General features: G+C 52.2%; 44 protein-coding genes (1 of these 44 running past the window's edge). 25 read left to right on the top strand and 19 right to left on the bottom strand.

Going from position 1 to position 57,671, the window contains the following annotated elements; genetic code table 11:
* The 7 genes from HUU10_13245 to HUU10_13215 form a co-directional block, all read right to left on the bottom strand.
* On the bottom strand, positions 1-1,131 hold the 5' portion of the coding sequence (locus tag HUU10_13245; protein ID NUQ82573.1) for a hypothetical protein. Its footprint begins 1,107 nt before the window's first position; the window shows 1,131 of its 2,238 coding nt (coding positions 1-1,131); the start codon lies at positions 1,129-1,131; the stop codon falls past the left edge of the window.
* 64 nt (positions 1,132-1,195) lie between these two features.
* Complete coding sequence (locus tag HUU10_13240) at positions 1,196-2,731, bottom strand: putative DNA binding domain-containing protein (protein NUQ82572.1); 1,536 nt, start codon at positions 2,729-2,731, stop codon at positions 1,196-1,198.
* Between the two features lie 62 nt (positions 2,732-2,793).
* The gene (gene pglX / locus HUU10_13235; GenBank protein ID NUQ82571.1) at positions 2,794-6,492 is read right to left on the bottom strand and encodes a BREX-1 system adenine-specific DNA-methyltransferase PglX; all 3,699 of its coding nucleotides are present in this window, start codon (positions 6,490-6,492) and stop codon (positions 2,794-2,796) included.
* A 206-nt stretch (positions 6,493-6,698) separates the two neighbouring features.
* Positions 6,699-10,292: a BREX system P-loop protein BrxC gene (gene brxC / locus HUU10_13230; protein ID NUQ82570.1), complete on the bottom strand. Its 3,594-nt coding sequence runs from the start codon at positions 10,290-10,292 to the stop codon at positions 6,699-6,701.
* Positions 10,293-10,308: 16 nt separating this feature from the next.
* Entirely contained in the window at positions 10,309-10,866 is a 558-nt protein-coding gene (locus tag HUU10_13225; GenBank protein NUQ82569.1) for a hypothetical protein, read from the bottom strand.
* Positions 10,853-11,605: a DUF1819 family protein gene (locus HUU10_13220; GenBank protein NUQ82568.1), complete on the bottom strand. Its 753-nt coding sequence runs from the start codon at positions 11,603-11,605 to the stop codon at positions 10,853-10,855. Before HUU10_13220 ends, HUU10_13225 begins: the two co-directional genes overlap by 14 nt.
* Positions 11,606-11,963: 358 nt before the next feature.
* Positions 11,964-13,049 (bottom strand): MBL fold metallo-hydrolase, encoded by a 1,086-nt coding sequence (locus HUU10_13215; GenBank protein NUQ82567.1) that lies wholly within the window; start codon positions 13,047-13,049, stop codon positions 11,964-11,966.
* 163 nt (positions 13,050-13,212) lie between these two features.
* Here HUU10_13215 and HUU10_13210 point away from each other — a divergent pair, with 163 nt between their 5' ends.
* Genes HUU10_13210 through HUU10_13190 form a run of 5 tightly spaced genes read left to right on the top strand, consistent with a single transcriptional unit; the run spans position 13,213 to position 22,384 of the window.
* Positions 13,213-14,397, top strand: a complete 1,185-nt coding sequence (locus HUU10_13210) for a hypothetical protein (GenBank protein NUQ82566.1) — start codon at positions 13,213-13,215, stop codon at positions 14,395-14,397.
* 3 nt (positions 14,398-14,400) lie between these two features.
* Positions 14,401-15,768 (top strand): Trk system potassium transporter TrkA, encoded by a 1,368-nt coding sequence (gene trkA, locus HUU10_13205; GenBank protein ID NUQ82565.1) that lies wholly within the window; start codon positions 14,401-14,403, stop codon positions 15,766-15,768.
* Complete coding sequence (locus tag HUU10_13200) at positions 15,765-17,210, top strand: TrkH family potassium uptake protein (GenBank protein NUQ82564.1); 1,446 nt, start codon at positions 15,765-15,767, stop codon at positions 17,208-17,210. Before trkA ends, HUU10_13200 begins: the two co-directional genes overlap by 4 nt.
* Positions 17,211-17,213: 3 nt before the next feature.
* Entirely contained in the window at positions 17,214-21,611 is a 4,398-nt protein-coding gene (locus HUU10_13195) for a hypothetical protein (GenBank protein ID NUQ82563.1), read from the top strand.
* Complete coding sequence (locus HUU10_13190; protein NUQ82562.1) at positions 21,608-22,384, top strand: mechanosensitive ion channel family protein; 777 nt, start codon at positions 21,608-21,610, stop codon at positions 22,382-22,384. The genes HUU10_13195 and HUU10_13190 overlap by 4 nt, the downstream gene beginning before the upstream one ends.
* Before the next feature lie 2 nt (positions 22,385-22,386).
* On the opposite strand, the gene HUU10_13185 is transcribed toward HUU10_13190, so the two are convergent.
* Entirely contained in the window at positions 22,387-23,394 is a 1,008-nt protein-coding gene (locus HUU10_13185) for an NAD(P)-dependent alcohol dehydrogenase (GenBank protein ID NUQ82561.1), read from the bottom strand.
* A gap of 238 nt (positions 23,395-23,632) precedes the next feature.
* On the opposite strand from HUU10_13185, the gene HUU10_13180 reads away from it, so the two are divergent.
* The 3 genes from HUU10_13180 (at position 23,633) to HUU10_13170 (ending at position 26,150) form a co-directional block, all read left to right on the top strand.
* Positions 23,633-23,971, top strand: a complete 339-nt coding sequence (locus HUU10_13180) for a P-II family nitrogen regulator (GenBank protein NUQ82560.1) — start codon at positions 23,633-23,635, stop codon at positions 23,969-23,971.
* Positions 23,972-24,122: 151 nt separating this feature from the next.
* Positions 24,123-25,322 carry an ammonium transporter gene (gene amt, locus HUU10_13175; GenBank protein ID NUQ82559.1) on the top strand — a complete coding sequence of 400 codons (1,200 nt, stop codon included), beginning with the start codon at positions 24,123-24,125 and terminating at the stop codon, positions 25,320-25,322.
* A gap of 63 nt (positions 25,323-25,385) precedes the next feature.
* Complete coding sequence (locus HUU10_13170) at positions 25,386-26,150, top strand: hypothetical protein (GenBank protein NUQ82558.1); 765 nt, start codon at positions 25,386-25,388, stop codon at positions 26,148-26,150.
* Positions 26,151-26,213: 63 nt separating this feature from the next.
* Here HUU10_13170 and HUU10_13165 read toward each other — a convergent pair whose 3' ends face one another.
* Positions 26,214-26,792 carry a DNA-3-methyladenine glycosylase I gene (locus tag HUU10_13165; GenBank protein NUQ82557.1) on the bottom strand — a complete coding sequence of 193 codons (579 nt, stop codon included), beginning with the start codon at positions 26,790-26,792 and terminating at the stop codon, positions 26,214-26,216.
* A complete protein-coding gene (locus tag HUU10_13160) occupies positions 26,789-27,583 on the bottom strand; it encodes a M48 family metalloprotease (GenBank protein NUQ82556.1) in 795 nt (264 codons plus the stop codon). Before HUU10_13160 ends, HUU10_13165 begins: the two co-directional genes overlap by 4 nt.
* Before the next feature lie 71 nt (positions 27,584-27,654).
* Between HUU10_13160 and HUU10_13155 the strand changes: the two genes are divergently transcribed.
* The gene (locus tag HUU10_13155) at positions 27,655-28,572 is read left to right on the top strand and encodes a CPBP family intramembrane metalloprotease (protein NUQ82555.1); all 918 of its coding nucleotides are present in this window, start codon (positions 27,655-27,657) and stop codon (positions 28,570-28,572) included.
* Between the two features lie 134 nt (positions 28,573-28,706).
* A complete protein-coding gene (locus HUU10_13150) occupies positions 28,707-29,198 on the top strand; it encodes a TlpA family protein disulfide reductase (GenBank protein NUQ82554.1) in 492 nt (163 codons plus the stop codon).
* Between the two features lie 9 nt (positions 29,199-29,207).
* Here HUU10_13150 and HUU10_13145 read toward each other — a convergent pair whose 3' ends face one another.
* Complete coding sequence (locus HUU10_13145) at positions 29,208-30,062, bottom strand: isoaspartyl peptidase/L-asparaginase (protein ID NUQ82553.1); 855 nt, start codon at positions 30,060-30,062, stop codon at positions 29,208-29,210.
* Between the two features lie 350 nt (positions 30,063-30,412).
* Here HUU10_13145 and HUU10_13140 point away from each other — a divergent pair, with 350 nt between their 5' ends.
* From HUU10_13140 to HUU10_13105, 8 genes are all read left to right on the top strand, one after another.
* Complete coding sequence (locus HUU10_13140) at positions 30,413-31,222, top strand: cyanophycinase (GenBank protein NUQ82552.1); 810 nt, start codon at positions 30,413-30,415, stop codon at positions 31,220-31,222.
* 3 nt (positions 31,223-31,225) lie between these two features.
* The gene (gene yfcC, locus HUU10_13135) at positions 31,226-32,623 is read left to right on the top strand and encodes a putative basic amino acid antiporter YfcC (GenBank protein ID NUQ82551.1); all 1,398 of its coding nucleotides are present in this window, start codon (positions 31,226-31,228) and stop codon (positions 32,621-32,623) included.
* Between the two features lie 23 nt (positions 32,624-32,646).
* Positions 32,647-34,371, top strand: a complete 1,725-nt coding sequence (locus tag HUU10_13130) for a T9SS type A sorting domain-containing protein (GenBank protein NUQ82550.1) — start codon at positions 32,647-32,649, stop codon at positions 34,369-34,371.
* Positions 34,372-34,511: 140 nt separating this feature from the next.
* Positions 34,512-35,375 carry a MurR/RpiR family transcriptional regulator gene (locus tag HUU10_13125; protein NUQ82549.1) on the top strand — a complete coding sequence of 288 codons (864 nt, stop codon included), beginning with the start codon at positions 34,512-34,514 and terminating at the stop codon, positions 35,373-35,375.
* On the top strand, positions 35,372-37,867 hold the full coding sequence (locus HUU10_13120) for a TonB-dependent receptor (GenBank protein NUQ82548.1): 2,496 nt from the start codon (positions 35,372-35,374) through the stop codon (positions 37,865-37,867). The genes HUU10_13125 and HUU10_13120 overlap by 4 nt, the downstream gene beginning before the upstream one ends.
* Positions 37,868-37,876: 9 nt before the next feature.
* Complete coding sequence (locus HUU10_13115; GenBank protein ID NUQ82547.1) at positions 37,877-40,306, top strand: hypothetical protein; 2,430 nt, start codon at positions 37,877-37,879, stop codon at positions 40,304-40,306.
* Between the two features lie 7 nt (positions 40,307-40,313).
* Entirely contained in the window at positions 40,314-41,312 is a 999-nt protein-coding gene (locus HUU10_13110; GenBank protein NUQ82546.1) for a PorV/PorQ family protein, read from the top strand.
* 3 nt (positions 41,313-41,315) lie between these two features.
* Complete coding sequence (locus HUU10_13105; protein NUQ82545.1) at positions 41,316-43,097, top strand: T9SS type A sorting domain-containing protein; 1,782 nt, start codon at positions 41,316-41,318, stop codon at positions 43,095-43,097.
* A 108-nt stretch (positions 43,098-43,205) separates the two neighbouring features.
* Here the strand turns inward: HUU10_13105 and HUU10_13100 are convergent, their stop codons facing one another.
* A complete protein-coding gene (locus HUU10_13100) occupies positions 43,206-43,463 on the bottom strand; it encodes a hypothetical protein (GenBank protein ID NUQ82544.1) in 258 nt (85 codons plus the stop codon).
* Positions 43,464-43,501: 38 nt separating this feature from the next.
* Between HUU10_13100 and HUU10_13095 the strand changes: the two genes are divergently transcribed.
* On the top strand, positions 43,502-44,854 hold the full coding sequence (locus HUU10_13095; GenBank protein NUQ82543.1) for a DASH family cryptochrome: 1,353 nt from the start codon (positions 43,502-43,504) through the stop codon (positions 44,852-44,854).
* A 1,047-nt stretch (positions 44,855-45,901) separates the two neighbouring features.
* On the opposite strand, the gene pdxH is transcribed toward HUU10_13095, so the two are convergent.
* From pdxH to HUU10_13075, 4 genes are read right to left on the bottom strand one after another with little or no spacing between them, the layout of a single operon-like run.
* On the bottom strand, positions 45,902-46,546 hold the full coding sequence (gene pdxH / locus HUU10_13090; GenBank protein NUQ82542.1) for a pyridoxamine 5'-phosphate oxidase: 645 nt from the start codon (positions 46,544-46,546) through the stop codon (positions 45,902-45,904).
* Entirely contained in the window at positions 46,546-47,280 is a 735-nt protein-coding gene (locus HUU10_13085) for a TerC family protein (protein ID NUQ82541.1), read from the bottom strand. The genes pdxH and HUU10_13085 overlap by 1 nt, the downstream gene beginning before the upstream one ends.
* 8 nt (positions 47,281-47,288) lie before the next feature.
* A complete protein-coding gene (locus HUU10_13080; protein NUQ82540.1) occupies positions 47,289-48,854 on the bottom strand; it encodes an N-acetylmuramoyl-L-alanine amidase in 1,566 nt (521 codons plus the stop codon).
* Positions 48,855-48,869: 15 nt separating this feature from the next.
* Positions 48,870-49,367 carry a YajQ family cyclic di-GMP-binding protein gene (locus HUU10_13075; GenBank protein NUQ82539.1) on the bottom strand — a complete coding sequence of 166 codons (498 nt, stop codon included), beginning with the start codon at positions 49,365-49,367 and terminating at the stop codon, positions 48,870-48,872.
* A gap of 101 nt (positions 49,368-49,468) precedes the next feature.
* Between HUU10_13075 and HUU10_13070 the strand changes: the two genes are divergently transcribed.
* The 5 genes from HUU10_13070 (at position 49,469) to HUU10_13050 (ending at position 53,862) form a co-directional block, all read left to right on the top strand.
* Positions 49,469-50,521, top strand: coding sequence for a glycosyltransferase family 9 protein (locus tag HUU10_13070; protein NUQ82538.1), 1,053 nt, complete (start codon positions 49,469-49,471; stop codon positions 50,519-50,521).
* The gene (locus HUU10_13065) at positions 50,518-51,789 is read left to right on the top strand and encodes a hypothetical protein (GenBank protein NUQ82537.1); all 1,272 of its coding nucleotides are present in this window, start codon (positions 50,518-50,520) and stop codon (positions 51,787-51,789) included. The genes HUU10_13070 and HUU10_13065 overlap by 4 nt, the downstream gene beginning before the upstream one ends.
* 207 nt (positions 51,790-51,996) lie before the next feature.
* Entirely contained in the window at positions 51,997-52,989 is a 993-nt protein-coding gene (locus HUU10_13060; protein NUQ82536.1) for a Gfo/Idh/MocA family oxidoreductase, read from the top strand.
* Positions 52,990-53,030: 41 nt separating this feature from the next.
* Complete coding sequence (locus HUU10_13055) at positions 53,031-53,627, top strand: sigma-70 family RNA polymerase sigma factor (protein ID NUQ82535.1); 597 nt, start codon at positions 53,031-53,033, stop codon at positions 53,625-53,627.
* Positions 53,617-53,862, top strand: a complete 246-nt coding sequence (locus HUU10_13050) for a hypothetical protein (protein ID NUQ82534.1) — start codon at positions 53,617-53,619, stop codon at positions 53,860-53,862. Before HUU10_13055 ends, HUU10_13050 begins: the two co-directional genes overlap by 11 nt.
* On the opposite strand, the gene HUU10_13045 is transcribed toward HUU10_13050, so the two are convergent.
* Together HUU10_13045 and HUU10_13040 are read right to left on the bottom strand one after the other, a co-directional pair.
* A complete protein-coding gene (locus tag HUU10_13045; GenBank protein ID NUQ82533.1) occupies positions 53,850-55,262 on the bottom strand; it encodes a hypothetical protein in 1,413 nt (470 codons plus the stop codon). The two genes, HUU10_13050 and HUU10_13045, sit on opposite strands and share 13 nt — an antisense overlap.
* Before the next feature lie 13 nt (positions 55,263-55,275).
* Positions 55,276-55,956: a response regulator transcription factor gene (locus HUU10_13040; GenBank protein ID NUQ82532.1), complete on the bottom strand. Its 681-nt coding sequence runs from the start codon at positions 55,954-55,956 to the stop codon at positions 55,276-55,278.
* 104 nt (positions 55,957-56,060) lie between these two features.
* Here HUU10_13040 and add point away from each other — a divergent pair, with 104 nt between their 5' ends.
* Entirely contained in the window at positions 56,061-57,059 is a 999-nt protein-coding gene (gene add / locus HUU10_13035; protein ID NUQ82531.1) for an adenosine deaminase, read from the top strand.
* A gap of 15 nt (positions 57,060-57,074) precedes the next feature.
* Here the strand turns inward: add and HUU10_13030 are convergent.
* Positions 57,075-57,671, bottom strand: a 597-nt coding sequence (locus HUU10_13030; GenBank protein NUQ82530.1) for a T9SS type A sorting domain-containing protein, incomplete at its 5' end; no start/stop codon positions are given.

The following is a 57,671-nucleotide window of genomic DNA, read 5'->3' as shown; positions in this document are numbered from 1 at the left end:
CTGTAGTAAGATGGAGTTTAACCCTTCATAGTACTCCTGCATGGGACGAATAATGGTTTCGTCGCTGAGGAAAACCTCGTACAGATTCCGGATTGCCCGGTCAACTTTTGAAAAAGTCGTTGTGTAATAGTCAACCACAGCCGGCAGGTTTTTGCAGTTACTGAGGGGCTGCACATCTGTTTGAAACAATACCAGAACGTCCTTCCACCATGCAGGTACAAATGGTCTGGCTTTTGACTGATTGATTCGCTGGTGAAGAATCTGCAGCTTTTCATTTACAAACGACTTGTCGCGGATATTCTCCGTAATTTTAACAAGTGCCAACCGGTCCAGTTGCGGAAAACAGTGATCGGGGTGAGCAATCCATGGATTGCAATCCTGATTGAATTGGTACTGTTGAATGTATGGTTCCAATGAGGGCCGGTAAGTTGTGCTATCGGCCCATTTGTGGTATAAAGCCAACAGGGAATCTGAAATATCATTATTTGCCAACCCATCCAGCAACCGTTTTACCACCTCATCAGCCAGTGTTTTGGCGGGCTTGCTGACATACGGATACCCGGTTAACCCGTGCAGTTTTTCTTCGAACAACCGCCTGACATCGGCATCCTTTGTTTCCATATAGGTTTCGGGATTGTGGAGAAATGGCAGTAATTCTTCTTCCAGATTGATGACTTCTTCCAGGTTCTGCACAATCTTTTTCCACCAGACCAGTTCTTTGCCGATCCCCAGTTTTGCCACAGTCAGCAGCATCGGGTTATCTAACTGCACCTGAAGCCCGGTTCCGGCAAAGAGTTTCTTTTTCAGCCAGTCCTGCGGATGGCTCAGGTCAAGACAGCCATGGGTGAAACAATAGTCGAAGAGAAAACTGAGTTTTTCCTGCGGACGGGTTACATAAAATGCCAGCGGGGTATTCTGATGCCGTGTTTCTGCATCGTGACGAAGAAAAAGTTCTTCCCTTTCCTGCTGCCATGGTTGTGTAAGGGTGGCGTCGGTAGAAAGAACCACGATCTGAAGACTTTCCAGAACCGGAAGAATAAAACTGCACTTGCCTGCCGGATCCAGAATGACTAACCGGTTTCGGTGCCGGATCAGCCGGAGAATATCCTGTTTAAGCCATTGTTCTGTCATAGGTTCAATTAGGAATTACGAATTATCAATTACGGATTACGAAACGATAGTTCTGCGAAACGAATTACAAATTAAGAGATTTCAGAAATTCAAGAAGCGATTTCCCCTTCGCTGTCAAATAATATTGCTGTTTTGAACTTTGGGTTTTATCAGGAATTGTCATTTCCAAAAGATCTGATTCCAGCAAGGGGTTAATGTATTTTGCCCTGAACTTCGTCCTGTTTTTCCATTCCAATAATTCCATGAGTTCTTTCATCGATCTTGCTGTTTCTGCAAAAGCCAATAATCTTTCAACCTGGCGCCAACCTGGTGCAGACTTAGTACCGGCTTGATCCCAACCTGGTCCCAGCTTGGTCCCAACCTGGTCCCAACTTAGTCCCAACTTAGTCCCAAGTTCCTTTCCAACCGCATCACGATCAATCACTTCGGACACAACTGGCTGGACGTTCTTTTTGATGAACTGAACCTGAAACTGCAGCCCTCTTTCAAACCATTTAAATTCAATTTCAGGATAGGCTTTAAGCTCATTGGAAATAATTTTTAAGCCATTACCCCATTGATCAATAATACCAAGGCGTTTAAATATGGGAGCAATAACCTTATTGCGGATATCGCTTTGGCGGGCCTCCATTTCCTGAAAATCAATGGAAGGTGGCAAGGTGCCCGGGCTGGTTATCTCGACCATATCATCGTAAATAGCGACTTTTATATCTTTGCCGGTCAGACTGTAATCACGGTGAACAACCGCATTCCGAAGTGCCTCCCGGATGGCATCCATGGGATATTCCCAGCGAACTTTGGTATATACACCTTCAATTACCGACGCCTGATCGACATGCCGTTGAATAAATTTCAGTGCTTCAGCGGGTTGTTCGCCTATTTGCTCTGTGATCGTTTTATCGTCAATCTTGGTATCGGTACTGGTGCCTTTGAAACGGGCACATTCAATTTTGGAGTAAGGAAATAAGTCTTTCCGGCTTTCGTAACCTGAAAAAAGTGCCATGGCATTGGCCGGCAGCAAATGTCCCTGATGTTCTTTTACCAAAGCTAACTTATTCAGGGCAGCATCATCTAGCACTTCACCGGTTAATGATTTAAACTGTTGCCGGAAGGACTCAATATCAAAATCTGCCGGATTTTTACCATAAACAGGTTCGCTGTCAAAAGAAACATTTCGTTTTCTCCGCTGCAGTTCGGCGATAATCGATTCATCTGCAAGCCTGTTGGTTGAACCAATGCGGATAAAAGTGCCTTCTTTTAATCCCTTTGACTTAAGATGGTACGGAAAGTCACTACCCCGGTGAATCTGGATGCGAATAAAATGAAAGCCATTCTCTGAGTGAAAACTGATTTCAGGAACAATAACCGGACTGCAGTGATCGTGAATGACAGAGGCAATCTGTTCTTCTATCTTAAACAACTCTGATTCCGGAATGCCCACCAATTCCCGCGGATTGTTTCGAACGCCGATAAACAAATCTCCGCCGGCATCGTTGGCAAACGCCACGATGGTTTTGGCGAGATCGGATACTGCAGGTAGTTCCTGCTTAAACTCCAATCTGCGACCTTCCGGGCGTTGTATGATTTCGCTAATCTTCATTTAAATTCCGCACTTGATAACCCGCGTAATTCATAATTCGTAATTGATAATTGACCATCTTCTCACCAATCTGCTTTCAGATATTTTTCAAGCTGCGAGTTTTTGCCGGCAGACTTCAGGACTTCTGCTCTCAGCAGTCCTTTTTTCTGTAACGGGGCGATGTTTTTACCCACGCCATCATCCAATTTGGGATCGTAACCTTCGGCTATGAGTTCATCAAGCTTTTGGGCAAACCGGTCTATCTCCTGAAGTTGCAGTCTGATGGTTTCTTTTTCTGATTGAGCCTGAGCTGTTAAACTGTCTCCCAGATGCTGAAGCCTGAACTGAAGACTTTCGGTGCGTTTGCTCAGATAACTGCTTTTCAGTTTGTATAAACTATCCCGGTTCCATTTGTAAATAATGATGTAGACCTCGAACCCCTGATGCTCACCGCTGCTGAGATGCCAGATGAACGGCGTCTTGGGCAGGTGTCGAAAAATATTGAGAAGATTACACAAATCTTCGAAGAAAAACTGCTCAATATACTCACCAACCGGACGGCCAAGCAGACCGTCTATCTGCATAATCTGGGCGGAGGTGAACCCGTTTTCGTAACAATACGCCTCAAACCGGTCGTAAAGCCGGGGTTCACCGGGAAGACCGACCAATGGTACCATGCCATCTTCATCTGCCATAAGAATGCTGCGGAAGGCATCTGCCAGAAACTCAAGTGCAATTTCTGCTGCACGGGCCTGAGGCAACACCCGGCTTTCTTTAAACCAGGACCAGACGTTGACGGGATTCACCTGATGACGGATGCAGAATTCTTCGAGATCATTGTTGCTCTGGTACAAAGCACCAAACTCTGAAACAATCTGCCGTTTTTTTTCTTCGTCAAACTCAATAACCGGCAGCTTCTTTACATGTTCAAGTACGATTGGGTTCAGTTTGATTTCGCCATTCGTCATTTCCCTTTCGTAATTCGTACTTGCTTCCTTCGTAATTCCCAATTGACCCACCGGTTTTCCCATTTTGGTCTCGACCTGCAACCGGTCTTCTTCACTCAGCTCATAGACTTTGAAAATGAGTTCATTGATGACGGCTTCATTTAACAGAACCTGGGTTAACCGGGCATTCTCAAAATTGAGGAACGAAAGTAACCGGTCTCTCAGAGAAGCCTCTGAAAAAGCAGATAATGGGTTTTGCTGGTAATTGGTTTCTATAATACGGTAAGAGTTGAGTTGCTTTTTGATTTCAACATTCTCACCTGCCAGGGCAGCAATGTTGTCTTCTAGAAGTTGGGGTGGTTTGATAAATGGAATTCGTTTAACATCTCCTGTTTGGGTTTCAACGGTAGCATTTAGACATGAAATAATATAAGTTGCAAGCTTGGAATTTAGTAATGCACAGGAATATAATATGTTACCTTCATCTGAAACTGGAAAAACGCAAGAACCTTTGATATCGAATATTTGATTGGGTGGTAAAACTCTATAAGATACACCCTTTGATGATGTGGCAGAATAAGTAACACCAGGCTTGAAATAGAAGTTCTTGTTTGTTCTTGACGCCAATTCAATTCCATTATTACTATAATTTACAATAAGCCAATTGTTGCCATACCATTTATTGTATTCACCACCTTTTTGATATGGTATCCATTTTTTCTTATCAATGGAATAATTTTCAGAAATATCACTCTTTATAACTTCCCAATGAAAGCGTAAATATTTGTCATTATTACCTGTCATCAAACCAACAGTAGGTTTAAAATTTGCATCAATACTCTCCCCCCTAAACTTCTCCCGAAACCCATCACTGATCCAGTAAATAAACGGCCAGCCTTCGATGATTTTGAGTTTTTCTTGGTTTAATTTGAAATTATGTTTGTTGTGGTGAGAATTGAGGTAGTCAATATAAGCCTCTTCAAAAATACTCCTTTTTACTTTTAATCCCTTATAATCCTGTAAATTCATGAAAAATGACTCATGATTTTTTGTTGGTACTTTTTTTATTACATAAGCACAAACATCAACATCAACTTTTGAAGTGAATACCCCACCCAAGCCAAATTCAACAAACAAATCAATGGTTGTCTTTTCAAGTAAGAATCTTCTTACGTCTTCAAAGCTTGAGATGTACATAAAAGTTAACGGATGAATCAACGCCATTTTACCCTGTTCGTTAGTTAACTCATAGCACCTTTTTATAAACGTAGCATAAAGATTTGTGTTAAACTTGTAAGGCTGGCGGTAGTTGGTTTCAACAAAATTTTTGAGATCCGGTCCGAAGTCTGAACTGTCGGTATAAGGCGGGTTGGCAACCGCCACATCGTATTTCTGGGTCAGGAGCTGCAGGAAGGTGATGGCATCCTGGGTTTTGGTGTTCAGAAAAGATTGTCCCTGTTTGGCGGTGTTTTGTACCACGGCCTTTTGCAGGTTGGCAAAAAAGTTTTCTCTGAATCCATCATAACTGGCCAGGGTCTGTTCATCGAAAAACCCGATCTGAAACTGCCCGAATTGCTGTACAAGTCCGTGCAGGCGGATGCTGAACTTTTCTTCCAGCCTGATCAGCGCACCAAATTTATACGCCTGCTGCAGATCGGTCCAGAGATCGGTAACAATCCGTTCAAGTTCGGGGCTCAGGGGTTTGTCGCCTTCAAACAGATGTTTAACGGCGGCATATTCCGGCAGATAGAAATCGGAGCTTACCACATTAAAGTGTTCAATTCTGGCAGACCGCTTCTTCCGCTTTGCCTTGATGTACAATCCCAGCTGCGCCAATTGAATGGCCCGGTCATCCAGATCAATGCCGTGCAGGTTATGGGTAATGATGAGTTCAGGCAGGTTACGTTCATCATAGTCGGCACCGTAGTTTTCAATCTGGTCGGTGTACAGGTCATAAAAAAGATCAAAACCATACAGTAAAAAATTACCGCTGCCCGTGGCAGGGTCAATCAGCTTTATTTCCGTTAGCGGTTTGGGTTCCCGGGTTCTGGTTTTTGATAAATTCGCAATTTTGTAGTGGTTTCTGATCTCACTGTCAGGATACATTTCCAGGTAGAGTTTTCCCAGACTGTTATCCACTAAAAACTTAACCACCCATCGGGGTGTATAAACCTGACTTTGAATACTGACTTTATTGTATTCGGTTTTATCGCCGCTTTCTTTGTGGGCAGCTTTTTTGGTGTTGTTGTAGCTTTCGTAAAGCCAACCGAGCACGTCATCACTCTGCCAGATTGCCTCTTCTACCTGCGCATCACCCTCAATCTGATTAAATGCACTGATAATGCCGTTAAGCTCAATGGCCGTTGGCAATAAATGGTAAGGGTACTGAGGACTGAACAGGGGAATGTCACCGGCCAATGCAGACAACTGATCCTCAAGAAACCCGACCAGACCTTCCGCTTCCAGGTTCCGCCCATCCGGATTTTGTTCGAGCCAATGCCGGTGAGCAAATGATCGGTCTCCGTGCTGGCTTCTGCGGGTCACAATTTCCGGGTGGAGCGTATGAGCTTCCATCACCTTCAGCGCAGAAAGGCGGTTAAACAGGGTAAAAGTAAATTCTTCGACCAGTTTTTCGTAAGCTTCTGCTGCCGAACGGGTTTCTGCGATCCATACTTCACGGATGGCTTCAATCCGCTTTCTTTCTGCATGGTAATCGGCATGGATTGTCTCTACCGGCTGCAAGGTTTTTGCAGTAATGCCCATCCGGCCCAACCGGTTGCGGAAGGCAGTATCAATAAGCTGGCGGATATGTTCAACGTGATCGGCTAATTTCATTTTAATTCAATTTCGAATGACGGTTATTAAGTTTAGATCGCATGGTCTTATTAATTGCTCCAATTGATGTACCAGATCTGAGCAGTTGTTTTTAAATTACATACTCTTTTTTCTCTTCCATTAAAAGACGGCAAACAGTCACCACTTTTATGGGGAACGAATAACTTTTTTGCTGTATGATGTTCTCTTGTTTCAATCGTAATTGTTCAGTTGATCTCGATGTCATCATTGTCTGCAGCGCCCGCCAGTTTTTGCAGCTCCTGCTGCAGCCAGACTTTGTATTCACTTACTTTGACCTTTTTGCCGGGCAACGTTGCAGAATAGGTTTTTCTTGTCGCTGCTGCAGTTGCACCGGGTGCCGGTTTTGGCGGTTCTGTACGAATCAGTCCTGATCTGATGATTTCCAGATCAGTTTTATAACTGTTATACAGTTGAATAAAAGAAAGCATTTCAGAATAGGTGAACCGGGTTTTCTTATCCTTTACATCATAGTCAATTTCCACAGAGGCAGCGGTACGGTGGACCGCATATTGTAAAATGTTTTTTGCTTTTTCATACGCAGTGTCATTCAGACCAGATGGCAATGAAGCCATTTCTTTCAGCAGGTCATCGGCATTTTTCTGAAGTGTGGTGTATCTGGCTGCCATCTCGGTAGCCGCAGCCTGCATCAGGGCAAAATAGGAATCCTTTATTTTCTGCACCGTTTTCTGAAGTTCAGCAAAATTCTTTACCACTTCACCCTTGTACAAACTGTTAAAAGTGGTAACCAGTGCGGTTATGGACTCATCCGATTTTGCTGCCTTGGCCAATTCATCCATCACACCATCTGCAAAGACTTTCCACAGTCTGATTTTTTCCAGGTTGTTTCGGATGAATTTTTCTGTCCGGGCGATCTCAATAACATAATCGGCATACGATGCCTTATTGGACAAAAAGTTTTCTGCCTTGTCGATGTAGTTGGCTTCGCTGACAGCACCGGTAAAGGCGGCCAAACGATCTTTAATGGTTTCCAGGTTGCTGAAAAGAGTATCAAAATCCCTGTTCTGCCGCTTCATATCCTCAACTTTATCGCAGAACCGTTTGGCCAATTCCCGCACAGCAATTACCAGATCAAAATCGTTGATATTCCAGTCAATTTTTTTGCCTGTATGGATTTCATACTCCAGTTCCTGAAGCGTGGTGACCATTACATTTTTCTGAGCCGCAGACAAAGATCTGGCAACCGCTTTAAAGCTTGCCTTTCTGAATTCCCGTGAATTACTGAAAATGACGGCAACGCCATCATCTTTCCAACTGAATTTATCCGATCCGTTGTAACGAGCCATGATTTTGTTACCGCGCATCAGGGCCGCCAGCGTGGTTATTACGGTTCCGAAGCTGAAGCCGGTCGGGGGCTGTTCAAATTCCCTTTCCAGGGTAGCCCCATCGACAAAGGTGTTTCTGATTTTGAAGAGGATAAGTTCGGCTGGCTTAAGAGTCTCTCCGACAAAGGTTCCCTGCGCATCAAAAAACTGAAAGTCGGCACCAAGTCCGGTAAAAAAGGTATGAAGCCGTTGGTTGTTACCTTCCTTAATAATCCGTTCGGCAATGGCATCGGTTAATTGAGCGGTCAGCCGTTGACTGTACACATTCTGAATGATTTGTCGCTGCAAACCGGAAATGGTTGCCTGCCAATTGTTCTTGTCCAATTGGGCCGTGTTGTACAAATAAACAGAAGTGCCTTCCATTAAAGAAAGTTCAACCAGTTCCTTCAGCCTGTTTTCTTTAACTGAGCGTTCGGCCTGAAAGGCACGGATAATGATACCTTCATCAGAATTTGGGTTGGAGTATTTCTCTTCCAGGTATCTAATCCGTTCCACCTCATCCAGTAACCGGTCAATCTCCCTGAAATGACGGTTATCCGGAGCCAGCCAGATAACATCCTTATCATTTTGAAACTGAGTTTTTAATTGTTCAATATCCGAACTGCGGTCGTCACTGAAACCGTAAAGACTTTTGACCTTCAGTTTTAATTGCTTTAATGCCGGCGAGGTCAGTTCATCATCGTTTTCGGACGTGATATAGAAATCAAAAGTCGCAGAGTTTTCGTTAATTCTGCTGACTGTTTTTATGAAACCGGTATTTTTAAAAGCAGAGATAATCTGCTGCTTCTTTTTAAAAATCTGAACCGGAAATTGATTCATTTCATCAAGCAGTCGCTGCTCGATGTCTGTGGTAATCCGGAAGGTTCCGTTTGAGTGAAGCAAAATTTTATGCTCCACCAGCATATCCAGCGCTTTTGTAATCAATCCTTGTGCGGAATGAAACTCATCGGGTGTCTTGATATAGGCTTTAACAATGTTACTCAAGGTAGCCGGTGCAACTTCTGCTTCTGTGAGAAAATGGATCGTTTCAAGCAAACGACGGCCTGAAATATCACTCTTTTCCTGACGCAGGATGGATTCCGCATTCGAAAACCGGTTTACCAACCGAACTGGTGGCTGGGGCTGAGCCTCTTTGGCGATCTGCCAACCGGTAGCAATATGGAAAAGGTTTTCACTCTGAATTTCATGTTTCAGAATGTCATAGGTAGTAATGATCATCCCCCTTGCAGCCACTTTGGTTGAGGCATATCCCTGTCTTCCGAATAGAAAATTCTGTAACAGGCCAAACTGGTTCTGGTAGAAGGGGTAGTAGGTAACATAGGACTGTTCGCTTTCCGTTTTTCCGGCTCCGGTCAGTCCGCTGTGATCTGCAATTTTACCGGCATGTTGCTGGTAATGTGTTTTCAGTTTTGTAACCGCATCATCCTTTTTTTTCAACAGTCGGCTTCTGATTATCACATCGACTTCAGTCGCTTCCAGATGAATTTTCGTTTTAAAGCGATCGGTCACCTTGGTGAGCTGGGCTTTGCTGATGTTTGAATTGTTAATGACATCATCCAGCTTTTCCTGAGCGATGGCAATGGTCCAGACTCTGCCGCCCAATGAGGAGAGCGATTCACTGAGGCCTTCCAAATCCAGCAGAGTAAATTTTTTCTGGTTGATGGCCTCACTGGCTTCATCGAACAGGAACACCACCTTTTCGTCCCTGACCGCTTTAAAATAGGTATTTAATTCTTCCCGCAATCTGGAAGCACTGAACTCATCTATTTCTCTGCGGATGGTGGTAAGTATTGTTTGATAGTCGGATTCAGAATTACCCAAACCCAGGTAAATTTCTTTAATAGTGCCAATGTAAACGATACGGTTGCTTTTCAGGTTATTCCAGGATTTACCCAATTTATCCTGGAGAAAATCTTCCACATTGCCATAGGTGGCATTACACATCAATGAAAACAACAAAAAGCCGTGTTCATTCTCTGGTAAATCTAGTGATTTCAGAAAATTGCGGAACAGGGCGTACGAAAAACCTTTCGATGTATCCTGTTTTGCAATGTCCATAAAAACAAGTCGTGAGTTGATACTGTTTAGTTTTGAAATAGCATTTTTCACCAATGCTTCATCTTCAATGCCGGTAAACCGTTGTAAAATCCGTTCCCGGGCAGGGGTTCCATTGATGAGCCGGTTGCTCATCATGTACCCGAGTAATTTACCAAAGTAGGACTTTCCTGATCCGTAAAAACCAGATAACCATACGCCGGTTTCAGTGATATTTGAAGTATAAACAGAAACAAAGTCTCCATACTCCTTGGCCAATCCATCTGTAATAATATAGTTCTCAATCTCGGATTGAATGGCACCTTCAGAGGTATCCTCCAGGTCAATCACGTTTTTAATGTCTTCACTCAGATCGATGGTTAAGATGTCTTTTATAAGCATGGTTGATGTTTCGCAATTATTGAATAATCATACAACGGTATTTTGATGCAGGATGTTTACCAAGGAATAAAATTCTGTCAGGTTCAATCGTGGCCGGATACAGAATAACCAACGGCAAACCAGCTTTCATGACCACGTCATGTTCCATGATATGGATATTGTGGATTCCGGTTCCAAACAGAGCACCTGTGTTGATTAAAACGGGAACTTTATCATTCCGAAACGTTTCCCTGATCGTTTCCATAATAATCCTATACAGGTCGTTTGATTCTTCTCGATCCGGGGCTCTGAAAATCTGATGGGTCGCCGATTGCAACAACTCATATAATTGTTTCAATTCATCTTTTTGATTACTTACAAAATGAATAAGACAGTCGTTCAGGTCGATCAGCGAATAATCCTCCGTTGGCAATAACTTTCCAAGGTGGTCAATGAATTCTTTTTCCTTCATCGGTTCACATATCAGGAGAATGGAATTTCCTCCATTGGCATTCAGCCTGACCTCAGATCTTCTGTCAGACTCAACCAGGCGCTTGATCTCTGAAATGAGTTGTTCGGGGTTATTTAATGGCATGGTAAATCCGACTATAGTCTAAAAGTAAGTTTACAGATAAGCTATTGCCAGTATAGGTAAAGCTATAGTAAGGAGCGTACTTTTTTTTCATCAGTCTGTCCAGAAATACACCTCTCTCAGACAACGCATATTCCAACCAGGAACTCTCCAGCAAATTAGACCGTTTTTCTACCGCCTTGATCCAATAAATAAACAGGATAAAGACCCGGTCGGTATAATACGGATGAAGGATTTCCTTGAGATAAGTCGGGGTGACAAGCGAAAAGTGTTTAAGAAGAGCGAGGTACTTTCTGGCAACAACATCAATCGTTTCAAGACTCCATCCCTTTAACTGGGGTTCCTTTTCTTTCAGTTCAAGAATACACGCCTTCACGTCCTCTTTCCGGATCATAAGTTTTCCCGAATAAAAAAAAGGAAAAAACACTTCCTGATTTAAATACCAGAACAGTTCATTGTTTCTGGAGGTGTTCCAGAAAAGCATGAGCATGCAATCTGGTGAAATTCCTTCCTCTGCAAGGATAGTTGTGTAAAGATTTTTAAGGTCGGGTGATTCAAAGTGCAACAATGTTTTTCTGATAGCCCGTTCAAATCGCTGAACCGATTTCTGGGTTCTGATTCCAGAGTAAATACCCGTTGGCTCCTGCATCTGATCGAATTGATTAACCTTGGGAATGAATTTATTTATCAGTCCCCAGTTGGTTAATCCGCCAAGTATGTTAATGTCTGTATTGATTTTCATTCAAGCTATCTGAAGGAGAGTCGTAATATTTGACTGGTTTGTTATTAAAAATTACAAATATCCTTCAAGGTACCAATTCCGCCTGAATGGTACAAGAGACAGAAGCATCTGCATTAGGGGTGTTGTTCTGCTTGGCTGAATGAGAGGAAGTTCGGGTGAAAAAAAGGTGGGCCTGGGGTGGGCTCCGGGTTTCTTCAGGGTACAGACATTTTGTGCGGTTACCCCGGACCCTTCGAGCGGACCCTGATTTCCCGAAGGGCAGGATCCGGGTTTTTTTGTCCGGACATTTCGAGAACCTCAATGTCCGGGGATAAGCAGGGTCCGGACATTTCGAGAACCTCAATGTCCGGATTGTATTTTACCGGTTCACGGGAAGGAAGTTCATCATCCAGCTCATCATGCCGCCCGAGACGTTGTAAATCGTGGGCCAGCCTTGCTGGTGAAGGAATCCGGCGACGCGGGCACTGCGGCCACCCGAGGCACAGATGATTGCCACGCGCTTGTTCTTCGGGATTTCGCCCAGACGGGTTTCGAGCTGGCTCATGGGAATGTTCACCGCTTTGGGAGCCATGCCGTTGGCGGTTTCAAAAGGTTCACGCACATCAATCAGCACCCAGGAGGCATCCGATTCCATCTTGTCGTTCAGATCGGCAGGAAGAATGTTAAACACGCCCTTTTCGGGTTCCGGAGCCGGTCCGCCCGCTGCCCCGCATTGAATCTTCGAGACGCCTCCCATGTCATCCAGTTTCAGCGGCGGGAAAAACTGACTGGTGAAGTCGGTGAATTCGGCGGCCGTCTGCGGTTTAAAGAACGGATTCACTGCCAGTTCATCCTTCAGAAAACGGCTGGTGTGATGGTCGTAATCATGTCCGGGGCAGAGGATGGTGTCGTCACCGGCCAGCGGGGCAATGACCTTGTGCAGCGAATTGAACATGGCTGCTGCATTTCCGCCGGGCAGATCGAGCCGACCGGTCTGTCCGATCATGAGGGAATCGCCGGTGAAGAGGTAGTGGCCGGCTTTCAGAGAAAGAGAATTGAGTGTGTGACCCGGGGTTTCGTAAAATGTGATGGTGACCGATCCGACCTGCAGGGTATCACCGGTGCCCACATACCGATCCACCTGAATGGTGGAATTGTAGGACAGAATGTCTTCAATCCCGAATTTCTTTCCCAGATCGGCATCGAACTTCCGCTGGTCGCCGGTGGCTTTGCTCATGATGACGGCCGACCCCAGTTTTTCACGGAGGATGCCTGCGCCGGTGTAATGATCGGCGTGACTGTGGGTATCAATCACGGCTGTGACCTTCAGCTTATCGCGGTGTACAATGGCCACCAGGTCATTTACCTTCTCGCGGATCGGGTCGATGATTACGGCTTCGCCTGTGGCTTCATCCGCCAGCAGATAGGCCAGATTTCCTTCATCGGCAAATTGTCTCAGTAACATGGAAACTCCTTTTTTTTGCCTGATTAGATGGCCGGTCACCGGTCGGGTGTCACGGAGCCTGCACAGGTAAAGATCGAAGATACCGGTCCATTCTACATTTCATGTACAGAATTGACCGCCGGGTTTGTTATTTTCGCTGGTTGTTCCGTTAATCTGGACCTCTATGCTGAATCTTCTGCTGGCGGCCGGTTTTCTGATGGTGCTCATGGCACTCACCTATCTGAAGGAGAAAATCGGAAAAGACCGGCTTTTTCATACCAACCTCGACTACATCCTGCTCGGATTCCTGCTGGCCCTGTTTCTGCATGCCGCACCCGATACACTGCCCGATATCCATGCCGATAACTGGGTGTCGGTGGTGACGCTGCTGTACGGGATCATTTTCGGCAGCCGGTTCAACTTCCGCAATTTTCTGGATAAGAATTCGGATGAATGGAAAATGGTGTATTTCCCGTTCATTCTCGGTGGTTTGCTGCTGGCGGGCGGCTGGCTGATTTTATGGAAGGTGTACGGAGAGGTTCCGCATGCCTGGCTGGCCGTCCTGATCACGCTGGTGCTCATCATGATTTCGAACTCGCGTGAACTGATCACCATTCTGATCAAAAACCAGGTGCAGGCGCCGGCGGGCCTGATCAGACAATTCAACATCATCACGGTTTCCACCGATGTGATTGCCATTTCGGTATTCGGGCTGGTGATTGCCTATCTGGTGCCCGATGTCTCGGCCGGGCTGGGATTCCGTCCGCTGGAATGGATTGTGATCAACGTGCTGGTCGGCGTGGTGGGCGGGGCGTTGGCGGTACTCATGCTGGGACGCGAACCAAACGATTATAACCTGGCGGTGGTGCTGGTGGCGCATATTCTGGTGCTTTCGGTGGCCACCATTTACTTTAAGTTTGCGCCCCTGTTCACCGGTATGATCTGGAGTGCCGTCATTCTGAACTTCTACAAGGATCAGGAACATTTCACCACATTTTTATATCGGTTCGAGCGGCCGGTCTTTTCCTTTGTCTATGTGGCGGCCGGATTTCTCGTGGCGCCATCCGCGCTGGGCTGGGCAGCGGCGCTGGTGCTCGTTTACGTGGCCCTTCGGATGGGTCTGAAGGTTCTGGCAGCCCGTCAGGCCTTTTATTCCTCTGACAATCCGGTCTGGTGGACCGATAACATTGGTCTGATGCTCACCGGTCAGGGCGGACTGGCGCTGGCCATGTCGATCAACCTGGTCTTTATCATGGGCGGACCGCTGACCGATCTGCTTCATGCGGTCACGGTGCTGGGTGTGATTCTTTTTCAGGTAATCGGATTGAAACTGATCCGGACTTATTTAAACACATATGTCACGCGGTAAATCATGTTAAACATTGCCGTTGCCGGCCTCGGTGAAGTCGGCCGATATCTCATCTCGGTTTTTCAGGAACAGGGACACAACATTGTGGCCGTCGATCAGGATGCCGCCTCGGTTCAGCGGGTGGAAGAGTTGTATGACATCCAGACGCTGGTGGGGAATGTGACCCACATGAACACCCTCGGGCAACTGGAACCGGCCTCTCTGGATCTGTTTATCGCTGTCACCGAAAGCGACACCACCAATCTGCTGTCGGCCGTCATGGCCAAAAACCTCGGCGTCGGAAAAACCGTCTGCCGGGTCGCTCACCGCGATCTGATCGACAATCCGACCGGGTATCTGCACAACTTCATGGGGGTCGATCTGGTGATCAATCCCGATCTGTTGGCCGCCCGTCAGGCCGAAAACTTCATCCGGACCACCTCGGCCCAGTTTGTCACCAGTCTGGCCGATAATCAGATCATGTTTGTGGTTTTCGAATTAACCGCCGATGCCGCCGTAACCGATAAGCTGATCCGCGATCTGAAAATGCCGCCCGATACAGTCATTGCCGGTCTGGTGCGCGATCATGAACTGATCCGTCCGGCCGGAACCGACCTGCTGATTTCTGGTGACCGGGTGCTGCTGTTCTGCCGCAGCACTCAGTTTAATGCCGTGGAAAAACTCTTCAGTCCGGACCGGTCGTCGGTGAACACGCGGGTTACCATTCTGGGGGCCGGTGACATTGGTCTGTATCTGGCCCGCAGCCAGGATGAAGCGGGATTTGCGCAAACCACGCTCATCGAAGCCGACCGGGACATCTGTGAATCCATATCAGGACAGTTGAAGTCGGTAACCGTGCTTAACGGCGATTCCACCCGTCTGGAATTTCTCATGGAAGAGCACATCGGCGATTCTGATCTGTTTGTGGCCACCACCCGGAACGATGAGGTCAATCTGCTCAGTTGTCTGCTTGCACGCGATCTGGGCGTGAAACGCACAGCCTCGATGGTTCACAAACCCGATTACGCCAAGATTTTCGAAAAACTCGGCATCGACTATCCCATTTCGCCGCGCATGTTTGCCGCCAAGGAAATTGTACGTTTCATCCGGGCGGTGGAAATCAGTCACACCGTTCCTGTGGAGAACGGCAAGGCAGAAATTATCGAAATGGTGGCGGTCGAAAACAGCCGCATCACGCAGAACACCATCCGCGAACTCACCCTGCCGCGCGGCACCCAGATTGTGGCGGCCAAATCGGGGGACAAGGTCTACTTTCCGCAGGCCGATGATGTGATCTACCCGAACAGTCAGGTGATCATTTTCACCGAACCGGCCAACCGGCGGTATGTGGAAAGTCTCTCGCGAAAACGACTCTTTTCTTACGGCTCATGAACTACCTGGTCATTATCCGCATCATCGGTCTGGTTCTGGTTTCGCTGGCGGTTACCATGCTGTCGGCCGTGGCTGTGGGCTGGTGGTATGGCGAAACCGATGCCGTACTAGCCTATCTGGCAGCCACCGGTGTCACCCTGCTGACGGGCGGATTGATGGTGCTGGCCGGCCGCGGGGCAGGCGATACCATTTACCGTCGCGAAGCCCTCGCCATCGTGACGCTGAGCTGGCTGGTCGGCGGATGGTTTGGCGGTCTGGGTCTCCGGTTCGATGGGGCCGTTCCCACGCTGACCGATGGATTTTTCGAAACCATTTCGGGACTGACCACCACCGGTTCCTCGGTAATTGCCGATCTCGATCCGGTCAGTCATGCCTCGAAATGGTGGCGCGGTATGACGAACTGGCTGGGCGGATTGGGAATCATCGCTCTGTTCGTGGCCATTTTCCCGCAATTGGGAGTGGGAGGAAAGTTCCTGTTTCAATCCGAAGTGGCCGGTCCGATTAACGAAGGACTGAAACCGAAGATCAGGGAAACCTCGGCCATTCTCTGGCGGATTTACATCCTCATCACCCTGATCGGCATTGCAGCCCTTATGCTGGTGGGCGTGGATTGGTTCGATTCCTCGGTTCACACCTTTGCTGCCATTGCCACCGGCGGATTCGGGAACTACAACAACTCGGTGAACGGGCTCGCCAATCCGGCAGCCGAGTATATCCTCATCCTCATCATGTTGACTGGCGGCATCAACTTTGGGTTGTTCTACTATGTATTTAAGGGGAAGCGCAACGCGCTGTTCTCCAATCCGGAATTTCACTGGTATCTCGGTTTTATACTCATTTCCACCCTGGCCATCACGATCACGGTTTTCACCACCTGGTCCGGACTGGAAAAGGCGTTCCGTGATTCACTGTTTACGGTGGTGAGCATCATGACCACGACTGGTTTTGCAACGGCAGATTATGAAAAGTGGCACGGATTTTCCCAATTGGTGCTGGCCATGCTCATGATTGTGGGCGGCATGGCGGGCTCCACCGGCGGGGGTGTTAAGGTGGTGCGGGTGATGCTGGCCGTGAAACTGATGATTCAGGAGTTTTACGCCGAATTCCGGCCGCAGATGGTGCGTGTCATCCGGGCAGGCAGTCAGATTATCACCACCGAAACCGGCCGGTCAGTGGCCGTCTTCTTCTTTATTGCCCTGGTGAGTTTCTGGGCCAATGTGCTGTTTATGGCGGCGATGGGAGTCGATTTGGCCACCTCGCTGGGGGCCACGCTGGCCTGTATGTTCAACATCGGTCCGGGTTTTGGAATGGTGGGTCCCACCGACAATTATGCAGCACTCCCCGATCTGACCAAGGTGAGTCTGAGTCTGATGATGATTCTGGGCCGTCTGGAATTTGTGACGGTTCTGGTCCTGCTGGTACCCGATTTCTGGAGACGATAACCCATGAACCATTGGAAATATCTGGTGAACCTGATTCTGCTTTCGGCCGGTTACCTGCTGTTTCTGCAGTCGGGAATGTCGGGGCTGGTCGATGAAAGCGGACAGCTCATTCTGTTCATTGCCTTTCTGCTGGTTTCCGCCGGCTGGGCCGGGTCGCTGTTCAAAGCGCTGCGGCTGGGCCGTGAGACCGGGTACATCGCCTGGGCATTGCTGCTCAGTCAGGTTCCCTTGCTGGATGATCTGAACTGGAACCTGTTTTTTGTTGATCTGGTGCTGGGTCTGTCGGTGGCCGTGGTGATTCTTTACCGCGTGATTCACACCTTCCAGATCAGTGAACGCCCGGTGAAAGTGGCCGGTCTGAAATTCCTCTGGCTTCTGATGGCGGTGTCACTGCTGACGGGCTGGCTGATTACCACCGGTCTGGCCTGGCCGGCCGCGCTTCTGCCGGCACTGCTGCTCATCAGCAGCGATGGACTTATTCACAGTCATTACAGCACCCGAAATCCGCTGCTTCCCTTCAAGATGGTAAACTGGTTGCCGGGAATCCTCCTGATCCTGGTACTCTGGGTGCTGTTCACCCCGCTGGCTGATGGTTCCTCCATGATTCCGGAAGCACTGCTTTCGGTTGGATTCGGTCTGTTCACCGGCTGGATTTTATCGAAGTACGAAAACCGGGTGTCGAAAAATCTGCTGCCCGTGTTTCTGATTGCCGTGATTGGTTGGGTCTTTCTGGTGCTGCTGGCCGGATTCCCCTTCATGCTCATTCTGGCTATGATCATTGGCACCGGGCTGGTGTTTGGCTGGCGGTACAATGGAGAAAATTCCTACGTTCACGATATCATCTATCCGGCCAATGTGGGCAATATTGCGCTGACGACCCTGTTGTTCTTTATCATCACGCCGGTCTGGACTTTCGAATCGCTTGCCTGGGGTGGGTTGCTGCTGGCGGTTCACCTGTTGCTTCATACCGGCCATTGGCTGTGGATCCGGTACCGCGAACCCGATCTGGCCGGGGTGGTATCGGCTCACCACATGTATGAATTCCTGCTGATCAGTCCGGTAACCCTTGTGCTGGTTTCCGGCATGGCGGTCTCTGGCGCGGCGGTTATACCACCCGATCTGCTGACTGGCTTTCTGGTGTTTTTTATCCTGAACCGAACGGTGATTCCGCCGGTGTTCCGCGTGGTATTTCCGGGTGCCCGGACCGAAGAAAAGGAAGCTCCCGTTCCATCCGCCGATCAGACCGGAAAACCGGCTCCCGAGTCGTTAAAGCCCTTTGGATTCAGCGATCCTGATCTGACCCGCGAGCTGACTCAATTGTATGAGGATATCCGGGCGGCCGGACAGAAAGTCAGCGATGCCGGCCTGTCTGAACAGCTCGAGGATACCACCAACTACATCCTCATGTTTCAGGAAGGAGCCATTGATTCGCTGATGCGGCTGAAAACCGGATTGCGCGATCAGGGAGTGGTGGAAGCCGGGCAGTGGAAAGCACTGGTGCGCGAGGAACGGTCGAGGCTGAATCAGTGGTACTCCGATCTTGCGCTGAAAACGGCCAATCAGCGGCTGTATCAGGACCGGTTCCGGGAATTATTTCCCTCCTTCTTCCGCGAGGTGGATGCGCGGATTCTGCGTCTGAAACCCATATTAAATGTTCCGGTCGGACCCGAAATCACCGACCCGGCCCCCGGCGATTCCCTGCAAACCCGTGTGATCCGGTGGTCGTACCGGTCGGGGGCCTGGTTTCAGCGCCGGATTCTAAAAACCACCCTCACCCGGCCGGTTCTGGTCCGTGATCTGGCCCGTTACCATTTCTCGGGCCGGTTTACCGAGCGGGCCGAAAAGGTGGTTAACCTCTTTCATGCCGAAACCTGGTATGCCATCAGCGAAACCAACAAGGTGCTGAACCGGGTCGACAAGACCTTTCAGCAGGTTCTCGAAGTGACCGATCAGTTTGGTGACACCATTCCGGTTGACTCACTTCTCACCATTCTGAAAACAGCCTCACAGGCGGTGAGCGAAGACCTGCAACTCCTGGTGAATGAAATCACAATTTATTCGGATGATGTTGAAAAATCGCTGAAGCATCTCATCAATCTCACGATGAATGAACTGGCGGCGGGAGCCCGGCAGGATGGAACGCTGCTGCTTTCCCGCCGGTCGTATCAGTTTCACCGGGTGGCCGCCAACCGGCAGCGGGCCATGGACCGGTATGCCATGAGCGATGAAACCTGGGGCAACTATGCATTGGCAGTGGCCAATCACCTGTCGCTCGAGCTCGAAATATCCACCTTCCAGTTTAATCTGCGCCAGATTCTCGATGCGGCCAGCGAGGAATTCAGCCAGTTGACGAAAAACCGCATTACCGGACCGGTGGATGGTCTGAGGAAACGGTTGCTGCAACTGAAACGCAAATACACAAAGCTGGCCGATGCCGGTGAATCGGCCGCGGCGATCCAGGCGGCCCTGCGCGAGGATACCGAGGCCTTTTCGGTACATTGCGACAAGCAGATCCGGCGGCTTGAACAGGCGGTCCGGGTACAGGAAGGCAGTCAGTTCCAGACCGCCTATTTCCAGAAAATCCACGATCTGATGATGAAACTGCCCGATCAGCAGGTGGTGTATGATACGCGGCAGGTGGTGCTGAAAGCCGGCGAGAACCCGCCCCCGGCCATTTCGGTGACGGTGGATATTCGTTCCCTCGCCATACAGGTGATGGAGGCCGAGCTGGTCCGTGCGGTTTCCGATGAATTCCGGCTGCTCGATGGGTTTATGGAAACGAGTCTTCAGCAACTGACTGAAATTTCAAAAATTGTCGGATTCAATACCGAGTCGGTGCTGATGGTGATCGAAAAATCCGGGAACGACCGGGCCGTATGGTCGCCGGTCCTTCATGAGCAGCTGTTGGTGCTGGCCGACCGGCTGATGGGACGGCTGGATGATTTCATTGCATACATTGAACGGAACACCGACCGGATTCATCAGGCGATGGTGGCTGAAACGGTGGAAAAATCCCGATCCCTCAAGACGGCCATTCAGGTTCGTTCCGTGCTCGACTATCAGGCCGCCACGGCCGGTGCGGCCGCTTTCCGTTACACCGATCTGAATATCTTCCGCAGACTGAAAGATGGCGCGAAGTACTGGTTCCACCGTCTTGAAATCATGTCGCGCCGCCGGTACGGTGCGCTGGCCGGTGAAATGCTCGAAGATCTGCACTTGCGGTTCCCGACCGCCCGGAAACACGCCGATACTCTATCCTGGCTGCAGCAACAGGCCATTGAGGCCGAACGGAAATTTGCGTCCCTTCCGCTGATTTACCGACGGTTGTTTTCCTTCGATGCGCTCGAAACCGAAGATCTGCTCATCGGCCGCCGCGATGAACTCATCCGGCTCACCACCTCCTGGGCTGCCTGGCATCATGATTCCATTCCGCAAAGCGTGGCCGTGATCGGGGATCTGGGTTCGGGAAAAACATCGCTCATCAACATCGCCCTCCGGGCTAAGAAAATCGGTCAGCCGGTCATCCGCCGAAAACTGACCTCCGTCCTGGAATCGCCCGATGATCTTGTCCGGTTTCTGGCCGAGGCCTTTGGTCTGCCCGACCACATCCGGCAACTGGAACAGGTCAAGCTGGCGATCCGGGCGCTTGATACCCGCACCACGGTCATCGTGGATAGTTTTCAGAAAGTAATGGTCCGCCGTCCGGGTGGATTCGATGCCGCCGGTCAGTTCATCAATCTGATGGCCGAAACCGCCGATCAGCTGTTCTGGATCATCAGCATCAATGAACAGGCCTGGACGGTGCTCGAGCAGCGGTTCCGGATCAGCCGGTTCTTCACCGTGAAAATCAATCTGGGTCGCTGGACGGCCGATGACATCCGGCATACCATTCTGGCCCGTCAGCGCGTGAGCGGGTACGGTCTGCGGTTCCGGATCACCGACTGGCAAAAGGTGAAGATCAAACTGCGTTTCTGGGCCTACTGGAATAAGGAACGACGCGAAAAACTCATTACCGACCGGTACTTCCGAAAACTCATCCGCTATTCCGATGCCTCCATTCTGAAGGCCTTGCTGGTGTTCGTCCGTTCCATCGATCAGTTCGATGATCAGCAGGTCTGGCTGAAGGATCCGGCTCCGCTCGATCATTCCGGTTTTACCGAACTGACCGATCTGCAATGGCAGCTGGTGGCTGCGGTGATCATTCACGGCGGAATCTCGGCCGACCGGATGGCGGGGCTGTTTCATCAGCCCGAAGCGGATATCCGGGCCCGGCTGATGGTTCTGGCCAACTGCCGGCTGCTCGACATGACCACTCACCGGGGCACCTGGAACTTCACGGTGAACCGCTGGATGTATGGCTACCTGTACACCGAACTGAAACAACGGGGGTATCTGATATGAATACCGATCTGATTACCCTGCCGTCCACCGGCTTATCGCTGAGTCTGCGGATGGGCGACTGGTTCTGGGTGATTGGCTGGATGCTTACCGGTTATCTGCTGGCATCCCTGATTACCTGGCTGGTGATCCGGCCCGGCCGCAAACACCGGATGCACGGTTTTGAAACCTGGCTGCCGCTGTTCCGGTCGGCGGTCTGGGTGGCCTCACTGGCCCTGTCGGTTACCCAGGTGCTTACCGTATCAGGTGATGGCTGGTGGTGGATTCTGGCGGCCGGCCTGGTTCTGGTGCTCGTGGGTCTGACCGATTCCTTAAAAAACATCATGGCGGGCATCTGGATCAACGTGAGCCGGATGATCCGGCGGGGCGACCGGATCACCATCGGAACCCACACCGGTGAGGTGATTGTGACTGGTCTGGTGTTTCTGACGCTCCGTGATGATCATCAGCGGTTGCTTCGCATTCCGAACCGGGAGTGTTTTGCACAGCCGGTGGTGCAGGAACCTTCCTGGATGAGTAACCGGGTCCTTATGACGGTCCGGCTGCCGGCGGGAGAGCCCGATCAGCCCGAGACGTTTCTGCTCGAATGTGTGCTGTCCTCTCCGTGGTGCAGTCTCAGTCACCGGCCGGTGATCACCCGGCTGGCCGATTCACCTGAAGGATTCCGCCTGTTCCGCATCGAGGCGCATTGTGTGTCGGCTGCCGACACCGCTGCACTGGAAAGCGACATCCGTTACTGGGTGGATGCCGGCATCCGGACCCGCCAGACGGCCTGATATCAGGCCGGCATATCCAGCACCATCCGGAACCGGGCCTGATTCGTCCGTACCCGATCCAGCGCCTCATTCACCCGATCCAAAGGCATCCGTTCGCTCACGGCCGTGATGGAATGCCGTGCAGACAGCGCGAGCATCCCGGCAATCTGCCCGGGACTTCCCAGGTTGCTTCCGGTCACCGACCGCTGACGGCCCAGCAACAGGCCCGTCGGGATGGAAATCGGGCCCCCGGTGGCTCCCACAAAGCACAGCGTTCCGTTGGGACGCAACAGATTCACGTATGGGGTCCAGTCGAGCGGTGCAGAAACCGTAACCAGCACGTAATCGAGCGAGTTGTAAGCCGACTTCATGGCCGATGAGGCCGACGTGTCGATAAATGCTGTGGCTCCCAGCTGGCGGGCCTGTGGTTCCTTATCGGCGCTGGAAGACAGAGCGGTCACTTTGTGTCCCATCACCGAGGCAAACTGAACCGCCAGATGACCCAATCCCCCGATTCCCACCACGCCGACCGAGGCGGGTTTGGGAACATGACGGCTGAGAGGTGAATAGACAGTGATGCCGGCGCAGAGGAGGGGAGCCGCTTCAGCCTGAGGCAGACCATCGGGGATTGGAATGGCAAACCGTTCATCCGCGAGGGTTTCGTGTGCAAATCCGCCCGGCCGGCCCACGCAGGTCGGCTGAGACCGCTGGCAGAGTTGCTCCTGTCCCGACTGACACCATTCACAGGTTCCGCAGCTTCCGGCCTGCCAGCCCACTCCCACCACCATGCCCTTTTTCAGCCGGGTAACCTGGCTGCCTGTTTCAATCACGGTGCCGATAATCTCATGCCCGGGAACCAGCGGGTATCGGCTCATGCCCCAGTCATTATCAATCAGATGGATATCGGAGTGGCAGATGCCACAGTGATGGATCCGGATTTTGACCTGGGTCGGGCCCGGATCGGGAAGCTCGGTAGCGTGGGGGGTCAGGATGGATTTTGCAGACAAGGCGGCGAGAGACGGAACGGACATACACTCCTCGTTATCAGGTGAATGAATTAAAATATACACGATCTGAAACCCCAATTCAGTTGGGCAGATTCCCGATTGGATTTGATAAAAACAGTGATTTTAAAAGAGAGAAGCGGTTCCTTTCTTTAAATAGCATCGAAAAACAACCGAAAACAGTAATAAGTAAAGCAAAACGCTTGACTGACAAAAATTATTGAGTTAGTTTTGCTTCCGTCAGTTATCTACAAAAGGAGACCCAATGAAAAAACTGGAAGCAATCATCCGGCCGTTCAAGCTGGAGGAGGTAAAAGAAGGCCTGGTTGAACTGGGCATCAAGGGGATTACCGTGACCGAGGTGAAAGGCTTCGGGAGGCAGAAGGGCCATACGGAAATCTATCGCGGATCGGAATACAACATCGATTTCATTCCTAAAGTGAAGATCGAAGTGGTTGTACCCGACGATCTGGCCGAGAAGGCCATCAGCACCATCGTGGACAAAGCCAAGACCGGTCAGGTGGGCGATGGGAAAATTTTTGTGACCGATATCGCCGATGCCATCCGGATCCGGACTGAAGAAGCCGGCGATTCCGCACTCTGATCACACATATTAAAACAGAAGGATGATTATCTCTATGGACTCAACAATGGTTACTCAGGCTGTTGCTGATACACTGGCGGCTGTGGCTGCAGCGCCGGTTGAAGCGGGACCGACTATCTCAGATGTCTTGTTTACCACAAACAACCTCTGGATGATGGTATCAACTGCATTGGTATTCTGGATGAATCTCGGTTTCGGTTGCGTTGAATCGGGCTTAACCCGCGCAAAGAATACCACCAATATCATGTTTAAAAACACCATCACCCCTGTGATCGGAATTATTCTGTATGCTGCATGGGGATTCAATGTCATGTACCCCGGAGCGGATTATGCAGGCGGATTTTTTGGCTTTGCCGGATTCGGACTTTCAACCGGACCCGAAGGTCTGACTTCTGCCTACAACCCGGGATATACCTACTGGACTGACTTTCTGTTCCAGGTAATGTTTGCTGCCACTGCAGCTACCATCGTGTCGGGTGCAGTAGCCGAGCGGATTAAACTCTCCTCTTATATCGTTTTCACCTTTTTCATTCTGGGTGTGATCTATCCGATCGCCGGTTTCTGGAAATGGGGCAATGGCTGGCTGAACACCATGGAAATTCCGTTCTATGATTTTGCCGGATCCACCATCGTTCACTCCATCGGGGGATGGGCTGCGCTGGCCGGTGTGATTGTGCTTGGTCCGCGGATCGGGAAATATGTCGGCGGCAAAACCATTCCGATTCCTGGTCACTCCATGCCTTTGGCCACCATTGGCGTGTTTGTTCTTTGGCTGGGCTGGTTCGGATTCAATGGCGGTTCGGTTCTTTCGGCCGATCCGGGTGCCGTATCTCGCACGCTGATGACCACCACCATTGCTGCTGCAGCTGGCGGATTTGCGGCCATGATTGTTTCATGGTTCATGTTTAAAAAGCCGGATCTTTCCATGACCCTGAACGGTATTCTTGCTGGTCTGGTTGCCATTACCGCCGGTGCTGATAAAATGTTGCCCATGTCCTCCATTCTGATCGGGGCCATTGGCGGGGTTCTGGCAGTGTATGCTGTCATCATATTCGACAAACTGAAACTCGATGATCCGGTTGGAGCCCTTTCCGTTCACCTGGTTAATGGTGTATGGGGAACGCTTGCCGTTGGTCTGTTCGGTGATCTGGCCGGAACGGGTCAGGTGGTCAGCCAGCTGATTGGTATTGCAGCGGTTGGAGCCTTTACGTTCACTTTGAGTCTGATTGCCTTCTACCTGATTAAAGTGACCATGGGTCTGCGGGTATCGGCTGACGAAGAATTCGAAGGTCTCGATATCGGTGAGCACGGCATGGAAGCGTACCCTGACTTTGCAAACGAAAACAAATAACCCAAAACCAAAACCCGGTCCCGGCGATGAGCCGGGGCCACCTTTAAAAGGAAGATCAAACCAATGAAATCTGTTAAATCTCTGCTTTTAGCAGCCTTTTTATTTCTGATTGCCGCACCCGTTGCTCATGCTCAGCTTGGAGTAACTGTCGGTGTTGATGCTGCCAATATGTATGTATGGCGTGGTGGAAAGTTAGGTGCGGTTGCTGTTCAACCATCCGTTGATTATCTGTCACCCATTGGATTGGGTGCGAATATTTGGTTCTCTGGTCATGGCGAAGCCGTCGATGGATCCGGCCTGACAACTGAAATAGACTACACATTGTATTATACCCTTGCAGTAACTGAAGATATTACGCTTTCTGCAGGGTTTATAAACTATGTGTCTAATGTCGGAGCACCCTTTGGTGATGACGTTACATCAAAACCAGAAGAATTTGTTGGAAATGTCTCAGAAGTGAATCTTGGGGTAAAGTTTCCAACAGTTCTTTTTTCCCCTTCTTTGAAGTTCTTTAAAAACGTGGCAGCAAGCGATGCCAATGTCGCTTATGAAGATGCTATGTATATTGAAGCAGCTGGTGGTTATGATATAAAGCTCACCGACGACTATACACTTTCAACTAGTCTGGTTTTTGGTCTTGGAAATGAGTCTTATACCAAAGACGGAGACCTCGGGGTTTGTAACATTTTTCCGAAAGTTGCTCTGCCTTTGAGCTTCATGGAGGTATCAATTACTCCTTCAGTCGGTTTTATCTACAATCCTTCCGCTTTTGCTGGCGCTGACGAGTCATTCTTTGTTGCAGGAATTGGAATTTACAAATCCTTCTAATCGGCTCCGCCGATTGTTAGGGTTTTTGGGTCGACAGGCAGGGGCAACCCTGCCTGTCTTTTTTTATACAGGAAACCCGCTCGCCAGATCGGCTTTTCTGAAACAGGTGACCGTGTGGTCATCCACAATGCCACCTGCCTGAATAAAGGCGTACACCACGGTGGATCCCACAAATGAAAATCCCCGCTTTTTTAAATCCTTGCTGATACGGTCAGACAGATCGGTCCGGGCAGGGAAGTCCTTCAGCTCTCTGAACTGATTCACCACCCGCTTTCCGCCGGTGAAAGACCAGATGTACTGGTCAAAACTACCAAACTCCTTCTGTACTGCCATAAATGCCTTCGCATTGCTGATGGTGGACCGGATCTTCATGCGGTTGCGCACGATTCCTGGGTTTTGCATCAGGTCTTCCACATCGTCATCGGTCATGGCGGCCACCCGTTCCACATCGAACAGGTGGAAGGCCTCCCGGTAGCCTTCCCGCTTATGAAGAATTGTTTTCCAGCTCAGACCAGCCTGGGCGGTATCAAGCACCAGTTTTTCGAACCATTGCCGGTCGTCATGAATGGGAACACCCCATTCCTGATCATGGTACGCCAGCATCCGGTCATCCTGGCCGGGCCAGGGGCAGCGGGCGGTCAGGGAAGGCTCCGTTTAAAGTCGTTGTACCGATCAGAAAAGGTTCCGCCGGCCTTGGAACCCATTTTCGTCCATTCGTCGGTGATTTTGGCCACCCGGTTACCCGGATCGGGGTGCGTGGACAGGAACTCGGGTCCTCCCCGGTTGCCGGCTTTCACCATTTTTTCAAAGAAACGGGCGGCTCCCCGGGCATCATACTCGGTGGGGTAGAGATATTTCACCGAGAACACATCGGCTTCGGTTTCGTCATCGCGGCCATATTTAAGCAGGGTCAGGGAAGCAAGCGGATTCGCGATACCCGAAATATCGCGGCCGATTAACCAGGAGCCGAGAACGATCAGAATATTCGCCCCCTGAGCCTTGGTCATTTGCTCGGTGGAATGCCGGTTGTCAGCATGGGCAATTTCATGTCCCATCACACCGGCCAGCTGGTCCTCGCTCTCCAGGTATTTGATGATGCCGGTGTACACATAGATATAGCCGCCGGGCGTGCAGAAGGCATTCAGGGTGTTGTCATCGCGGATGATCTGAACCTTCCATTCAAAATCGTTTTTATGCTTCACCGCGCCCCCATTCAGAATGGTCGAGGTGATCCGGCGCAGATGCTGATAGGCTGCCGGATACTGAGATTCGGGCAGAACCGGATACTCGCCCGGTTTATCGGCGATTTGCTGTTCGATGCGCTGTCCCAGCTTTTTATCGTCTTCCACCGAATACATGTTGGCGTTTTTCACCGATGAACAACCGGCACCGGTCACAATCATCAGCGAAAGAAAGATCAGTTGTTTTTTCATCCCGGTTACCCCTTCTTATTTTTAACCGCCAAAAATAACGGAATCTTTTCTTTACTTCCATCGGACTACCCATGCTGACATCCTCCTTTTCTGGTCCCTTCGGACCGGTCCCATTCTGGAAACTCATTCTTTACCCGATCGGATTGCTGGTTTTGTTCCTCGCCATCTTTGTGGCTCTGCAGACCGGGCTGGCGTCATTGCTGGCTTTAACCGGATGGCCAACCTGGTCGGAAGGCGCGTTGTATCACCTGATGACCTTCCTGCCATCGGTGGTGGATGCGGTGGTGGCGGTCTGGGTGCTGTCGGGTCTGATTGGCCGCCGTCCCTGGAAGGACACACCGTTCGGATTCACCCGCTGGGCGCAGGATACCGCCATCGGGTTTGCCGCCGGCATGCTTCTTTTATCGGCCGTGGCGCTGGTACTCTGGCTGACCGGGCATTATACCATCAGCGGTCTGACGGATCTGGGAACTACCACGGTGGCCGCCTTCCTGCTGACCAACCTGGTGTTTTTTCTGGGGGTATCGGTGGTGGAAGAATCGCTGTTCCGGGCAGGCATGTTTGATATCATCGAGCAATGGTGGGGCTCGGCAGCCGCCCTGGTGGTGTCGGCCATCCTCTTTGGTCTGGTTCATCTGGGAAATGAACAGGCAACAGTCATCGGGGCGGTGGCCATTATTCTGGAAGCGGGCATTCTGCTGGGAGCTGTTTACATGCTCACCCGCCGCCTCTGGATGGTGATCGGAATCCATTGGTCATGGAATTTCTTTCAGGGACCTGTCTACGGATCGGTCATCAGCGGATCAAGCGATACACAAACCGGCTTACTCGATGTCACCATGCAGGGAAGCCAATGGATGACAGGCGGGGTCTTTGGCTTTGAAGCCAGTGTGGTGGCCATTGTGCTTGCCACGGGTTCCGGTGTGTGGGTGCTGGTTCGTGCCATCCGCAACGGGAAATGGAAATCCCTGCCGGAGCGGGTAACTTAAGAAGGCTCGGTTTAACATACCGGAACCGGGTGGGATTGCCCGATGTTTTGATTTGGTTAGTAATAATTTTTTTACGTGATGCACGCTGTATTTAAAAATTGGGAGTACAACTGGTGAGACAGTTTCTGATTCTGATGGTGTGGCCGCTGTGGGCCTGTACCGCCTTTTCCCAACCCATTCAGACAGGGAAGGCCTTCCCATCGGTCAGCTTTCCTGCTGTGGTGACTGCAACCGGCGATACCGTGGCGTATGACTCCTTCAAAGGACGCTGGATTCTTCTCGATTTCTGGGCGACCTGGTGCGGGCCCTGTGTGGAGGAACTGCCACTCATCGGCCGGGCCATTGAACAGTTCGGGGATTCGCTGGTGGTGATCAGTGTCTCTCTGGATGACAGCCCCGGTGATGTGGAGGCTTTCAGGAAACGGATCCACCCGATGAACTGGAATCATCTGTTTCTGGGATCCGATTCACAACTGGTCTATGATTTGGACATTTCCACGATTCCACGGCCGGTTCTGATTGCTCCGGATGGAACCGTGGCGGCGTATCACACCGATCTGCGCGGACTGAACCTGATACCCACTCTTGCCAAGGCACTCAGGGCACCGGTTAAAACCACTGACTGACCGCCTTTGTCAGTCGAAAACCGATTCTCCCAACCGGTTTTTCCAGGCATAGACCATGCTGGGGTGTGAGTCCTGGTGCCCGATGTTGCCGTAACTGTCGATGGCAATGACTCCGGCAAATCCGTCAAAGGGTTTAATCTCATCGAAGGTTTTCCTCAGTGCTTCGCCCAGGGTCATCCCATCGGTCACCCGTGTGACGATTTTGGCTGCCATGGCACCGTTGATGATGTCCTCTCCCACGCCGGTACAGGAAACACCGCACCAGGAATTGGCGTAGTTACCGGCTACTGTGGCCGAATCACTGACACGGCCCACCAGCTCAAAACCCTTTCCACCGGTGGAAGTGGCTGCCGCCAGTGCCCCGCCGAAGTCGAGCGCCACACAGCCAATGGTTCCCGTATTGATCAGACTGCGCCGTTTCTCCTCGTATTCCCTGATCCGGTGATCGGTTTGCGGATTGTAGTAGTCGAATCCGTGTTCACGGGCGTATTTCAGCGCACCTTCCCCGCCCAGCACCCGGTCTTCTTCCTGCTGAAGACGCGACGCAATCAGGATGGGGTTTTTCACGTTCTCTATATTGATCACACCCGAAAACCGGCCGGTGGTTCCGTCACAGACAGCGGCACTCATCCGGGTGACCCCATCGCTCTGAATCTGGCTGCCGGTTCCGGCATTGAACAGCGGATCATCCTCGAGCAGAATTGAACAAAACACCACGGTTTCGAACGCCGTGTGTGTCTGCAGATACTCCCAACCCTCGCGTACAATGCGCAGAAGCGCCTGCTGTTTTTGTGCCTTCATCAGCGGGTCAGTCTGATGTTCGGTGAAAAATCCCCCGTGAATAATCAGGGCCGGCTTGGTCATACGGACTCCATGGACATTGAAAATAATTTCTCATGAATATAGACAAGCGTAACCAAAACACCAACTTTGTCTTTCAAATCGGAGCAGATTTGGTGGTGACACAAAAATGGAAGCCCTTCTACTATTGAAGAGGATGGGGATTTTGGCTAAGTATTTACCGGTTGCCGGCACATTATCCTAAAAAAGTAAGCGAGAGTGATCTTTCTTAACTGATTGAAATTATTGAACATAAACCTTAAAATGGTCCAATAGATGAGAATATTATTACAACACGGTCTTGATTCCGGATGTATTTTTTCACATCATTGTTTCAAACGAGGGGAGTTGATTGAATGAACCGGTTACTGTTGATGGCGATTCTTCTGGGATTCACGCTGGATGTTCTGGCTCAGGGAAGTCTGTTTATCATCGGGGGAGGAAAGCGCCCGCCCATGATGATGAAGAAACTGGTGAGCGAGTCCGGTCTGGATAAAAGCGGGTATGGAATTATTCTGCCTCAGTCGAGTGAAGAACCCGATACCTCGGCTTTCTATGCGGCCAGATCCCTGACTGAAGGCGGGGCCAAATCCCTGACGACCTTTTTCTTTTCATCAGGCGATAGTCTGCGGTCCACCCAGTTGGATTCGCTCAGGAAAGCCGCACTCATTTTTATCACGGGTGGCGATCAGAACCGGTTTATGTCGGCAGTGGGCGGAACCCCTGCAGAAAAAGCCATCATGGACTGTTACCAGCGGGGAGGCATGATTGCCGGAACCAGCGCAGGGGCTGCTGTGATGAGCCGTATTATGATAACCGGCCGGGAACTCCGCTACCCGAACGCCGATGAGGATTCTTTCAGGACCATTGAAAAGGATAACATAGAAACCGCCAGAGGTCTCGGACTCCTGAAATCCACCATTATTGATCAGCATTTCCTTAAAAGGAAACGCATGAACCGGTTGGTCACAGCCGTCCTCGAAAATCCGGGTCAGCTGGGTGTCGGGATCGATGAATCCACCGCCATCCTCGTCCGGAAAAACCAGGCCACCGTGATTGGAGAATCTCAGGTGGTTCTGCTTCGGCTGAATACAAAACTTTTTTCGGATAAACGATCACTCATCGGTGGGCGCAACATTGCCATGAGTGTGCTGGTCCCCGGTGAAATTTTTCCCATTGAGTAAACCATGACACAGACCAACCGGTTTCCCGATACGATCCTGATCCTGCTTTCCATTCTGATTCTGTTTATCGTGCTGACCTGGCTGTTGCCGGCCGGTGAATTTTCGAAAGTGGAGAAGAACGGAATAACCGTGGTGGTTCCGGGATCCTATCAGGAGGTGGAGCCAGCCCCGCAGGGACTGGGAGCTTTTCTGACGGCCCCCATCAAGGGATTTATCAAGGCGGCACAGATCATCGCCTTTGTTTTCCTGATCGGCGGAGCCTTTTCCATTGTTACCCGGACCGGTGCCATCACGGCCGGCCTGGAAAGCATTCTGGATTTTTCAAAACGGCACCCGGCCTATAAAAACTGGATCCTGCCGGTGGTCATGCTCATTTTCTCGGTGGGTGGGGCCACGTTTGGCATGTCTGAAGAAAACCTGGTCTTTATTCTTATCACCATTCCGCTGGCGTTGTCACTCGGGTACGATTCCCTGGTGGGCGTGTCGATTCCCTTTGTGGGAGCCGGAGCCGGATTTGCGGGCGCGGTCCTGAATCCGTTCACCATCGGGGTTGCGCAGGGAATTGCCGAACTGCCGCTCTTTTCCGGATGGGAATACCGGCTGGTGGTATGGGCAGTGATCACGGCCATCGCCATCTGGTTTGTGATGGCCTATGCCCGGCGGATTGAAAAAAATCCAGAAAAATCCCCGGTGTACGAGTTGGATAAAACCCGGCTTTTCGACAAGGAAGCCGCCTCACGCACCGACCTGACCTTCCGCCGGAAACTGATTCTCTGGCTGCTCGCCCTCACGCTGGTGGCCCTGATCGGCGGGGTGATTCAGTATGAATGGTACATCAATGAAATCGCCGGTTTGTTTCTGGCGCTCGGACTCCTTTCTGCACTTGTTTATCGGATGCCGGTGGATGAGTCGGTCTCGGCGTTCAAGGACGGTGCCCGCGATATGATGACTGCCGGACTGGTAATCGCCCTTTCGAAAGCAGTGCTGATTGTGGCTCAGGATGGAAAAATCATCGATACCATGCTGAACTCGGTGACAGGTCTGGTGGGTGACTTTCATCCCTTCGTTTCGGCCAATGTGATGTTCGCAGTCCAGTATGTGATTCACTTTCTGGTTCCGTCGGGTTCCGGTCAGGCGGCACTGACCATTCCGATCATGGCGCCGCTGGGTGATCTGCTTGGTATCACCCGGCAGACCACGGTGCTGATTTTCCAGTTTGGCGACGGACTTAATTCGATGATTCTGCCGACCAGCGGTGTGACCATGGGTATTCTCTCCATTGCAAAGATTCCCTTCAACGTCTGGCTGAAATGGATTGCCCCGCTGATGATCTGGTTTTACCTGGCGGCGATTCTGCTGTTGGTTCCGCCCATCTTTTTCTTCTTCTACGGCCCGTTTTAATTCTTAATCTGAAAGGAACCCTCATGACGTCTCGTTATCTGCCAATCGTATCGGTCCTGCTGCTGACCGGTACCACCGCGCTGGCTCAAACGCCCTTTAAGCTGGATTTTAACCAGTCAGCTGATGTTAGTGCCTACTGGGCCACTCCGGCCGGACCCAATCAGCTGGATACCATTGCCTCGGAAGGCAGCGGAACTGCCATCAGCATCGATGGCGGCGAGTTGATGGTTGCCCGTGATCAGTTCGTGTCGAATTTTGCGGCCTTTTCCCGGTCCACCGACATTGCCCTGACCGAAACCTTCATGTTCAGCTTCGACCTGACGGTTTCAGGAAACACCGGGGCCATGGATAAAACCTTTCTGATTTCGCTTGGAAATGGATTTATCAATGATCTGAACAATCCGCCTTCTGCCAACCGTTATGCCCGACTCGGAGTAAATGTGTCTGATGTGAATGGTGAGTTCGGAATCTGGGCCTACACGGCAGGAACCGCAGGGGTAAAAACGGCTTTCTTCACCGGAAAACAAACCGTCCGCTGGGTGCTGAACAACTCGGCCACCACGCTGACCTATCTCGGACCTGATGGAGGCACTTATACACTGGCCTCTGATAAGCATGATGTCTGGATCGGCAATACCCTTGCTGCCGATGAAGTCGATGTGGCGGCCCCTGGCCTGACCGGCATCAGTGATTTCAAGGTGCTGTTTTATGATGATCCGGGTTATACCTTCCGGTTTGATAACCTGACCTTCACCAACCTGCCTCCGGTTCCGCCTGTCTTTTCGCAATCTTTCAGCGGATCAGCCGATGTGGATGCCTACTGGTCGGTGGGTGCAGGCCCCGGATTGTTCGATTCCATTGCCACAGAAGGCGCCGGAACCACTCTTTCCATTGACAATGGTGAACTCGTGGTTGCCCGCGATCAGTTCGTTTCCAGTTTTGCCGGGTTCACCCGAAGCACAGACGTGCCGATGACCGATGCTTTTGTCTTTTCCTTTGATCTGACTGTTTCGGGCAACACCGGTGCCATGGATAAAACGTTTCTGTTGTCGCTGGGCAATGGTTTCATCAATGATCTGAACAATCCGCCCTCTGCCAACCGGTATGCCCGGCTTGGTGTGAATGTATCCGACGTAAATGGTGAATTTGGAATCTGGGCGTACACAGCCGGAACCGCTGGTGTGAAAACGGCCTTCTTCAGCGGCAAGCAAACGGTCCGCTGGGTGCTGAACAACACCGGAGAGACCGTGACCTACCGCGGACCCGATGGCAGTTCAAACACAGTTGGCAATGACAAGCACGATGTCTGGATTGGTAACACCCTTGCGGCTGATGAAGTCGATGTGGCCGCTCCAGCACTGACCAACCTGACCGATTTCAAGGTCCTGTTCTATGATGACCCGGGTTACACCTTCCGGTTCGATAATTTTGACATCACCCCGCTGCAGGTGGGAACCAGTGTGTCCGATGAAAAACAGGCGGCTGATGGTTTTGTTCTCGGCCAGAACTACCCGAATCCGTTTAACCCGGTTACCGTGATTCCTTACCGCCTCGATCAGGCTGGTCAGGTCACCATGACGGTTTATAACCTGCTGGGTCAGACTGTGACCACGCTGGTGAATGCCATCCAGCCTGCCGGTTCTTATGCCCCGTCCTTTGATGCCACGGGTCTTTCCAGTGGAATCTATCTGGTTCGTCTGCAACTGGGTTCGGCGGTACAGACCCGTGTCATGATATTGAATAAATAAAACAGTCCGGTCAGAACGGACTGCTTTGACCGAGAGCGATGGTTGCACACATCCGGTTGTCTGTTGGCAGCCGGATGTGACTAGCCGGACCGGTTGGTCAGGGCAGGTTCCGGGCAGGAACCGAAACAGGAGTGTGTGGAATGGTGGAATCGGGAGATTTCAAGCAACTGATCGCCGGGGCGTATCCCAGCCTGACGACCAACCAGAAAAAGGTGGCCGATTACCTGCTGAACAACATGCGGGAAGCAGCGTTTCTGTCGGTGACCGATATCGGCGACCGCTGCGGAGCCAGCAAAGCCACGGTGGTCCGGTTTGCACAGGAACTGGGCTTTCAGGGATTTATCGATTTCCGGGAAAAACTCAGTGCCGCCGTCAATTCGGAATTCGACTATCTGGCCCGGTTGCCGCTTCGCGGTGACAACCATTTCGATTCGCTGTTCATGGTGGCCAAGCAGGATGTGGATAACATCAATGAAACCATCAACAGTCTCAATCCGGAGTCGGTGCGCGTGGTGATTGATGCCATTCTGACGGCCCGCACGGTGTTTGCCGCGGGATTGGGTATTTCGCATCTGCTCAGTGACATTCTGTCCTACACCTTATCACAGGTTTCGGTCCGATCGTTTTCCCTTCGCCATGACTTTCAGTCCTTTGCCGAGCAGCTGCATCAGGTCACGCCCGATGATCTGCTGATCCTGTTTTCCTTTCCGCCCTACAGCTCAGAAACCATCGTTCTTGCCTCTGAAGCCAGCAAGCGGAAAATCAGGGTGGTGGCCATCACCAATAAAATGACCGCACCGGTTACGGAATATGCCGATTACGTGTTGCCGGTGAAAAGTGACAATCTTATCTACACCAATTCCATTGCATCCTGTCTGGTAATCATCAATGCGTTTGCCACCGAGATTGCCATCCGGAATAAACAGCAGGCTCTGAAACATCTGCAAAACACCAACGATGCCATGACCCGTTCGGGTTTGTTTTTTGAAAAGGATCACCCATGAACCGATCTGATCAGTCTTTCGTTTCCTTCTTGCGGCGTCAGCTGAGGCTGACCGGATTTCTTCTGATTCTGGTGTCTGCCCTGCCGGGAGGTCTTCTGGCGGGTACCACCGGGAAAATCGCCGGAAAAGCCACCGACCGGACCACCGGCGAAGCGCTGATTGGGGTCAACATCATCGTGGAAGGATTGGCTCTGGGAGCTGCCACCAATGAAAACGGAAATTACACCATCCTGAATCTGGCCCCCGGTGTTTATACAGTTCGTGCTTCCTACGTGGGTTACCGCGATCTGATCATCCGTCAGGTCAGAGTCAGCGTGGATCAGACCACCCGCCTGGATATTTCCATGGAGGACGTGGGAGTCGAGGTGGAAGGAATCGTGGTGGAAGCTTCCCGCCCGCTGGTGCAGAAAGATGTGACCGGAACCCAAAGCGTGGTGAGCGCCTCCTCCATTGAAGAATTGCCGGTTCAGAATTTTTACGATGTGCTTCAGCTTCAGGCGGGAGTAATCGGCAGCGGCCGCACCCTTCACGTCAGGGGCGGTCGGGGAAATGAAGTGGCCTATCTGGTCGATGGTGTTTACGTGGTCGATCCTTCCATCGGAGGCAATGCCACCAATGTGAGCAACGATGCCATTGAAGAACTGAACTTCATGACCGGAACTTTTAATGCCGAGTTCGGCAATGCCATGAGCGGCGTGGTCAATATTGTGACACGGGAAGGGTCGGAAAAATTCACCGGCGGGTTCGAAGTGAAGACCTCGGAGTTTGGTGTTGATGATTTTTCCGATCAGCATCAGAATTACGTGAGTGTTTTCACCGGCGGTCCCATCATACCCGGTCAGTTAACCTACTACCTCACCGGAACGGTGGAAAACAACGGATCGTACCTGCCCTTCGGCTGGGATAAAAACCGGAACGTTCTGGGAAAACTGACCTGGAAACCAGCTACCACCCTTAAAACCAACTGGTCGGCCCGCTGGTCGGATGAACGGTACAAGGGTTACAATCACCTGTATTTTCTGATTCCGGAACGGTACCAGCAAACCGAATCTTCCAGTTTACAGTATGTGGGGAGTCTGACCCATACCCTCAGTCCGACCTTGTTCTATGAAATCAGGGCCAGTCTGTTTACCCGGGATTACAACCGCGGACCCGATTTGCCGGACGATGACATTCTCACGCAGGGAAATTTCTTCCCCAGCAGCGGTCAGACGTTTTATGAACGCGCCAATTCCCTCGAGGAGGAATCGAATCAGCTGCAGACCACCAATCTGCGCGGTGATGTGTTCTGGCAGATCACGCCAACCAATGAAATCAAGGCTGGAGCTGAGGCCCGGTTCCACCGCATTGACTACGATTACACCTACTGGTCCAGTAAGACCGATCCGGAAACCAACACCTACCTGAAATATCCGCAGGAATACTCGGCCTATGTTCAGGATAAAATTGAGTATGATTATCTGATTATCAATCTGGGGCTCCGGTTCGACTATTTCGATTCCCAATCTTTCCTGCGCAGTCAGCCCTTCAATGCCTCAACCGGTAAGGAAGGCAAACCAAAGTATCAACTTTCACCACGTGTGGCCATTGCACATCCGGTATCCGATCAGACGGTGCTGCGGTTTGCCTACGGGCGGTTTATTCAGAACCCCGAGTACCGGTACTTCTTCGAAAATGTGTCCTACAACCTGGGCATGCGGAATCTGGTCTTCACCGATCCGGAACTGGATGCCCAGCGCACAACGGCTTATGAGGTTGGGGTGGTTCATCAGGTGAGTGATTTTCTGGTCGCATCGGTGACGGGTTACTACAAGGATATCACCGGTCTGCTCGGATCCCGTTTCTACCAGATGGGAACCTTTCCCGGTCAGTCCTCGGCCTATAATCTGACCATTAATGAGGCCTGGGCCAATGTTAAAGGTGTGGAACTGAAACTGGATATGAAGCCGGTAATGAACCTTTCCGGGTCAGCCACCTATACGTACTCTGTAGCCCGGGGAAGCAGCTCGAGTGTATCAGAATCCCGCGATCCGTATAAAACCCAGCAGATCTACTACCTCGATTTCGACAAACCGCATGTGTTCAATGCCACCATGACCTGGGTTCCGCCCGATGTGGCCGGACCAGACTGGGGTGGAGTCCAGCCCCTGAATGACTGGCGGACCACACTGGTTTTCCGTGGCGGAAGCGGTTACCCATACACCCCGCAGAAACGGGATGGCGGACTGGTTGCAAAAAATTCAGCCCGGATGCCGGCCACCTGGCAACTGGATGCGGTGGTTTCCAAGTACATAGACCTGGATCCGTTCCGGGTAGAACTGTTCGCAGAAATCACCAACCTGACCAACCGGAAAAACGTCCTGTACGTCTATCCCGATACCGGCGATCCCGATGAAACCTTTGTGGGCAATCTGGATCCGGCCCTGATGAAAGATCCCTCTAACTATGCGGCTCCCCGGCTGGTCCGGCTTGGGCTGTCGGTGACGTTTTAAGGAAATCCCATGAGAAATACTCTTTTTATCTTTTTCATTTTGCTGGCCACTGCCGTTCATGCACAGGACCGGATCCGGTCGCTCGCACCCAGAGTAACCGCCACCGAAGCGCAGCAAACCGTTGCAGACCGGGCCATTGGCGTAATCAATGCCGGAAACTTTGGTCACACCATCACCAATTATGCGCGCTTTTATGCATCACCTGCCCTTGGACCCCGGGCCGAATATCCCATCGGCAGCGGAACCCGTTACATTCAGGATTGGGGTCTGATCATCGGGATGCCGGGGAAAAACGGTGCCAAACCACAGGCCATTAACTCCATCTTCAGCCGGACCGGATTGAACTTCCTTCCGGAAACCGGTTACCACAACCGGGATTCGGTGCGGATCGCCAATTCATCGCTGCCGTTCACCTGGCCGAAAACAACCGGGTGGCCGGTTCGCGATCAGCAGGGAAATCCGCTGTTTGTCTCCAATCAGGACCTGTACATGGTCTACGGCGACTCCTCGAACAATCCCGTTCACAACCTGAAAGTGGAACAGACCAACTACGCCTTTTCCGCCGAGAAATATCAGGATATCATTTACTTTAAATTCCGCATCACCAACCGGTCCAACGCTGTTTATGACAGTGTCTGGGTCGGGCATTACATCGATGTGGATGTGGGTAACCTGCCCGATGGCGATCCCGAATACGCAGACGACATCATCAACGTGGATCACCAGACCCAGACGCTCTTCTTCTTCGATGACGGAAAAAGCATTGAAACCAGAGATTCCACCACTTCCTTTGTCGGATTGTCGGTCATTTCCACCACTCCAACCAACGAGGGGAAAACCGGACTGACCGACTGGCATTACCTGCTGTACGATGACTTCTTTGATGATGACCAGATGATTTTCAATGTCCTGAGCAGTTCGCCGGTTTTGTATAATTCGGCAGATGGTTCCCGCTATTTCCATCTGGCGCCCGATGCCTCTTCCATCCGGATGGATGATGAAACGACCATTCCTTCCACAGGACTCGATATCACTGCCATCATGGGAACCGGACCGTACACCCTCGCCCCGGGCGAGAGCATCGAACTGACGTATGCCCTCATCGGCGGAAGAACCCGTGCGCAGCTGCTGACATCGGCAGCCTATGCCCGGTCCCTGGCGGCGAAAAATTTCAATACGCCGCTGCCTCCCGATGTTCCCGCACTGAGCGGATTTGCCGGAGACGGAAAGAACACCCTTTTATGGACCGATGAAACCGAATCGGTTCCCGACCGGAACACCGGACGGTATGATTTCCAGGGTTATAAACTTTACCGGTCGGTCGATCTGGGAAAAACCTGGTCGGTTCTCGGTACCTTCGACCGGGTGGATGGCATCGGTCCCGATTCTGGCATCCCTTACCGGTTCACCGACACCAATGTTTCTAACGGATTCTGGTATCATTATGCGCTGACAGCGTTTGATACCGATCCCGATCTGGCGGTGGATGGTGAGGATGTTCTCGAAAGTTCACGCGGAACCGATCCCGCTTCAGACAAACAACAGGTGGTTTTGACTCCACAGGCACCGCCGGCCGGCCAGGTCTCCGGTTCTCTGGCTTCATTTAATCAAACCACCGGGTCGTCCCAATCCCTGTTGGTAACCCCGACCAGCAAACCACTTTCAGCGCCGGCCGACTACACGGTGGTAATCACGGCAGGTTATAAATGGACAGCCGGAACCTATGCGGGAACTCCGTTGATTTCGGTGGATAACCAGGCTGCCTTTTTAGCGGATTCTGCCTTTGTGGTGGAATGGACCGGCAGCAATGAACTGACTCTCCGGTCCGGGAAGGTGTCTTCACTGGATGTGAAGAATTACACACCCGGCCAACCAGTGACTTTGGCAGGTATTTTCAGTCTGCAACTGCCGGTGGCCGGGAAAACCGGCGATCGTTTGCGAGTGGGTCCGGCCGTAACGGTGACATCGGGCCCGGTGACGGTTCTCCCCACCACCCTGATTGTTCCCGCACGGACCCTGATTACCAGTGATGGGAATCAGCTCCTCTTTTCCGGCGGAACCCAGGTGAATGAACAGTGGATTTTTACAGTTGGGGCCGCCTCGACCGATGAGGGAAATCTTCGGGCAGCGTTGAAATCCATCCGGGTGGTGCCCAATCCCTATGTCATTTCGAATCTGTTCGAACCCGCCTATGACAAAACCCTGTACTCGGAACCCTTCCGGGCGATCCGGTTTGTCAATCTGCCCGGTGAGGCGACCATCCACATTTTCACCCTCGATGGAACGCGGGTGACCACCCTTCATCATGACTCGGGTACCAGCACCTACAGCTGGAACCTGCAGAATGAGTCGAGAAGGGAAATTGCACCTGGTATTTATCTGTATCAGGTCAGGACACGGGTGGGCGAAATCGTTGGAAAATTTGCAGTGATTAAGTGAGGTACCAATGAAAACGAGTTGGATTGCAGGGTTACTGATCGCAGGATCGCTGCCGCTGATGGCACAGAATCCCAATCTGGGAACGGCCGGCGCCACGTTTCTGAAACTTCCCACCTCGGCCCGCGAGGCCGGTCTGGGGCAGGCCGCGGTATCGTTGATGAACGGTGCCGAAGCGGTTTTTGTCAATCCGGCCGGGCTGGCTTCGGTGAAGTCGGTGTCGGTCTTTGCCGGTTACACGCCGCTCTGGGCCGATGTCCACGTCAGTCACTGGGCAGCCGCCTGGAATCTTGGCGACTGGGGAGTCGTGGGCCTTTCGGCTATTCAGCTGGGCATGGATGACATGGAAATCACCACCGAGTTTGAACAATCGGGTACCGGACGGTACTTCGGGGCCTCCGATCTGATGACCGGCCTGTCATGGGCGCGCGATTGGACGGATCGTTTCTCTGTCGGGGGAACGGTTAAGCTGATCCACCAGAAAATCTGGAATGAATCGGCCACAGCCGTGGCGGTCGATCTGGGCACGGTGTATCACGTCGGATTCCGCAACATGGTCATTGCCATGAGCATGCGTCATTTCGGGTCGGATCTGAAACTGGAAGGGTCCGATCTCGGCAAATCGGGTCGTCCCGATCCGGCCGGATACCCGGGTTCGCGTCAGGTCGATGATTATTCAACCAACGGGTACCCCCTGCCGCTGTTCTTCCAGGTTGGAACCAGTCTGCGGGCGTGGGAAATGCCCGGTCATCTCACCGTGGATGTGGCCGCTGAAGTCAGTCATGCCAATGACAATGACGAAATGATCTACACGGGAACCGAAATCGGTCTTCATGATTTTGTCACGTTCAGGGGCGGATATGTGTTTAACGACCCCGATCGTTCCTGGTCGCTGGGCGGCGGATTGAAGTTCACGTACTTCGGCTTCGGATTCCGGATGGATTACGCCTGGTCCGATCATGAATATCTGGAACCGGTCAACCGCATGGGAATTGGTCTCGATTTCTGACCGATGAGAGGGTTGGCGGTCGTTTGTTTATTGCTGCTGCCCTTTCTGGGGAAAACCCAGCCGGTATTGGTTCTGGCCGGCGGCGGGACCGAAGGTTCTGTCGGATCCAAATCGGCCTGGTCCTATCCGCTCTACAGTGAACTGATCCGGAATGGTGACCGGACTGGAGATGGCATCATCCGTGTAGCGGTTCTGACAGCTTCCACTCCTTCTTCGGCCTCCGATACGGCCTGGATGCCCTCCTATTTCAGGTGGATCGGAGAAACCCTCGGCTCAACGGTTCAGTCTTTTGCGCTGGTCGTTCCAACCCGTCAGGCAGCCGGTGATCCGTCCCTGACCGGCCGGATGGTCCATTGTGATGCGGTCTTTATCCGCGGCGGTGATCAGGGCGTTTATTATGATCAATGGAACGGTACCGCTCTGGAGGACAGCATCCGTGCGGTGTTCCTGCGTCAGGGAGCCATTGGCGGAACCAGCGCCGGGGCCATGAGTCTGGCAGAATTTTGTCTCTCGGGCGGAAAGGATCTTATTTCTCTGGATGTGTTGCAGGATGCCCGGACCTCCTATCTGGAAGATGCCTCTGAAGGACCCGGATCCTCGGGGATTCATTCCGACTTTTTATCCCTGCTGCCCGGGTTCTTTGTTGATACGCATTTCACCGAAAGGGGACGGCTGGGAAGAACGATCGGTGTGCTGGCAAAGGCCATGGAGGATGCCGGCCGGTCCGACCTGAGAGCCATCGGACTGGAACAGAAAACCGGCGTGGTGATCAGACAGGATACGCTTCACGTTTACGGAACCGGTGAAGTCAGTCTCATCAGTCCGACCCCCGATACTCAGATAAGGCGGACAGCCAAACGACCGCTTTGGGCAGCCAATCTTCGTCTGGACCGGCTCACGCATGGCTGGAAATATGTGATTTCCTCCGGTTCACCGGTCACTCTTCCGCTTCCTGACGGGATGACTGATCTGCCGGTCTTTCCGGGAGGGCAGCCAGCCCCGGGACCGCTTCAGATCGATGGCAGTCAGGCGGGTCATCAATCCCTTTTTGCGTGGTCAGGTGCCATTTATCCGGCCAATTATTCGCTGATGGCGGGTTCCTCTCCCGGTCTGTGGCCCGGTTCTGCCGGATTCACAGATGCCTCTGCTTCCTCTTCCCGTGCCGATAAACAGGAAACCCTCTTCAGGGTCCTGTATGACAAACCGGCTGCGTTGGGTGTGCTGGCGTTCAGGGGCAGTCGTTTGGAAATCCGCACCGGTCAGCCAGACCGTCTGATGGTGACAGCAGAACCGGGTTATACCACCGCCGCCGCCATCTTCATTGATTTGTCTTCCGCCACTCAGTCGGGACTGTCGCCCTTTCCCAGCAACTGGGCGACCTCGGGCGGATCCCTGAAGACAACCGCGTTCATCAACGCCCGGCTTCATGTCCTTGCTGACAGCGACAAGCCGGACCGTGGTGTCTGGTTTGATCTGATTGCTCAGAAACCGGAAGGTGGCATTCTCACCACAGTGACTGATGATACATACCCCTCGTCCTTCGAAATGGGCCATCCGTATCCCAATCCCGCCAATCCGGTTACCCGGGTGCCTTTCCGTTCCTCAAAACAGGTTACCCTTACCCTGACCGATCTGCTCGGACGTCAGGTGCAGCAGTGGAAACAACCGCCGGGGTCCGCCGATCTGCTGCTCGATCTCTCCGGATTTGCCACGGGTGTTTATCTCCTGCATGCCACGGACCATCAGGCAGAAACCGTTACGCGGCGGGTAATCCTGCTCCGGTGATGCACTTTTCCTCTGTTGAAAATCCCACAAAAACAGGTGACTGCCCCGTTTCCGGTTGGTTTCCCCTGCTTTCATTTTTACTTTTTTCAGCCAAATCCCTGAAAACAGTCAGGAAAGCCTGCAGGAACCGCTCAGCGGCTGGTCATTAACAGCCAGCAACCGGTCAAGTCGCCAGGTGATTCCGGTCGTGGTGGTCAGCCATTCGGCACCCTCCCGGGCATCGAGACGACTGATCACAATGTGGTGGATTTCAGGGTCCCCGGTCGGTCCGGCCACAGTCAGCTGAATGGGGGTCTTATGCATGGCAAAGACCTCGAGCTGGTCGTACCAGGAACAGTTGATCGATTGGTAAGGGTCTTGGTTCATTAATCTGGTTTTAACAGAAAAATCGACAGGAAACCGATTTGAAACAAACAGCCATCGTCTGGTTCAGAAATGACTTGCGGTTGCATGATCATGAACCACTCGTTCGCGCCATTGCCGATGGCTATCAGATTCTGCCCGTGTTTATCTGGGAAGACCGATGGCAGCATCAGTCTCCGAACGGATTTCTCCGCATGGGATTTCACCGTCGCCGGTTTCTTTCGGAAAGTGTGCACGATCTGAAGCGCGGACTCACCAAACTCAACTCCAACCTGATGTATGTGTCGGGATCGCCGGTGCGGGTGCTGACCGACCTGATTTCGCAGTACCGGGTGTCTGCATTGTACTTCTACCGGTCCCCGCTCCATGAAGAACAGGCCGATGAACAGGCCCTCATCGATTCTCTGGGATCCACCCTTTCCATCTGCCGTTTCTGGGGCCAGTCGCTGATCCATCCCAATGATCTGCCTGTGCCGCCCGACCAGCTGCCCGATCAGTATACCGCTTTCCGCGAACTCGTGCTTGGAAAGGTACCCATCCGGCAAATGGAAGAGATGCCCTCCACCATTCCCACCATCGATACACCTTACTGGGGATTTATTCCCGAATCCCGGACGGCTGCCCGAACCCGCCTGACCGGTGGCATGACAGCCGCCTGTCACCGCGTGGATGACTGGGTCTGGCGGGGTGATTATCTGAAATCGTACAAGGAAACCCGGAACGGTCTGACGGGAATGGATTATTCCTCGAAATTTTCTCCCTGGATGGCCCTTGGCTGTCTGAGTGCACGGCAGATCGAGTTTACCATCAGCCGGTATGAAAAGGAACGCGGAGAAAACGATTCCACCCGCTGGATGCGGTATGAACTGCTCTGGCGCGATTTCTTTTTCTTCATGGCCATGAAACATCAGACCCGGCTTTTCCGGCTCACCGGATTGAAGGGCCGGCCGGTTAAACCCGACCTCAATCCCGAACTGCTCACCAGTTGGGTGACCGGGAATACAGGGATTCCCCTCATCGATTCGGCCATGCGCGAACTGGCTGCTACCGGTTACATGAGCAACCGGATGCGGCAGGTAACGGCTTCCTTCCTGGTCCATGACTTAAAGCAGGATTGGCGGGCTGGTGCCGAGTGGTTCGAAGCGCAGCTGATCGATTACGACGCCTGCAGCAATTATGGCAACTGGCAATACATAGCTGGCGTGGGGAACGATCCGCGTCCCGACCGGGTGTTTAACGTGATGAAACAGGCCCGTGAGTACGACGGCAAGGGTGAATTTGTTTTCAAATGGATTCCCGAAGCACGTCATCTCGAAGGATCCATGATTCATGATCCCGCCTCCTGGAAACTGATCCCCAATTACCCGCCTCCTGTCGTGGTGATAGCGGAATAAGAGTTGACACTCAAAAGTCACCCTGCGGAGCAAACCAAACTGGCAGGTTTTTGCAGAAGTTGCGGAAAAGGCAGAATAAACCGGGCCCCTCGATATCCGTCAAAGCCGGACCGGGGTCACCCGCCAATACAAAATCCAATTCCCCGGATTTTTGTCTTTGCCGACATCGGCCGATCGGCGCAGTGAGAATCGAAGGGCCGCAGAAAACAGTTGCTGTCTGAGTCCCGCGAAGCGGGGCGAGTTCAACTGTTTTCCGGCCCGGAGTGCCACGAACAAGCCATAGATCGGGCGGTCGGCCTCGCTGTTTTGATTACTTTTTCAGCTGAAAAAGTAATCCTGCGGAGCAAACCCAACTTGCAGGTTTCTACAATAGTTGTGGAAAAGGCAGAATAAACCGGGCCCCTCGATATCGGTAAGAGCAGGACTTTCAGCAATTCTCCCTGCGGTCGAATCACTCGGGGACCGGGGAATCGGTCATCGAGTGACGAACGGGGAATCGGTCATCGAGTGACGAACGCAGTGAGTCGTATCGAGATGACCAGTTGGGATTCACATGGTGATTTTAAAATCAAATATCACCGGGCCCCTCGATAATCCTCATCCGGATGGCTTCGAGCGGTCATTGAGCGCAGTCGAAATGCAGCCCCCGGATTCGGCACTCGGGGACCGGGATTTTCATCACCCATCGCTTGTTTTGGCTGATCACTGGTCAATGTCTGCGAAAAACGGGCAACAGTTGGAGTTGATTTGATGGAATTTCAGCCGTGTAGCGGTGGCATCTTATCCGGTGCTGGCAAATCAGGTTTGTGACTCAATGTTGTACGGACGAGATGTCAGGGCTACGCCCCTCAATTCACTTAACATGGCGCATTGAAATCTACAAAGATGGCAGGGCTACGCCCCTGAAAATGCGTTCCCGGATTTTCAGTTCACCAATCACGGGTATTTTCTCGTCACGCGTCACTCGTCACGGGAAAAACCCTTGGCTTCGACTCCGCTCAGCCACCGGGTTTTTCCAATCACCAATCACCAATCACCAATCACCCCTTAAGGTGCCAGTCGCTCGAGAAACCACTGACCGTCTGACTGACGGAACCGCAGCCGGTCGTGAAGCCGGTTCGGACGTCCCTGCCAGAATTCCACTGACGAGGGAATGACCCGGTATCCGCCCCAGAAATCGGGTAAGGGAACTTTCCCTTCCTGAAACTTCCGCTTCATGTCATCCCATTTCTGTTCAAGCAAAGACCGGGTGGTGATCACCGAGCTTTGAGGCGAAACCCAGGCCCCAATCTGACTGCCGTACGGCCGCGAGAGAAAATACTTTACCGATTCGGCGGTGGTGACCTTTTCAACCCGTCCTTCAATACGCACCTGACGTTCCAGCTCCGGCCAGAAAAAGAGCAGCGCTGCACGCGGATTCCCGGCCAGTTCTTCCGCCTTCCGGCTGGTGTAATTGGTGTAGAACACATAACCCTTCCGGTCGAAGCTTTTCAGAAGGACAATTCGTGCGGAAGGGAAGCCGTCTGCAGTGGCAGTGGCCAGCGTCATGGCATTGGGTTCGGGGATTCCGGCCGACAGTGCCTGCTGAAACCAGTCATCAAACTGATCAGTGGGATCCGGTCTGATGGAGGATTCGGACAGGTCAGCCTTCGTGTACGATTGGCGCAGGGCCGCCAGCTGGTCCTGATCCATCAGGCTTTTGCTTCCTTTGGTTTCCAGAACATCGAGCCCACAAACAAACCAAGCAGAACCGACCAGAAAATGGTCTTGTAAACCCAGTGTGCAGGAAGGGCTTCAGGTAATATCGAGAGGGATGGATGGCACAAGGTGATAATGGCCAGTTTAAGTCCGATCCAGCCCACAATCAGATAGGCTCCCTGTTCCAATCCGGGGAAGCGTTGCATCAGGCCAATGAAATATCCCGCCACAAACCGCATGGTTACAATGCCCAGAATTCCGCCAGTCACCACCACGAGGAAACGACCCCCATCCATGCCGCCGATGGGTGCCCAATCGGTGGGCGGAAGCGAATAGACCAGCGCCACAGCCGCCAGAATGGAGTCGATAGAAAAAGCGATGTCGGCGATTTCCACCGAGACCACCGTTCCCCAGAACGATTTGGTCACGCTGGGCTTCTTATTCAATTCATCGGTGTGGGAAGGTTTCAACAGGTGGCTGAGCGCTATGTAAAGCAGATAGACGGCCCCGACGGCTTGTGCCTGCCAGACCATGATCAGCCAGGAGGCCAGTAAAATGGCCACAAACCGGAAGAAAAAGGCACCCCAGATCCCGTAGGTTAAGGCTTTCTTCTGTTGTTCTTTGGGTAAGTGCTTGACCAGAACCGCCAGAACCAGCGCATTGTCCGCTGAAAGAAGTCCTTCCAGAATGATGAGAATGAATATGGTCCAGATATATTCGAAAGCCATGGGTTGGGTTACTCCTGTGCCCGGGCATCGGAATATCCCAGGGATTTTTCGTAGTCTTCTTTGTACTGTCTGATCGATTCAAAAATGGCATCGGCAATCTTCTGCTGACCATCCTTCGAGGCAAGAAACTTCTCTTCATTGGCGTTGGACAGGTAGCCGGTTTCTACCAGAATACTCGGCATGCTGGGTGTCCATAAAACCATGAATCCGGCCTGCTTCACGCCGCGGTTGTCACGCTTGGCCATGGAGGCAATGTTGCGGGTGACCTTCATGGCAATCTTTTCGGACTGCTCCAGAAAGGCCGATTGGGCCATGGAAAGCAGGATCAGGTTTTCCTCGGTGAAGTTTTTATAGTCTTCCTCGTAATTTTCCTCTTCGAAAATCACGTTGTTTTCACGACTGGCCACTTCCATGGCATCGTCGGTTTTGTGCAGACCGAGGAAATAGGTTTCAACGCCATCGACCGACCGCTTCTTGTTCGAATTGCAGTGAACGGAAACGAAGAGTTTTCCCTTGGCTTCATTGGCGATTTTTCCCCGGCGGGAGAGGGAGACGAAAAAGTCATCATCGCGGGTGTATACCACCTTGATATCTGGAAACTCCTTTTTCAGGCGGGCACCGAGTTTCTTCACCACACCCAGGGTCACATCCTTCTCCCGGGTACCCTTTTTGCCAATGGCACCGGGATCCTTGCCGCCATGACCGGCATCGAGAACGATCACATCAAGCGCCCAGCGTTCCCGTAAATGCGGATCGTTGTTTACCGGAACGGCCTGAACCATGGGTTCCAGACGGGTTGAATCGGCCCGCTTCCGAACCGACATAAGCAGTTCTGCCTCCTTGCGGTTGTATTCAATATCCACCCCGGTTACTTCCTGCGGATTCACCTTCACCATGAGTTGCAGCGATCCGTTTGGCAGGGGACGTGCCTGAACCGACCGCACCAATCCGGTGGGCTGGGTCTTGTTGATGGCATCCACATCGGCCTGAATATCCACCAGCGTGAGGTAGTTCATTCCCGACTCATCGGTGCGGTTCTCGAAATCAGCGAGTGGTTTCAGCAGGGGAATCCGGACCAGCGTTCCGTTGGTCTTTTCCTCGATGAGCAGACTGTTGAGATCGAACATCCGTTCCCGGATGAGCAATTGACTGGTACCGGTTTGCTCCACATAGCCTTCGATGGTACGGGAAAGAATGGCCGTCCAGACGGTGAGCGGTATCTGGTAAACGCCATCGGCAGGGGATAGCAGTCCGGGACACTGAATGACCACCGGGGGAGTGCCGCCGGTGAGCGATTCGAGGACAAGCCAGGGATTTCCGGACTCAATTTTCAGCTGATGCCGGGAAAAATAGATCTGAAGCACCCGGGTGGATGGGTTGTAATAGGTGCGCAGATTAAGCGAATTGGCCAATTCCTTGGTACCAATCCATGCTTCGTCGGGTTGGGTATGACCGGGCAGACGCAGCGTTTGGGTACCCGATCGCTGAATCCACTTGATTTCCACGGGACCGGCCATCAGGGAGGTGGTCAGTGCCAGGAAGAGAAGCCCGGGAAGGAGGACACTTCGGGGCATTGGTCTTTCGGTTAGTTAACGGTAATTGGTAAACTGAAGAGGAAAGGCAAGGTCCTTTTCCTTCAGGAGCTTAATGACGGCCTGCAGGTCGTCTTTGTTTTTTCCGGTGACACGAACCAGATCATCCATGATCTGAGCCTGAACTTTCACGCCGGAATCCTTGATCACTTTTGTGACTTCCTTGGCTTGTTCCTTATCCAGTCCGGAAATAAGTCCGAAACTCTGACGGGCGGTGCCAAGACTGGCGGTTTCCACTTTTCCGGGAACCATGGACTTAATGGAAATGCCGCGTTTGATCATGCGGGACTGAAGAATATCGACCACGCTGGTCAGTTTAAACTCATCAGCCGTATGGATCGTCAGCTTTTTATCCTTCTTGTTGAAATCGATTTCCGTTTTCGAATCCTTCAGGTCATACCGTGTCTGGACCTCTTTCATGGTCTGATTGACGGCATTATCCATTTCCTGAAAATCCAGAACCGATACGATGTCGAACGAGTTGGAAGCGGCCATGTTTAACCTGTTTGTTTGAAAAAAGGGCAGAAAACCTGATATTATGCAAAGGTAGGCCGATCCGGCCGGTATTTCAATTTAACTGACGCATCCGACCCCCCATGAGTTCCGACCCCAGACAGATTCTGCTGATACGGTTATCATCGCTGGGTGATGTGTTGCTCACCACGCCGGCCATTGCTTCGCTGAAAGCCCGCTTTCCCGATGCCTCCATCCACTTTCTCACCCGCAAGCCTTCAGAAGCTCTGATCCGCCACCATCCGGCCATTGACCGCATCTGGATTTACGAGGAAAACGAAACCGCCCGGCGCCAGCAGGTGCAGTCCCTGAAAGCCATCGGATTCGATGTGGTGGTCGACTGGCAGGTGAGTTTGCGAAGCCGTGAATTCCGGTCGGTGGCCCCCCGGCGGCTCACCTTCAGAAAACATCTGGTGAAACGATTTCTCCACGTGCGGTTGGGAACGCCTCTGCACATCGATCCGGTCCCGGTGCGGTACCTGAAGACTCTGGCGCCGTTGGGCGTGACCGACTCGGGGGATGGACTTCGTGTGGACCGGCCCCGTCTGCTGAGCGACCGGATGGAACGGGTCTTTACGGATTGGAAGGGAACGGGCAGAGGTCCGGTGTTTTTTATCGCAGCGGGTGCCCGGCATTTCACCAAACGCTATCCGGTCGAGTACACCATCCGCCTCATGACCATGCTGCTCGAACTGCAGCCCTTTGCGCGGTTCATCCTGCTGGGCGGCGCCGATGAGATGGATCAGGCGTTTATCATCAAAAAAGCCTTTCCCGATAATCAATTGGTCTGGAATGCCGTTGGCGGATTTTCCATCCCCGAATCGCTGGCGCTCATGAGTCACTGTCAGGCCGGATTTTCCAACGATTCCTTCCTGATGCATGCTGCCACAGCCTGCCGGATTCCCGTGGTGGCCTTTTTCGGCTCAACCACGCTTTCGCTCGGATTTGGTCCGTTCCGTTCACCCGCACTGGTGATTGAAGACCCGTCGGTTTCCTGCCGTCCCTGCAGTCACATCGGCCGTCATGCCTGTCCGAAGGGACATTTCAGGTGCATGATGAATCTGGAACCCGAAACCGCGTTTCCCGCCATCTATGACTTTCTGCTCGGGCATCTGAACGCAGGGAAGCAAGCATGATCCACCTGATTTTTCTGATCTACAACCTGCTCATCACGCCGCTCTGGCCGATTATCCGGCTGATCCTGACGCTGACCGATCCGAAATTCCGCTCATCCTGGAAGGAACGGCTGACCACACCTGAACGGATCGCCCGTCTGCGGAAAGAAAAGGGAGCCGGGACCCCGGTTTTGTGGATTCATGCCGCCTCGATGGGGGAGTTTGAACAGGCACGACCGGTGATTTCCGAGGTGAGACGGCGGCAAATGCCCTGTCTGATCGTGGTCACATTTATGAGTCCATCGGGCTATGAACCACGAAAGTCTTACCCCGAGGCCGACCTGGTCTGTTACCTGCCGGTGGATACCCTGTGGCATGTTGAAGCCTTTTACCGCGAACTCAGACCTGCCACCGGACTCATCAGCCGGTACGAATTCTGGCCGAATCTGCTCATCCGGTCGGCGGCGGCCGGTATTCCGCTCATTCTCATGAACGGGAGTCTGAAGGCCGAACATCCGTATGGAACGTGGTACGCCTCCTGGTTTTATAAACCGCTCTTCGGACGGTATTCCCGGATCCTCACCGTGAGTGATCACCACACCGCCATGTACCGGGCGTTTCTGGGACAGGATGCACCGGTCACCACCGCCGGAGACACCCGATACGATCAGGTGCTTGCCCGTGCGGAGTCCACCGACGCGGACATGGAATTTCTTCGCGATCCCACCCGGCTGACGCTGATTCTCGGTTCTGCCTGGCCGGCTGATCTCACGCTCTGGCTGTCGGCCATCCGTGCCCTGCCAGCCTCTCTGCGTGAACGGTTACGGTTGTGGGTGGTTCCGCATGAAATCCACCCGGGAGAGGAGAAACAGGTGACCGCTGTCTGGCCGGAAACCACCTTGTCTCTATGGTCAGCCGGACCCGATCCCGCTGCCACTGTTCTCTGGGTGGATGTGATGGGTCGTCTGATGAAGCTGTATGGTCTTGGTGATGCGGCTTACGTGGGAGGCGGATTCGGTGTTCACATTCATAACATCCTCGAACCGGCCGTCTGGGGAATTCCCGTCTCGCACGGACCGAGATACAGCAAAAGTCCGGAAGCCATGGACATGCAGCGCAACGGCCTGACGACCGTGATTTCCACGCCCGCCGATGCCACCGTCTGGCTCACCCGCCTGCTTGAAGATCCCGCCTTCCGCCAGACCACCGGCACTGCCACCCGCGATTTCATCCTGAACTACCGCGGCAGCACCACCCGCATTGTGGATGTGCTGAGGGACATGCGATAAAAAGGGGATCTAAACGCAAGGACAGCTAAGAATTCGCCAAGACCGCAGAGGTTCCTGTATTAAAAACAAAAAAACCTTTGCTTTCTCCTTGTATTTCTCTTTGCGCTCTCTGCGGTGTAAGTATTTGATTCCGCGCCTTTGCGTTTAAATGGATTTAGACCCTCGTTTCCTTAACTTCGCCGGATACCATCCGAACAGGGAGTCTTTATGAAAACCGCCGTTATCGGGGTCGGTCATCTGGGTAAACTGCATACGAAGATGTATGCGCAACTGCCATCTTCCGAGCTGATCGGGGTGTATGATGTCAATCAGGAACAGGCACAGACGGTAGCCGGAGAGTTTAAAACCCGCGCCTGGTCCTCCATGGAGGATCTGATCAGAGAAGCAGATGCCATCAGTGTGGTGACATCCACCCCGCACCATCACGACGTGGCCATGAAGGTCATCGCGGCTGGCAAGCACCTCTTTATCGAAAAACCCATCACCACCACGCTGACCGAAGCACGTGCCGTTATCGACGCCGCCCGGTCTGCTGGCGTGACCCTTCAGGTCGGACATATTGAACGATTCAATCCGGCTGTGCTGGCGCTGGAGAAGTACGACATCAAACCCATGTTCATCGAATCGCACCGGCTGGCCCAGTTTAAACTTCGCGGCAGCGATGTAGCCGTGGTTCTCGATCTGATGATTCACGACATCGACATCATCCTTCACCTCGTCCGGTCGCCGGTCACCCGGGTGGATGCCAATGGGGTGGGGATCGTTTCGGGAAGCATCGACATTGCCAACGCCCGGTTGCAGTTCGAAAACGGCTGCGTGGCCAATGTGACAGCCTCCCGCATCAGTCAGCGACCCATGCGGAAAATGCGGATCTTTCAGGAAAATGCGTACCTCTCGGTGGATTTCTCGGAAGGAAACTGTGAAGTTTTCCGGCTGGCCTCTCCCGATGAACCGTCGGGCGGATTGGCCATGATGCTCGGGCAGATCGATGTGGGTCCGGTCAAGCGGAACATCGTCTATGAGCAACCCGAAAAGCCCGATGTGAACGCCCTTTCCTGGGAACTGGACCGGTTTCTGAAGGCAGCCGCCACAGGTACCGAACCGCCTGTCACCGGCGAAGATGGCTACCGGGCGCTTGAAGTCGCCCAGATGATTATCAGGGAAATTCAGACCAATCTGAAAAAAATCGCGGTGGTCTGACACCTGCCGCCGACCAAACACTCAAAACAAAGGACAACGGCATGCTGACCCTCACCAGTGAACAACTGGAAAAGGCCATCCGGCGCGATCCGGAAACCATTACCCTGATCGTCAGAAAAACGTCGGGGCCGCTGTATAACATCATTTATCAACTGGTGAAAAACCGGGAAGATGCCGAAGACGCTTTACAGGAAACCTACATCAGAATGATGAACAATCTGGCCGGATTCCGGGGCGATTCCCAGATCACCACCTGGCTGTACCGGATAGCCACCAACACCGCTCTGGAAAAAATCAGACGGAATCAGTCGAAGAACGGGCATCAGGATTTCAATGATGAAGAGTTTCAGGAAGTGACCATTACCAACCGGCATGCTTTGGATCAGTTTAACCCGGAAGATGCCATGCTCAGCCAGGAATTCCGCGACGTGCTGAACCGGTACCTGCAGGAATTGCCCGAGAAAACAAGACTGGTGTTTATCCTGCGTGATCAGGAGAACCTGTCGCTCGAGGAAGTAGTGGCGGTTACCGGTGATTCGGAATGGTCGGTGAAGGGAAGATTAAAACGGGCCCGGTCTTTTCTGCGTGAAAAACTGGCCGCTTATATGACAGAAGGAGCCGTGCGTTATGACTCATGAACACATTCAGGACGACTGCCGGCGGATTATTGACGAAATGTGTGAGCGCATGGGTGAAGACATGACCTCGCCGCATTGCCGCGAACTGATGAAGCATGTCGAAGACTGTCCGGACTGCAAAGCGTATCTGCAAAGCCTGAAGAAAACCGTGAAGGTGTTTCATGAGTCGAAGGTGAGTTTACCGCTCGAGGTTCAGAACCAACTGCTCTCGACCTTGCTCGCTCACCGGGGCTGAGGCTCGGTGGGTCGCACCGGTAACCGGATAATGACCTCGGTCCCAACCTGCTCCTCCGAGTTGATCCGGATGGTGCCGTTGTGCAGATCCACAATCCGTTTCACAATCGAAAGACCCAGACCCGATCCGCCCGTGGCCCGTTGCCGGCTGTTATCCACCCGGTAAAACCTGTCGAATACCCGGTTGATGGCTTCTTTCGGAATCCCGATTCCCTGATCGATAATGCGGATGACCGACCAGTTCTGATCGGCTTCGGTGAAGACCTGGATGGTTCCGCCCGGATTCGAATATTTCACTGCATTGCTGATCAGATTCTGAATCAATTGTCTGAAAAGGTGATCGTTCACAAATGCTTCAATGGGCGATGTCTGGTAAGAAACCGTGAGATTGCTCGAGTAAATCTGCGGGGCCAGATTGTCAATTTCTTCCTGAATGATCGGACCCAGATCGACCAGCTTTCGCTGCAGATTCCCATACGGCGGCTCGGAACGCGCCAGGAACAGCAGGCTCTTCACGGTATCCATCAGCCGCTGGCTTTCACTGCGCAGTTTCCGAAGGGTTTCCTCATACTCGGCCACCGTCCGCTGCCGGCGTAAGATCACATCGGTGTTTCCGATCATGGCGGTTAACGGGGTCAGCAGTTCATGGGAAGCATCGGCCGTGAAATCGCTGATTTTCCTGAAACTATCCGACAGACGGTCCAGCAGGTTGTTCAGCGTTTCCGATATCATGCGTATTTCCACCGCTTCCTTTTCAAGAACAGGAAAACGGAGTCCGGCCTGAGGGGTCTGAATCTGTTCGGCCACTTTTAAAATCTGGTCGATGGGTCTCAGCGCCTGACGGGTAAGGTAAAATCCGATCAGCACCGACATGAGCAGGCCAAAGGGCACGCTGTAAATCATCCAGTTTTTAAGCCAGCTTAAGAAACTGGTAATGCGTTTTTCAAAGGCACCGATCTGAATCCAACCGCGGAACGCACCTTCTGACTGATAGGGGAGGTACAGCAGGTAAAATGGCTGACCATCGTAGGTGATGATGTCAATGTGCTGTCTGAAGGTGGAGGCGCCGTCGGTCTCGACCGGGAGCGATTGCCCGGTCTGAACCAGATTACCCGACCGCATAAGAACCGCCCCTTTGAAGTCGATGACCTGAACCATCAGGGAAAAGTCAGAAACCGTGTTATACTCGAGCTGATTCCAGAGAAAGTCGTTGGTAATGGATGGCTGCGACTGTGTCCAGTTGAGGGTTTGGGCGAATTCACCGGCCTTGACGGATAGTTGCGTATTCATCTCGTCGGTGATGGCCCAGCGCACCACGTAATAGTGAACCACTGCAAAGCCAACCACCAGAATGGCCAGCAAGGTGGTATACAGAAGCGTGAGCTTCAGCCGCAGACTCATGCCAGACAGGGGATTACTCCTCGGTCCTGAGAACGTAACCCATGCCGCGTACCGTATGAATCAGTTGCGGAAGGTCGGGTGTCAGTTGCAGTTTCTGGCGCAGATACGTCACGTACACATCAATAAAGTTGGTGTTGGTATCGAAATTGATATTCCAGACGGCCTGTGCAATATCGGCCCGGGAAAGCACCCGCTCGGGATTCCGCATGAAATACTCGAGCAGCATGAATTCCTTCGCCGTCAGATGAAGCACTTTCTCGTTCCGGGTGACGGCTTTGCGTTTCAGATCCATGGAAAGATCGGCAAATTGAAGCAGTTCAGTGGTGGCACCCGGCGATGAGCGGCGGGTGAGTGCCCGGATTCGGGCAATGAGTTCTTCGAAGGCAAATGGTTTGGTGAGATAGTCATCGGCGCCCGAATCGAGACCTTCAACCCGGTTTTCCACCGAGTTCATGGCCGTCAGCATGATGATGGGGGTGGTGATGCCCTCATTTCTGAGCGATTTACAAACCTCGAGACCGGTAATGCCCGGTAACCGCCAGTCGAGAACGATGCAATCAAAATTCGGATCGCGGCCCAGCGATTCTCCTCCCGGTCCGTCGCCCACCACGGTGACATCAAAACCTTCCTCGATCAGTCCGCGTTCGATAAATTCCCGGACGGATACTTCATCTTCAACAACCAGAATTTTCATTCATCCTCCCAAAATTGCACCCAAAAATACACGATAACTTTCCAATTTGCAGACAAGGGCCGTTCTGACCGGCCGGGGCGTTGTATTTTTGCCGGATGGACCCATTGAAGCACCCCCCTTTACCCGGCTGGTTCGGCCGGATTCCCAAGGCTGAACTGCATCTGCATCTGGAAGGTGCCATTCCGCATGATTTCCTGATTCAACTCGCTGAGCGGAATGGAGCCGATGTGAACAGTCTGCTGGCCGGTTTCACCTACGAGAATTTTACCGCCTTTATCCGCCAATGGATGCGGGTGATCGGGCAGTTCCGGCAACCGCAGGATTTTTCGGAACTGGTGGTCCGGGTGGCTGACCAGCAGGCCGCCCAGGGAATCCGGTACACAGAAGCCTTTTTTTCTCCGTTCGATTATACAGATGGTCGTTTTTCGGCCGAAACAGTGACGGAAGCCATCCTCGATGGGGCCCGGACCGTTAACCGTGAAGGAAAAACAACCATCCGGCTGCTGGCAGATATCGTGCGCAATCATGGTGGGGAGTCGGCGGTTACCCGTGTGGATCGGTTGCTTCCGTTGATGGGGGAAGACCTGATCGGAATCGGACTCGGGGGATCAGAAGCAGGCTTTCCGGAAGAAGGATTTGCGGCGGCTTTTCAGCGGGCCCGGTCAGCCGGATGCCGGGTGGTGGCCCATGCCGGTGAAACAGCCGGCGCCGATCGGGTGGAAAAAGCCATCCGCCTGCTGGGTGCCGAACGGATCGGTCATGGCATCCATTCTATTCAGGATCCCGGGGTGCTGTCTCTGCTTTCTGCCCGGAACATTCCGCTCGAAATCTGCATCACCAGCAACCATCAGACCGGTGCATGGCCCGCTGGCGAGCCGCATCCGGTTCACCGGTTATTGGCCGCAGGTGTGCCGCTGACATTAAACACCGATGATCCGGCCTTTTTCGGGACAACACTCGCCGATGAAGCCCGGTTGTTTCTTCAGACGGGAGGTTCGGAATCCGACCTGAAAATCCTGATGCTGAATGGGTGGCGGTACTCGTTCCTTCCGGAAACCGAAAAGCAGACGTGGCTCGGGTTGGTGAAGGAAGGAATGAGCTGATAATCCAGAACACCCTCACTTCACCAGTCTGGTTTGTGAAGCTGTTTCAGATGAAAGCCGGTAGAAATACATACCACTGGCCAGACCTTCTGCGTGAAAAGTTACCGAATACCGTCCAGCCGGATGATACCGATTCTCAAGAATCCTGATCCTCTGCCCCATCAGGTTATAGACAGACAGCTCATAGATACCTGGTTGACCGATGGAATAGGCAATGGTGGTTTGCGGGTTGAATGGATTGGGATAATTCTGCCCCAGTGTATAGGTTTCTGGCCTGGAATAATCGTTGATTCCTGTGTAGGTATCGCCTTCCCGGATGACCAATCGCTGATTGGCAGGAACGTTCAGCAGGGTATCCCGCATACCTGAAGGCCATAGAACGATAATCGAATCAACGACCGTTCGGTGACGCAATCCAAAATGTTCCATATAGCCCTTAAAAGGATCATTTCTGTATTCCCTTGCTTGTCGCCACCAGAATCCGCCGGTAGTATCAGTATTTACCAGAATAATCTGGGCGCCGATGGGTGTCCGGGCACTGGTGGTTCCTTCAAGCCAGATCTGTATCCAATTTGCATCTCCATTGGATTGATCTAATTCATTGCGATAGAT

It is taken from the genome of Bacteroidota bacterium, from assembly GCA_013360915.1.
Taxonomy (GTDB): Bacteria; Bacteroidota; JABWAT01; order JABWAT01; family JABWAT01; genus JABWAT01.
The sequence above is the reverse complement of the archived record's forward strand: the minus strand, read 5'-3'. Positions and strand labels throughout refer to the sequence as shown.

What these genes read in the sequence shown, in the direction of transcription:
- HUU10_13140 (NUQ82552.1), top strand. Translation starts at nt 30,413, where the DNA reads ATGGCGATTCTTCTGGGATTCACGCTGGATGTTCTGGCTCAGGGAAGT.
- HUU10_13225 (NUQ82569.1), bottom strand. Translation starts at nt 10,866, where the DNA reads ATGCCATTAAATAACCCCGAACAACTCATTTCAGAGATCAAGCGCCTG.
- pdxH (NUQ82542.1), bottom strand. Translation starts at nt 46,546, where the DNA reads ATGGATCAGGACCAGCTGGCGGCCCTGCGCCAATCGTACACGAAGGCT.
- trkA (NUQ82565.1), top strand. Translation starts at nt 14,401, where the DNA reads ATGTTAAACATTGCCGTTGCCGGCCTCGGTGAAGTCGGCCGATATCTC.
- brxC (NUQ82570.1), bottom strand. Translation starts at nt 10,292, where the DNA reads ATGCTTATAAAAGACATCTTAACCATCGATCTGAGTGAAGACATTAAA.
- HUU10_13145 (NUQ82553.1), bottom strand. Translation starts at nt 30,062, where the DNA reads ATGACCAAGCCGGCCCTGATTATTCACGGGGGATTTTTCACCGAACAT.
- HUU10_13130 (NUQ82550.1), top strand. Translation starts at nt 32,647, where the DNA reads ATGACGTCTCGTTATCTGCCAATCGTATCGGTCCTGCTGCTGACCGGT.
- HUU10_13100 (NUQ82544.1), bottom strand. Translation starts at nt 43,463, where the DNA reads ATGAACCAAGACCCTTACCAATCGATCAACTGTTCCTGGTACGACCAG.
- HUU10_13085 (NUQ82541.1), bottom strand. Translation starts at nt 47,280, where the DNA reads ATGGCTTTCGAATATATCTGGACCATATTCATTCTCATCATTCTGGAA.
- HUU10_13050 (NUQ82534.1), top strand. Translation starts at nt 53,617, where the DNA reads ATGACTCATGAACACATTCAGGACGACTGCCGGCGGATTATTGACGAA.
- pglX (NUQ82571.1), bottom strand. Translation starts at nt 6,492, where the DNA reads ATGAAATTAGCCGATCACGTTGAACATATCCGCCAGCTTATTGATACT.
- HUU10_13125 (NUQ82549.1), top strand. Translation starts at nt 34,512, where the DNA reads ATGGTGGAATCGGGAGATTTCAAGCAACTGATCGCCGGGGCGTATCCC.
- HUU10_13190 (NUQ82562.1), top strand. Translation starts at nt 21,608, where the DNA reads ATGAATACCGATCTGATTACCCTGCCGTCCACCGGCTTATCGCTGAGT.
- HUU10_13195 (NUQ82563.1), top strand. Translation starts at nt 17,214, where the DNA reads ATGAACCATTGGAAATATCTGGTGAACCTGATTCTGCTTTCGGCCGGT.
- HUU10_13065 (NUQ82537.1), top strand. Translation starts at nt 50,518, where the DNA reads ATGATCCACCTGATTTTTCTGATCTACAACCTGCTCATCACGCCGCTC.
- HUU10_13055 (NUQ82535.1), top strand. Translation starts at nt 53,031, where the DNA reads ATGCTGACCCTCACCAGTGAACAACTGGAAAAGGCCATCCGGCGCGAT.
- HUU10_13215 (NUQ82567.1), bottom strand. Translation starts at nt 13,049, where the DNA reads ATGTTACTGAGACAATTTGCCGATGAAGGAAATCTGGCCTATCTGCTG.
- HUU10_13105 (NUQ82545.1), top strand. Translation starts at nt 41,316, where the DNA reads ATGAGAGGGTTGGCGGTCGTTTGTTTATTGCTGCTGCCCTTTCTGGGG.
- HUU10_13160 (NUQ82556.1), bottom strand. Translation starts at nt 27,583, where the DNA reads ATGAAAAAACAACTGATCTTTCTTTCGCTGATGATTGTGACCGGTGCC.
- HUU10_13155 (NUQ82555.1), top strand. Translation starts at nt 27,655, where the DNA reads ATGCTGACATCCTCCTTTTCTGGTCCCTTCGGACCGGTCCCATTCTGG.
- HUU10_13115 (NUQ82547.1), top strand. Translation starts at nt 37,877, where the DNA reads ATGAGAAATACTCTTTTTATCTTTTTCATTTTGCTGGCCACTGCCGTT.
- HUU10_13110 (NUQ82546.1), top strand. Translation starts at nt 40,314, where the DNA reads ATGAAAACGAGTTGGATTGCAGGGTTACTGATCGCAGGATCGCTGCCG.
- HUU10_13070 (NUQ82538.1), top strand. Translation starts at nt 49,469, where the DNA reads ATGAGTTCCGACCCCAGACAGATTCTGCTGATACGGTTATCATCGCTG.
- HUU10_13170 (NUQ82558.1), top strand. Translation starts at nt 25,386, where the DNA reads ATGAAATCTGTTAAATCTCTGCTTTTAGCAGCCTTTTTATTTCTGATT.
- HUU10_13185 (NUQ82561.1), bottom strand. Translation starts at nt 23,394, where the DNA reads ATGTCCGTTCCGTCTCTCGCCGCCTTGTCTGCAAAATCCATCCTGACC.
- HUU10_13150 (NUQ82554.1), top strand. Translation starts at nt 28,707, where the DNA reads ATGGTGTGGCCGCTGTGGGCCTGTACCGCCTTTTCCCAACCCATTCAG.
- HUU10_13180 (NUQ82560.1), top strand. Translation starts at nt 23,633, where the DNA reads ATGAAAAAACTGGAAGCAATCATCCGGCCGTTCAAGCTGGAGGAGGTA.
- HUU10_13200 (NUQ82564.1), top strand. Translation starts at nt 15,765, where the DNA reads ATGAACTACCTGGTCATTATCCGCATCATCGGTCTGGTTCTGGTTTCG.
- yfcC (NUQ82551.1), top strand. Translation starts at nt 31,226, where the DNA reads ATGACACAGACCAACCGGTTTCCCGATACGATCCTGATCCTGCTTTCC.
- HUU10_13080 (NUQ82540.1), bottom strand. Translation starts at nt 48,854, where the DNA reads ATGCCCCGAAGTGTCCTCCTTCCCGGGCTTCTCTTCCTGGCACTGACC.
- HUU10_13060 (NUQ82536.1), top strand. Translation starts at nt 51,997, where the DNA reads ATGAAAACCGCCGTTATCGGGGTCGGTCATCTGGGTAAACTGCATACG.
- HUU10_13220 (NUQ82568.1), bottom strand. Translation starts at nt 11,605, where the DNA reads ATGAAAATCAATACAGACATTAACATACTTGGCGGATTAACCAACTGG.
- HUU10_13240 (NUQ82572.1), bottom strand. Translation starts at nt 2,731, where the DNA reads ATGAAGATTAGCGAAATCATACAACGCCCGGAAGGTCGCAGATTGGAG.
- HUU10_13045 (NUQ82533.1), bottom strand. Translation starts at nt 55,262, where the DNA reads ATGAGTCTGCGGCTGAAGCTCACGCTTCTGTATACCACCTTGCTGGCC.
- HUU10_13120 (NUQ82548.1), top strand. Translation starts at nt 35,372, where the DNA reads ATGAACCGATCTGATCAGTCTTTCGTTTCCTTCTTGCGGCGTCAGCTG.
- amt (NUQ82559.1), top strand. Translation starts at nt 24,123, where the DNA reads ATGATGGTATCAACTGCATTGGTATTCTGGATGAATCTCGGTTTCGGT.
- HUU10_13040 (NUQ82532.1), bottom strand. Translation starts at nt 55,956, where the DNA reads ATGAAAATTCTGGTTGTTGAAGATGAAGTATCCGTCCGGGAATTTATC.
- HUU10_13210 (NUQ82566.1), top strand. Translation starts at nt 13,213, where the DNA reads ATGCTGAATCTTCTGCTGGCGGCCGGTTTTCTGATGGTGCTCATGGCA.
- HUU10_13075 (NUQ82539.1), bottom strand. Translation starts at nt 49,367, where the DNA reads ATGGCCGCTTCCAACTCGTTCGACATCGTATCGGTTCTGGATTTTCAG.